The sequence below is a fragment of the Deinococcus sp. QL22 genome, from assembly GCF_023370075.1.
GTDB lineage: Bacteria > Deinococcota > Deinococci > Deinococcales > Deinococcaceae > Deinococcus.
Genome location: NZ_CP097149.1, coordinates 2,816,598 through 2,872,549, shown reverse-complemented (window position 1 = coordinate 2,872,549; position 55,952 = coordinate 2,816,598). Strand labels below are relative to the sequence as shown.

54 protein-coding genes (1 of these 54 only partly in view) are annotated in these 55,952 nt (G+C 61.9%); 27 read left to right on the top strand and 27 right to left on the bottom strand.

The genetic code is table 11. The features are described 5' to 3' along the window. The 4 genes from M1R55_RS14300 to M1R55_RS14285 form a co-directional block, all read left to right on the top strand. Positions 1-449 carry the 3' portion of a prohibitin family protein gene (locus M1R55_RS14300; protein WP_249392402.1) on the top strand. Its footprint begins 547 nt before the window's first position, so 449 of the gene's 996 nt are visible here — the last part of the coding sequence; the start codon falls outside the window, past its left edge; it ends in the stop codon at positions 447-449. 32 nt (positions 450-481) lie between these two features. Further along, entirely contained in the window at positions 482-1,078 is a 597-nt protein-coding gene (locus M1R55_RS14295) for a hypothetical protein (RefSeq protein ID WP_249392401.1), read from the top strand. Between the two features lie 452 nt (positions 1,079-1,530). Further along, complete coding sequence (locus tag M1R55_RS14290; protein WP_249392400.1) at positions 1,531-2,418, top strand: NAD(P)-dependent oxidoreductase; 888 nt, start codon at positions 1,531-1,533, stop codon at positions 2,416-2,418. After that, on the top strand, positions 2,418-3,296 hold the full coding sequence (locus M1R55_RS14285) for a DegV family protein (RefSeq protein ID WP_249392399.1): 879 nt from the start codon (positions 2,418-2,420) through the stop codon (positions 3,294-3,296). Before M1R55_RS14290 ends, M1R55_RS14285 begins: the two co-directional genes overlap by 1 nt. 45 nt (positions 3,297-3,341) lie before the next feature. Here the strand turns inward: M1R55_RS14285 and M1R55_RS14280 are convergent, their stop codons facing one another. Next, positions 3,342-4,232, bottom strand: a complete 891-nt coding sequence (locus M1R55_RS14280; protein WP_249392398.1) for a GNAT family N-acetyltransferase — start codon at positions 4,230-4,232, stop codon at positions 3,342-3,344. Continuing rightward, positions 4,229-5,707, bottom strand: a complete 1,479-nt coding sequence (locus M1R55_RS14275) for a glycoside hydrolase family 3 protein (RefSeq protein WP_371827115.1) — start codon at positions 5,705-5,707, stop codon at positions 4,229-4,231. The genes M1R55_RS14280 and M1R55_RS14275 overlap by 4 nt, the downstream gene beginning before the upstream one ends. Positions 5,708-5,920: 213 nt before the next feature. Here M1R55_RS14275 and M1R55_RS14270 point away from each other — a divergent pair, with 213 nt between their 5' ends. The 5 genes from M1R55_RS14270 to argC all read left to right on the top strand — a co-directional run bounded on the left by M1R55_RS14270 (position 5,921) and on the right by argC (position 12,112). After that, positions 5,921-6,631, top strand: a complete 711-nt coding sequence (locus M1R55_RS14270) for an N-acetylmannosamine-6-phosphate 2-epimerase (RefSeq protein WP_249392397.1) — start codon at positions 5,921-5,923, stop codon at positions 6,629-6,631. Between the two features lie 123 nt (positions 6,632-6,754). Then, on the top strand, positions 6,755-7,996 hold the full coding sequence (locus M1R55_RS14265) for a sugar ABC transporter substrate-binding protein (protein WP_249392396.1): 1,242 nt from the start codon (positions 6,755-6,757) through the stop codon (positions 7,994-7,996). A gap of 131 nt (positions 7,997-8,127) precedes the next feature. Further along, entirely contained in the window at positions 8,128-10,158 is a 2,031-nt protein-coding gene (locus M1R55_RS14260; RefSeq protein ID WP_249392395.1) for a glycoside hydrolase family 20 zincin-like fold domain-containing protein, read from the top strand. A gap of 2 nt (positions 10,159-10,160) precedes the next feature. Beyond that, positions 10,161-10,982 carry an NUDIX hydrolase gene (locus tag M1R55_RS14255; RefSeq protein ID WP_249392394.1) on the top strand — a complete coding sequence of 274 codons (822 nt, stop codon included), beginning with the start codon at positions 10,161-10,163 and terminating at the stop codon, positions 10,980-10,982. Between the two features lie 68 nt (positions 10,983-11,050). Further along, positions 11,051-12,112, top strand: coding sequence for an N-acetyl-gamma-glutamyl-phosphate reductase (gene argC / locus M1R55_RS14250; protein ID WP_249392393.1), 1,062 nt, complete (start codon positions 11,051-11,053; stop codon positions 12,110-12,112). Positions 12,113-12,151: 39 nt separating this feature from the next. Here argC and M1R55_RS14245 read toward each other — a convergent pair whose 3' ends face one another. Next, positions 12,152-12,625, bottom strand: a complete 474-nt coding sequence (locus tag M1R55_RS14245; RefSeq protein ID WP_249392392.1) for a response regulator — start codon at positions 12,623-12,625, stop codon at positions 12,152-12,154. Between the two features lie 195 nt (positions 12,626-12,820). Between M1R55_RS14245 and M1R55_RS14240 the strand changes: the two genes are divergently transcribed. From M1R55_RS14240 to M1R55_RS14215, 6 genes are all read left to right on the top strand, one after another. After that, entirely contained in the window at positions 12,821-13,267 is a 447-nt protein-coding gene (locus M1R55_RS14240; protein ID WP_249392391.1) for a damage-inducible protein DinB, read from the top strand. An 8-nt stretch (positions 13,268-13,275) separates the two neighbouring features. Continuing rightward, a complete protein-coding gene (locus M1R55_RS14235) occupies positions 13,276-13,836 on the top strand; it encodes a DUF84 family protein (protein WP_249392390.1) in 561 nt (186 codons plus the stop codon). 8 nt (positions 13,837-13,844) lie between these two features. Continuing rightward, positions 13,845-14,171, top strand: coding sequence for a GNAT family N-acetyltransferase (locus M1R55_RS14230; RefSeq protein WP_249392389.1), 327 nt, complete (start codon positions 13,845-13,847; stop codon positions 14,169-14,171). Positions 14,172-14,269: 98 nt separating this feature from the next. Then, entirely contained in the window at positions 14,270-14,578 is a 309-nt protein-coding gene (locus M1R55_RS14225; protein WP_249392388.1) for a DUF1294 domain-containing protein, read from the top strand. A gap of 20 nt (positions 14,579-14,598) precedes the next feature. After that, positions 14,599-15,402, top strand: a complete 804-nt coding sequence (locus tag M1R55_RS14220) for a [LysW]-aminoadipate kinase (protein WP_249392387.1) — start codon at positions 14,599-14,601, stop codon at positions 15,400-15,402. 173 nt (positions 15,403-15,575) lie between these two features. Further along, a complete protein-coding gene (locus tag M1R55_RS14215; protein ID WP_249392386.1) occupies positions 15,576-15,884 on the top strand; it encodes a hypothetical protein in 309 nt (102 codons plus the stop codon). A 44-nt stretch (positions 15,885-15,928) separates the two neighbouring features. Here M1R55_RS14215 and M1R55_RS14210 read toward each other — a convergent pair whose 3' ends face one another. Then, on the bottom strand, positions 15,929-17,206 hold the full coding sequence (locus tag M1R55_RS14210) for a S1C family serine protease (protein ID WP_249392385.1): 1,278 nt from the start codon (positions 17,204-17,206) through the stop codon (positions 15,929-15,931). Between the two features lie 236 nt (positions 17,207-17,442). Here M1R55_RS14210 and M1R55_RS14205 point away from each other — a divergent pair, with 236 nt between their 5' ends. The 3 genes from M1R55_RS14205 to M1R55_RS14195 all read left to right on the top strand — a co-directional run bounded on the left by M1R55_RS14205 (position 17,443) and on the right by M1R55_RS14195 (position 21,489). Further along, positions 17,443-19,035, top strand: a complete 1,593-nt coding sequence (locus M1R55_RS14205; protein ID WP_249392384.1) for an ABC transporter substrate-binding protein — start codon at positions 17,443-17,445, stop codon at positions 19,033-19,035. A 383-nt stretch (positions 19,036-19,418) separates the two neighbouring features. After that, positions 19,419-20,447, top strand: coding sequence for an ABC transporter permease (locus tag M1R55_RS14200; protein WP_249392383.1), 1,029 nt, complete (start codon positions 19,419-19,421; stop codon positions 20,445-20,447). A gap of 37 nt (positions 20,448-20,484) precedes the next feature. Continuing rightward, positions 20,485-21,489, top strand: coding sequence for an ABC transporter permease (locus M1R55_RS14195; RefSeq protein ID WP_249392382.1), 1,005 nt, complete (start codon positions 20,485-20,487; stop codon positions 21,487-21,489). Positions 21,490-21,586: 97 nt separating this feature from the next. Here M1R55_RS14195 and M1R55_RS14190 read toward each other — a convergent pair whose 3' ends face one another. Continuing rightward, a complete protein-coding gene (locus M1R55_RS14190) occupies positions 21,587-23,692 on the bottom strand; it encodes a 3-hydroxyacyl-CoA dehydrogenase NAD-binding domain-containing protein (RefSeq protein ID WP_249392381.1) in 2,106 nt (701 codons plus the stop codon). A 149-nt stretch (positions 23,693-23,841) separates the two neighbouring features. Between M1R55_RS14190 and M1R55_RS14185 the strand changes: the two genes are divergently transcribed. Continuing rightward, positions 23,842-24,873: an NADPH:quinone oxidoreductase family protein gene (locus M1R55_RS14185; protein WP_249392380.1), complete on the top strand. Its 1,032-nt coding sequence runs from the start codon at positions 23,842-23,844 to the stop codon at positions 24,871-24,873. 99 nt (positions 24,874-24,972) lie between these two features. Here the strand turns inward: M1R55_RS14185 and M1R55_RS14180 are convergent, their stop codons facing one another. Further along, entirely contained in the window at positions 24,973-25,413 is a 441-nt protein-coding gene (locus M1R55_RS14180) for a hypothetical protein (RefSeq protein ID WP_249392379.1), read from the bottom strand. A 73-nt stretch (positions 25,414-25,486) separates the two neighbouring features. After that, a complete protein-coding gene (locus tag M1R55_RS14175; RefSeq protein ID WP_249392378.1) occupies positions 25,487-26,551 on the bottom strand; it encodes a peptidoglycan bridge formation glycyltransferase FemA/FemB family protein in 1,065 nt (354 codons plus the stop codon). Positions 26,552-26,628: 77 nt separating this feature from the next. Between M1R55_RS14175 and M1R55_RS14170 the strand changes: the two genes are divergently transcribed. Continuing rightward, the gene (locus M1R55_RS14170; RefSeq protein ID WP_249392377.1) at positions 26,629-27,756 is read left to right on the top strand and encodes a peptidylprolyl isomerase; all 1,128 of its coding nucleotides are present in this window, start codon (positions 26,629-26,631) and stop codon (positions 27,754-27,756) included. Between the two features lie 166 nt (positions 27,757-27,922). On the opposite strand, the gene M1R55_RS14165 is transcribed toward M1R55_RS14170, so the two are convergent. After that, positions 27,923-28,297 (bottom strand): hypothetical protein, encoded by a 375-nt coding sequence (locus M1R55_RS14165; RefSeq protein WP_249392376.1) that lies wholly within the window; start codon positions 28,295-28,297, stop codon positions 27,923-27,925. A gap of 124 nt (positions 28,298-28,421) precedes the next feature. On the opposite strand from M1R55_RS14165, the gene M1R55_RS14160 reads away from it, so the two are divergent. Further along, positions 28,422-29,225 carry an intradiol ring-cleavage dioxygenase gene (locus M1R55_RS14160; protein ID WP_249392375.1) on the top strand — a complete coding sequence of 268 codons (804 nt, stop codon included), beginning with the start codon at positions 28,422-28,424 and terminating at the stop codon, positions 29,223-29,225. A gap of 34 nt (positions 29,226-29,259) precedes the next feature. On the opposite strand, the gene M1R55_RS14155 is transcribed toward M1R55_RS14160, so the two are convergent. Both M1R55_RS14155 and M1R55_RS14150 read right to left on the bottom strand, forming a co-directional pair. Next, positions 29,260-29,586: an HNH endonuclease gene (locus M1R55_RS14155; protein WP_249392374.1), complete on the bottom strand. Its 327-nt coding sequence runs from the start codon at positions 29,584-29,586 to the stop codon at positions 29,260-29,262. Positions 29,587-29,617: 31 nt separating this feature from the next. Continuing rightward, entirely contained in the window at positions 29,618-30,457 is an 840-nt protein-coding gene (locus tag M1R55_RS14150; RefSeq protein ID WP_249392373.1) for a hypothetical protein, read from the bottom strand. Between the two features lie 198 nt (positions 30,458-30,655). On the opposite strand from M1R55_RS14150, the gene M1R55_RS14145 reads away from it, so the two are divergent. Beyond that, the gene (locus M1R55_RS14145; protein ID WP_249392372.1) at positions 30,656-31,504 is read left to right on the top strand and encodes a hypothetical protein; all 849 of its coding nucleotides are present in this window, start codon (positions 30,656-30,658) and stop codon (positions 31,502-31,504) included. Between the two features lie 592 nt (positions 31,505-32,096). Here M1R55_RS14145 and M1R55_RS14140 read toward each other — a convergent pair. From M1R55_RS14140 to M1R55_RS14125, 4 genes are all read right to left on the bottom strand, one after another. Beyond that, positions 32,097-33,569 (bottom strand): diguanylate cyclase, encoded by a 1,473-nt coding sequence (locus M1R55_RS14140; protein WP_249392371.1) that lies wholly within the window; start codon positions 33,567-33,569, stop codon positions 32,097-32,099. A gap of 112 nt (positions 33,570-33,681) precedes the next feature. Beyond that, positions 33,682-34,602, bottom strand: a complete 921-nt coding sequence (locus tag M1R55_RS14135; protein WP_249392370.1) for a histone deacetylase — start codon at positions 34,600-34,602, stop codon at positions 33,682-33,684. Positions 34,603-35,014: 412 nt separating this feature from the next. Beyond that, positions 35,015-35,191, bottom strand: coding sequence for a hypothetical protein (locus tag M1R55_RS14130; RefSeq protein WP_249392369.1), 177 nt, complete (start codon positions 35,189-35,191; stop codon positions 35,015-35,017). Beyond that, entirely contained in the window at positions 35,192-36,004 is an 813-nt protein-coding gene (locus M1R55_RS14125) for an inositol monophosphatase family protein (protein ID WP_249392368.1), read from the bottom strand. A gap of 32 nt (positions 36,005-36,036) precedes the next feature. On the opposite strand from M1R55_RS14125, the gene M1R55_RS14120 reads away from it, so the two are divergent. Next, positions 36,037-36,669: a hypothetical protein gene (locus tag M1R55_RS14120; protein WP_249392367.1), complete on the top strand. Its 633-nt coding sequence runs from the start codon at positions 36,037-36,039 to the stop codon at positions 36,667-36,669. A 98-nt stretch (positions 36,670-36,767) separates the two neighbouring features. Here the strand turns inward: M1R55_RS14120 and M1R55_RS14115 are convergent, their stop codons facing one another. Together M1R55_RS14115 and M1R55_RS14110 are read right to left on the bottom strand one after the other, a co-directional pair. After that, on the bottom strand, positions 36,768-37,259 hold the full coding sequence (locus M1R55_RS14115) for a CAP domain-containing protein (protein ID WP_249392366.1): 492 nt from the start codon (positions 37,257-37,259) through the stop codon (positions 36,768-36,770). Between the two features lie 119 nt (positions 37,260-37,378). Continuing rightward, the gene (locus tag M1R55_RS14110; protein ID WP_249392365.1) at positions 37,379-39,445 is read right to left on the bottom strand and encodes a M3 family metallopeptidase; all 2,067 of its coding nucleotides are present in this window, start codon (positions 39,443-39,445) and stop codon (positions 37,379-37,381) included. Between the two features lie 95 nt (positions 39,446-39,540). On the opposite strand from M1R55_RS14110, the gene M1R55_RS14105 reads away from it, so the two are divergent. Beyond that, a complete protein-coding gene (locus tag M1R55_RS14105; protein WP_249392364.1) occupies positions 39,541-40,494 on the top strand; it encodes an N-acetyltransferase in 954 nt (317 codons plus the stop codon). Positions 40,495-40,619: 125 nt separating this feature from the next. Here the strand turns inward: M1R55_RS14105 and queA are convergent, their stop codons facing one another. After that, complete coding sequence (queA, locus tag M1R55_RS14100) at positions 40,620-41,702, bottom strand: tRNA preQ1(34) S-adenosylmethionine ribosyltransferase-isomerase QueA (RefSeq protein WP_249392363.1); 1,083 nt, start codon at positions 41,700-41,702, stop codon at positions 40,620-40,622. 15 nt (positions 41,703-41,717) lie between these two features. Next, entirely contained in the window at positions 41,718-42,281 is a 564-nt protein-coding gene (locus tag M1R55_RS14095; protein ID WP_249392362.1) for an NYN domain-containing protein, read from the bottom strand. Positions 42,282-42,566: 285 nt separating this feature from the next. On the opposite strand from M1R55_RS14095, the gene M1R55_RS14090 reads away from it, so the two are divergent. Both M1R55_RS14090 and M1R55_RS14085 read left to right on the top strand, forming a co-directional pair. Further along, positions 42,567-43,892, top strand: a complete 1,326-nt coding sequence (locus M1R55_RS14090; RefSeq protein WP_249392361.1) for an aminopeptidase — start codon at positions 42,567-42,569, stop codon at positions 43,890-43,892. A gap of 81 nt (positions 43,893-43,973) precedes the next feature. Further along, positions 43,974-44,600 (top strand): MarR family winged helix-turn-helix transcriptional regulator, encoded by a 627-nt coding sequence (locus M1R55_RS14085; protein WP_249392360.1) that lies wholly within the window; start codon positions 43,974-43,976, stop codon positions 44,598-44,600. Positions 44,601-44,829: 229 nt separating this feature from the next. Here M1R55_RS14085 and M1R55_RS14080 read toward each other — a convergent pair whose 3' ends face one another. Further along, positions 44,830-45,375, bottom strand: a complete 546-nt coding sequence (locus M1R55_RS14080) for a DoxX family protein (RefSeq protein WP_249392359.1) — start codon at positions 45,373-45,375, stop codon at positions 44,830-44,832. Positions 45,376-45,582: 207 nt separating this feature from the next. On the opposite strand from M1R55_RS14080, the gene M1R55_RS14075 reads away from it, so the two are divergent. After that, on the top strand, positions 45,583-47,256 hold the full coding sequence (locus M1R55_RS14075; RefSeq protein WP_249392358.1) for a VOC family protein: 1,674 nt from the start codon (positions 45,583-45,585) through the stop codon (positions 47,254-47,256). Positions 47,257-47,272: 16 nt separating this feature from the next. Here M1R55_RS14075 and M1R55_RS14070 read toward each other — a convergent pair whose 3' ends face one another. From M1R55_RS14070 to M1R55_RS14035, 8 genes are all read right to left on the bottom strand, one after another. Continuing rightward, positions 47,273-47,974, bottom strand: coding sequence for a DUF2259 domain-containing protein (locus tag M1R55_RS14070; RefSeq protein ID WP_249392357.1), 702 nt, complete (start codon positions 47,972-47,974; stop codon positions 47,273-47,275). A gap of 235 nt (positions 47,975-48,209) precedes the next feature. Continuing rightward, on the bottom strand, positions 48,210-48,719 hold the full coding sequence (locus tag M1R55_RS14065; protein ID WP_249392356.1) for a hypothetical protein: 510 nt from the start codon (positions 48,717-48,719) through the stop codon (positions 48,210-48,212). An 85-nt stretch (positions 48,720-48,804) separates the two neighbouring features. After that, entirely contained in the window at positions 48,805-49,704 is a 900-nt protein-coding gene (locus M1R55_RS14060) for an MJ1477/TM1410 family putative glycoside hydrolase (RefSeq protein ID WP_249392355.1), read from the bottom strand. Next, positions 49,701-50,390 carry an endo alpha-1,4 polygalactosaminidase gene (locus M1R55_RS14055; protein ID WP_249392354.1) on the bottom strand — a complete coding sequence of 230 codons (690 nt, stop codon included), beginning with the start codon at positions 50,388-50,390 and terminating at the stop codon, positions 49,701-49,703. Before M1R55_RS14055 ends, M1R55_RS14060 begins: the two co-directional genes overlap by 4 nt. A gap of 56 nt (positions 50,391-50,446) precedes the next feature. Then, a complete protein-coding gene (locus M1R55_RS14050; protein ID WP_249392353.1) occupies positions 50,447-52,498 on the bottom strand; it encodes a GDP-mannose 4,6-dehydratase in 2,052 nt (683 codons plus the stop codon). Beyond that, entirely contained in the window at positions 52,495-54,198 is a 1,704-nt protein-coding gene (locus tag M1R55_RS14045; RefSeq protein WP_249392352.1) for a hypothetical protein, read from the bottom strand. Before M1R55_RS14045 ends, M1R55_RS14050 begins: the two co-directional genes overlap by 4 nt. A 25-nt stretch (positions 54,199-54,223) precedes the next feature. After that, positions 54,224-54,682 carry a glycosyltransferase gene (locus M1R55_RS14040; RefSeq protein WP_249394224.1) on the bottom strand — a complete coding sequence of 153 codons (459 nt, stop codon included), beginning with the start codon at positions 54,680-54,682 and terminating at the stop codon, positions 54,224-54,226. Beyond that, positions 54,588-55,640 (bottom strand): DUF3492 domain-containing protein, encoded by a 1,053-nt coding sequence (locus M1R55_RS14035; protein WP_249392351.1) that lies wholly within the window; start codon positions 55,638-55,640, stop codon positions 54,588-54,590. The genes M1R55_RS14040 and M1R55_RS14035 overlap by 95 nt, the downstream gene beginning before the upstream one ends. Between the last annotated feature and the right edge of the window lie 312 nt (positions 55,641-55,952).

The window sequence follows — 55,952 nt, the reverse complement described above, 5'->3', positions numbered from 1 at the left end:
ACATCATCAGTACGCAGCGGCAACAGGTCGAAGGCCGGATTACCGACGCCCTGCGCGAGGTGTTTACGAACAACAACCTGCTGCTCGACGCCGTGCTGCTGCGGGAACTCCGAATTCCCGACAGCATTGCCAAAGCCATCGAGTTAAAGCAGGCCGCCGAACAGCAGGTAGCGGTAGAGCGAAATAAGTTGCAACAGGCGGAAATCAGCGCCCAACGTGCGGTGGTGGAAGCCGAAGGCGCGGCCAAGTCTGCCATTGCCAAAGCACGCGGCGACGCCGAGGCCCTGACGCTGCGGGGGCGTGCCCTGCGTGAAAATCCGCTGCTGATTCAGCTCACAGTGGCCGAAAAACTGTCGCCGGGTATTCAGACCGTGATGTTGCCCGCCGACGGCAACTTTTTGCTGGACATGAAGAGTTTGCAGACGGCGGCGAAGACCACCAAACCATGAGCGGCCAAACGCCAAACAGTTAGGATGACACCATGATTGCCGTACTGATTCTGATGGTTATTTTTGGCGGCATTGCCCTGATCAAGTATGTGGAGAGCAGCAACCAGGCGCGGCAGCGGGCGTGGCAACTGGAGGACGCGGCGGCCAAAGCGGGTGGAGCGTTGCCAGCCGCCGCCGCTAAAGCTCTGGCCGCGTTGCCTGCCCCACAACACGCCGCCCCGGTCCCATCACCCGACGCCCCCGAAACGCTGACGCTGCGCCTGCCCGCCGAGGCCAGAGCGCGGGCCTGGGCGCTGCTTTCTACGGTGGCCGACGCCCAGAAAGGCACTGAAAATGCCGATACACGCACGGCCTATCTGCTGCGTCAAACGCGGGAATCGTATTTGCCCGACACCTTGCGGGCCTACCTCGATTTAACAGACGGAGCGCGGCGGGCGCTGGAAGCTCAGGGCCAATCGCCAGAAACACTGCTGACCGAGCAAATTGCGCTGATGGAAGACGGCGTGCAGGAAGCCCTGCGCCACGACCACGCGGCGGCAGACCGCTTGCTGACGCAGGGACGGTTCCTGCGTGAACGCTTTGGCACGGCGGAGGGCGGCTTGAGCTTGGGCAAAGTGCGAGACCTTTGAGATTGCTGGGGCGGGGTCTGAGGGTCGAGGGTCTGAAATTCTAAAAAGGTCAACGGCTTTGGCTGGCGCTCATTCCCCCTTACTCGTTGCAGTTCAGCGACTCCACCGCCCCAGCACCTTAGACCCTCGACCTCTCGGCCCGTCCCCGCAGCAACCTCAACTCTAAAGATTGTACCCGGTTCAGAAGGGCAGGCCAGAGGCGAGAGAGCCGCTAGCCTGCCCTTATCTATGAAACAAAATTGCGGTGAGTCGAAGACGAACCTGACTGGCACAGCTGCGCAGCAGAGCGGAGCGAATGGCAAACAGTACGGGAGGAGTGGCCTGCTCATGCGGGCAAGCCCCATACGGGTGCTGTTCTGCCCAAGACAGCGAGTCCGTTCACGAAGAAGGCTGGCGGCGTTTGCTGAACATCCGATGGGGTTGCGGATGTTCGGGAATCAGAGCAAGTCCGTATGACCCTCACGACTGCATTCCTGGGCCTCGGCGCGATGGGCACGCCGATGGCCGCTCACCTGACGTGGCACGCACAGGCCACAGGCGGACGCTCGTTGGTGTGGAACCGCACGGCGGCGCGGGCCGAGGCGCACGCCCAAGCCTACGGCAGCGAACTTGCCACACCCGACATGCTGGCCGAAGCCGACGTGCTGTTTTCCTGCCTGCCCACCAGTGCCGACCTCGATGAAGTGCTGGCCGCCCTGCCCACCCTGAAACGCGGCGCGGTGTGGGTGGACTGCACCAGCGGACACCCGGACGCGGCCCCCCGTCAGGCGGCGGCATTGGCGGGGCGCGGCGTGGCTTTCCTAGATGCTCCGGTCAGTGGCGGTACGGGCGGCGCAGAGTCGGGCCAACTGACGGTGATGGTGGGCGGCGCGGAAGCTGATCTGGAACGGGTGCGGCCCCTGCTGGACACCTTGGCGGGGCGGGTGATGCGGGTGGGCGATACGGGCGCGGGCTTCGCAGTGAAGGCCATCAACAATGCGCTGCTGGCCGTGACGCTGTGGGCCACCGGGGAAGGGTTGGCCGTGCTGGGGCGCAGCGGCGTCAATCTGGGCGCGGCGCTGGAGGTCATCAATGCCAGCAGTGGGCGCAGCAATGCCAGCCAGAACCTGATTCCGGCGCGGGTGTTGACACGGGAATTTCCGGCCACGTTTGGGTTAGGACTCTTGGCCAAAGACGCAGGCATCGCGCTGGATATGGTGAACAGCACGCACAGCAGCGCCCCCATGCTGGCACAGACGGCGGCCCTGATGCGGGCAGCGGCCAACTTAATCGGCGGCGATGTGGATCACACGGCGGCCCTTCGACTTATAGAGCAGATGAATAAGGTGGTGATCGAATAATGACCGGCCAAGTACAAGTGAAGCAGGCACAATTTGCAGTCGTGACCGATGGTGGGCTGGACGCCTACGTAGAACTGAAGAACAGCGTGCCAATCGCACCATTTAGCGTGAATTTCGGCAGCGTCAGTAGGCGCACGCACGAAATAAGCCGGGAAGCCCTGCTCCGAGAGTTGGCGACCAACCCGGAACATCCGACCAGCAGCCAGCCCACACCGCAGGATTGGGCCGACGCTTACCGGACGGCAGGCACGCCAGAAGTGTTGGCCGTGACCATCAGCGCAGGCCTCAGCGGCAGCCGGAATGCGGCGGAGCAGGCCACGCAAGTCACCGACGGCGTGAAGGTCACGCTGCACGATTCGCGCACGCTCAGCGCGGCACAGGCCTTTCAGGTACATGCTGCCGTGACCGCTGCCGAACGCGGCGAGAGCATGAGCACCGCGCTGGAATGGATGAAAGCCGTAGAACAGGAAACCGAACTGTACTTCACGATCGAGACTTTGGAATACCTGCGGCGCGGCGGGCGAATCGGGCGCGTGCAGGCCACGTTGGGCGGGCTGCTGAACCTGAAGCCAGTCATTACGGTGGACAAGGCCAGCGGCACGTATACCAACCTGGCCCGCGTGCGCTCTTACCGCTCGGCCATAGAAGCGATTGCCACGCAAATTACGGCGCGGTACGGCGAGGGAACGCCCCTGCGTTTGGGCCTGCTGTACGGCAGCGAAAAGGCCGACGCCGACGCCTTGTTGAAGGCAGTTCAGGCCCGGCATCCGGTGGTGTGGTCGGGCGTGGCAGGTGTGAATCCGGTGCTGAACATTCATACCGGGCCCAGGACGGTAGGCATCGCAGCAGCCCCCGGCGCGTGGCCTTGGGAGCGATAAAATCTATTCTCAGACCCTTAGACGCGTTCCCAACGCCCCCAACTCTCAGCCCCGCATGTGGAAATACCGCACGAATTCCCTGAATCCCAGCTTTTCATAGAAGGGAGCCACGCCTGTCCAGTCTATCGCCATGGCCTGTGCGCCCCGAGTCTGAAGGTGGGTCATGGCGGCCACCATCAGGGCGCTTCCTACGCCGCCGCCGCGCAATTCTGGGTCTATCCCGATGGGGCCGAGGCCGCCCACCAGCTCGGTCACTCCCACAGCGCGGCGCAGGGCATCCGGGAAGAAGAAGGACGGCAGGACGGCGGGGTCGGTTTCCAAACCAGTCAGCGCAAACCCGGCCACCTGTGCGCCTTTCATCAAAACGAGGACTTGCGAGGGGTCGTGGGCGGCAACGGCTCCGGCATCATGTGTCCAGCGGGGGCCAAAGACTGACTCGGTAAAGGCCAGCAGCGTGGGCAAAATGCCCTGTTCGGCGGTGGTGGTCAGGCGCATTCCGGCGGGAATCACGGTGCTCGGCAGGCTGGGCCGCAAGTCACAGGCCATATCGACACTCTCGCGGCCAGTCAGGGTAAAGCCGAGAGCCTCAAAAAAGGGAACGCTTGGGGCCGTGGGGCCGGGCAGAAAGTGGCCGCGTTCCTCGCCCAGTGCCAGCACGACAGGGCCGAGGTGTTCGCGGGCTTCCTGCATCAGCGAGCGCCCCAGCCCTTGCCGCCTGAACTCCGGACGAACCAGCAAGAGGCGAATATGCGCGTGAACGTAGGCTTCGGGCGGGCGCAGGGCCAGGGCGGCCAGCAAGGTTCCGTCTGGGTCGCGGCGGTGCAGCAAGTGGGCCGGGTCGCCGAGTCGGTCGGCAAAGCCGCGTGGATGGGGCACGAGTTCGGGCCAGGCGGCGGCCCAGAGCGCGTGCAGTTCGGCGGCGGTCGGTGGAGTCATTTCGGCGCCCCGGCAAAGGGCAAGTGTCCGGTGAGGGAACGCTGGCCGCCCAACCAGCCCAGCAACGCGGTGCGGGCTTCGGGCCGAAATCCAAACGCCACCACCGCCGGAGAATTCACGTCCAGCACGGCATAGGGATTGTACAGAGCCAAATGCAAATCGGGCTCTACGCCCAGCAACGCGGGTTGGCGGTGGCGGGTGGTGGTGGCGAGAATCACGGGCAGGCCAAGGGCGCGAATGGCCGCCCAGTCCAGTTCTTCGGGTGCGTCGTAGGCATGGAGTTGCACTGAATACACCGTGCCCAGTTCACGGGCGAGGGTGCTGGCATCTACGCTGGCTTCGCTGACGTTTTCGCGCACGACACGGCGTTGGGCCACCAGCAGCACGCGGGAGCCGGGGAGAGGTGCAACCGGTGTTTGGTAGGCACTCAGGCCACGCGCCCAGGCTTCGGCAAACAGGGGTGCGTCGGCGACGGGGTCAAAATCAGTGGGTGCGGATGGATAGGCGGCGGCGAGCGCTTGCAGGCGGCGCAGGCTGGCATCCAGTTCGGTGGGATTCAGGGTGGGCAAGGCGGCTTGCATGGCGTTCAGGGTGGCTTCCTGGGCTTCGCGGCGGCCAAGGGCCATGACCAGATCGGCTCCGGCCCGCAGCGCCAGCACCGCCGCTTCTCCGCGTCCGTAGTGAGAATCAATGGCCTGCATTCCCATACTATCTGTCAGAGTTATTCCATCGTAACCCCATTCAGCGCGGAGGAGATCGGTGAGGATCGAGCGCGACAGGGTGGCAGGATGAACAGCGTCAAGGGCGTCGTAGACGATGTGAGCGGTCATGACGGCAGGCGTCACGGGCAACAGGTCGCGGAAGGGCGCAAATTCGGTGGCGTCCAGTTCGGCGCGGCTTTTGGAGACGCGGGGGAGGGCCTTATGGCTGTCCAGATGCGTGTCGCCGTGACCCGGAAAGTGCTTGACGCAGGCGGCCACTCCCCCGGAGGCATGTCCGACCAACGCTGCCCGCCCATGACGGGTCACCAGTGCGGCGTCTGCGCCGTAGGCACGCTCGCCAATCACCGGATTGGCGGGGTTCACGTTTACGTCCAGCACGGGCGCAAAGTTCCAGTTGATGCCCACTGAACGCAGTTGGCGGGCCAACGCCGCGTTCACGTCTTCGGTGAGGGCCGGATCGCCCGCTGCGCCCAAACCCATGGCCGAGGGTGCGAACGGCCAAAAGGTGGGCCGCAAAATCGCGCCGCCTTCATGGTCCAGGGCAATCAGGGCGTCCTCGCCCAGCACGCCGCGCAGGTCGGTACACAGGCGCAGCAGTTGCTCCGGCGACTCTATGTTTTTGCCGAACAAGCACACGCTCTGGACGCCGTGCCGGGTCAGGTGGGCGGTGGTGTCTGCGTCTAGAACGGGGCCGGGGATGTCTACCATCGCCAATGCGCCGTGCAGCGGGCGGGATTTGGATTGTGTGGTCACGGGACGTAGCCTAATACGGATTGCCCCGCCATGCCGCGCAGTTTGGGCTATGGGGCAGGTCTAAGGGTCGAGGGTCTAAGGAAGGGCAAGGGCAAAGACTTGAACATTAGAGTTGAAATCTGCTCAGACCCTTAGACCCTCGACTCTTGGACGCCCTTTTCCTCGACGTCCCACAATCCACCCAGCTTCCGCCGATGCTCTAGCCTGCGGGCCATGACCGAACATGCACCCCATTCTCCGCTGCCCGCCGCCCTGACACGCCTGCACGGGCAACTGGTGGTCAGCGTGCAGGCCGACGACGGCAGTCCACTTAGAGAAGTGGTGCATATCGTGGCGCTGAGCCGGGCAGCGTTATTGGGTGGGGCGGCAGGGTTGCGTCTGCGTTCGGCAGAAGACATCCGGGCAGTGCGGGCCATTACGGGCGTTCCGATTGTCGGGCTAACCAAACAGACGCACCCCGGAACCGGTGTGTATATCACCGCAACGCCGCAGGAAGTGCAGGAGGTAGCCACCGCCGGGGCAGACATCGTGGCCTTCGACGGAACCGATTTGCCGCGCCCTTACAGCGTGGCGGAGTTGGCAGCGGCAGCACACGCGGCAGGCGCTCTGGCGATGGCCGACATCAGCACCTTGGACGAAGCGCGGGCGGCATATGCGGCGGGGGCCGACATCGTGGGCACCACCATGAGCGGCTATACGCCCCACAGCCCGCAGCAGACCGGGCCAGATTTTGCGTTGATGGAGGGGTTGGCGGCAGCGGGCCTCCCCTTTATCGCTGAGGGGCGCATCAATTCGCCGGAGTTGGCGACGCTCGCCTTTCAGACTGGGGCATTGTGCGTGGTGGTGGGCAGCGCGATTACCCGCCCCGACCATGTGACACGCTGGTTTGTGGGGGCCTTGCGCGGAGGCACACCGGACGCATGAGAGCCGGACGCCCATTTCTCAGGTTGCCGTTAGGTTCACACGCTACTCTGAGCGCAATCTCAACATGACCTCAAGGCCAGCCCTCCAAGACCTGTGGGCGTGCCGATCTCAAGGAGTTTTACTATGACCTCAACGTACAAAAAAGCACTGCTGACCGCCGCTCTCATCGCCGCCTCTAGCGCAGGTGCCCAAAAAACCCAACTGGAATTTTGGACGATCAGCCTCGCGCCGCTGTTCAACGACGAAATGAACCGCCTGGTGGCCCAGTTTGAGAAGGAAAACCCCACCGTAGACCTGAAATGGGTGGACGTGCCCAGCAATGCCATCGAGCAAAAGCTGCTGGCTGCCGTGGCTTCGGGCCGCCCGCCTGCCGCCGTGAACCTGAGCAGTGATATGGCTGTAAAACTGGTGCAGCAAGGTGCACTGGAAGCCATGACGCTCACCGACGCACAGAAAAAGAGCTACTTCCCCAGCCCGCTCAGCACCTTTACATTTGAGGGCAAAAACATAGGCGTGCCGTGGTACTGGGCACCCAAAGTCGTGGCCTATAACACCGATATCTTCCGCAAGGCAGGCCTAGACCCAGCCAATCCGCCCCGCACCATTCAAACGCTGATTGCCGCCGCCAAGCAGATTAAAGACAAGACGGGCATGTACGGCTTCATGCCCAACATCAACAACATCAATATGCTGTTCATGTTTCAGGAAGCGGGCCTGCCCATCTTTGACAAGAGCGGAGGCAAGGCTGTGTTCAACAGCCCGGAGCATGTAAAGTTGCTGCAAACCTATGTTGATTTGTACAAAGGTGGCTACATTCCAGAAGACACCATGCGCCGGGGCTTCGTGGCTGCCACTGAACTCTATTCCAGCGGAAAACTGGCGATGTTAATTACGGGGCCACAGTTTATCCTGCGGGTAGAGAACGACAACAAGGCCATCTACAACCTGACCAAAGTTGCGCCCTATCCCATCAATATTGCCGGAAATGTCATTCATACGCCTCTGATGGGCTTTACCCTACCCAAAGGCGTGAAGGACAAAGCGCTCGCGCAAAAGCTGGCACTGTTTCTGACCAACGATGTAAACCAGTTGCAGTTTAGCAAGGTGACGAAAACCACCTTCCCCAGCACCGTGAAGGCCAGCACCGACAAATTCTTTAAACAGGGCGGCACAAATGCCATTGATCAGGGCAAATTGATCAGTAGCACCGAGTTGAAGAAGGCCAAAGATTTGACGTTGGTGTACCCGGATGCCAGCAAACTGAACAAGGTGTTTAAGGACAATGTGGAAGCAGCTATGGCCGGTCAGAAGAGTGCAAAACAGGCGCTCGATGACATTGTAAAGGCGTGGAACGCGAGCCTATAAGGATATGAAGCAGGTGGCAGGGTCGTCTTGATGGCGGCCCTGTTGTCCTGTAGCAACGCCAAGCAGGGCCACTGCGCAGAGCCGCCAAAGGCATCGGATTCAGGTCAGACAACTAGATAAAGGTGATTGAAATGCAACTCCACAACACACTGCTGGGCACAGTCCTGCTGCTCACCGGAGCCGCCCAAGCCGCCCCACTCCAACTCTCCCCCATTCCCGATGCCCGCGCCCTTGCACCGCTGGGAACGCTGGTGCCTGCGCCCAAGCAGGCCAGTTTTTCGGCGGGAATACTGCCGTTGACAGGCTTGGGCGTGCTCGTGGTAGGCACAGCACCCGAACTGGGCTGGGCCATGCGCGACTTGCGGGCCGAGTGGAAAACGCGGCTGGGCGCGGAACTGCCGGATGCAGGCAAGGTGATGGTGACCGTAGGAACGGTGGCCGATGCGGGTCTCGCCGCCAAAGTGAAGGCCGCCGGACTGACGGCAACGGGCGCGGAAGGCTACGCGCTGTGGGTGGAAGTGGGCGGCGCTTATGTGGTCGGTGCAGACGCACGCGGGGCGTACCTGGGGGCGCAAACGCTGAGACAACTGCTGACGCCGGGTGGCCTCAAGTTCGCCCGCATCAGCGATGCACCCGCCCTGTCTCAGCGCGTAGCCATGATCTATCTGGATCAGTACAGCGCGGCTGTCAACGACAAACTGATTCCTATGTTGGCCGCACTGAAATACAACCGCGTGTTGGTCATGAGCAATTACGTGCAGTGGGACACGGCCAAAGCGGGCGGCTTTTCTCATCCCGGCGGAGCGAGTAAGGCGGAAGCGGCGCGGGTGGCGGCGTTGGCCCGCAGTTACGGCCTGGAACCCATTCCGCTGATAGAAACGCTGGGGCACGTGGGCTGGATGTTTCACGGCGGCCAGAACATGGATCTCCGCCAGGACACCGAAAGCCAGAATCCGTGGGCCTACGACACCCTGAACCCGGCCACCTACACGCGGGTCATCCTGCCGATCTTGAAGGAAGCGGTGGACGTGTTCAAGCCCAAAGTCATTCATATTGGGCACGACGAGGTCAGGAACCGTGACCGCTTTCCGGCCCGCGAAAACGGCAAGGCGCTGGGCTTCGAGAAGCTGTTTGTAGACGACGTGCTCAAGCTGCACGGCTTTTTGAGGGAACGGGGTGTAGGCACGATGATCTGGCACGACACCGCGTTCGCCGATTCTGTGATTGGCACGCTGCCCGCCAAATTGCCCAAAGATCTGCAAGTTGCGTACTGGAATTACGCCCCCGGCAACAGCTTTGGCCTCCTGGGGCGCATCAAGGCGCTGGGATTTCCGGTACTGGGTGCGTCGTGGGCCGAGGTGGGCAACGCGGAAGGGTTTGCCAAATCCGCCGCGCAGGTGGGTGCATCGGGCATGATCCAGACGCGCTGGACGGGCTATTTTGGCAACCCCAGCATCTGGGACGGGGCGGCAGAACAGGGCGTGGCGTTTGTGCGGGCGGCCAATTCCTTCTGGAATCCGGCGGCGGGCAGCGTGCCCAATGCGGAGGGCGTTTACCGCGCCAGCTACGGGCCGGAAGCGTACCGTGCCACGCCGGGAATGGTGGTCAATCTGGCCCCGCTGGTCACGCGCTCGCTGACCGACAACGATGAAAAAGGCTGGATTTTGAAGGGTGCAGACATTGACCTGCGGAATCTGAAGACGGGGGTCAACCGCTTCGGCGCGTACAAATTCAATGTGAGCGGCGCGGTCATGCTGAAGGGTTCGCGGCCCGCTGCCAAAGACCTGCCCGAACGGGTGACCGTGGAACTGGGGCGCAAGGCCGACTCCATCGCCTTTCTGCACACCACAGGTTGGCCCGCCGCCACCGCCCGCGAGGTGATCGGGCGCTACGAGGTGCGCTACGCCGATGGCAGCCTGATCAATCAACCGCTGGAATACGGGCGGCACATCCGGGCCTGGACAGACACGCTGACCACCTCCATGATTCCGGCCCCGGCCTGGGCAGGTAAGACCAAAGACGGTCTGGACGTAGCCGTGCCCGTGCTCGATTGGGTCAACCCCAAACCTGACAAGGTGATTTCATCGGTGACGCTGATCAGCGAAGGCAAGAACGCCAACCTGACCTTGATCGGGCTGACGCTGATCGGAGAGGGCAAGTAAAGTTGACGCTCAAGCTGATGGCCGACTACCACTGTTTTCCGCTGTGGAAACCGGACGGAGATAACCTTGACCCGGCCACGCTGGGGGTACCAACTGCGCTGGCAGCGAGGCTGGAAGCTTGGGCCGATACCTTCGATTCCACGCTCAATAGGGCCGATCCCATGTCGCCCTTACCAATGCGGGCCACCTTTTTGGGAGCAGGCGAGAACGAAGACGCCGCTTTCGAGCGCGAAGGCCATGCGCTGTGGTGGGCGTTGCGGGCAGCATTGCCGGGGCAACAAGTGGGCTATTTCAGTACGCTGCTGGGGCGAGTGATAGAGGCTGGCGACGACGAATTGCTGGACAGGTTAGACGATGCCGGAGAGGTCACGGGCGTGCTGTGGCGTTCTGTATCGGACGGCGTGAAAGGCGTGCGGGGCGTCAACGCCTTCTTCCGAAATAGTGCGGGCCAACTGCTGCTTCCGCGCCGTGCGGCACACAAACCGCGCTGGCCGGGGGCGCTGGATTTCAGCGTGGGCGGCTACACGCTGGCGGGCGAATCGTTGGACGAATCCTTTGTCCGTGAAGCCCGCGAGGAACTGAATGTGAATGTGGCCGCCCTGGGATGGCACGTGCTGGGTGATCTCTCGCCGTTTGATACAGGTGTGAGCTGCTTTATGCGGATTTACGAGGTGGATATGAACGACTTGCCCCACCAGAATCCCGACGACTTTAACGGGGCTGACTGGCTGACGCCGGAGCAACTGCTGGAGCGGGCTGCGAAAGGCGAAATGCTGAAGCCCGACCTTCTGAAGGTCATTGACCTTGTGTATGCCAAGCAGTAACACGCTTTAGCTATACGTTTGTAAATATACGGAACATTCGGCGCGGGGTTTTGTGCTGAACTGGCAGCATGGCTTCATCTGATCTGGGCAACAAGGCAATGAGCGTGGCAATTGTGGGCGGCAGCGGGTACGCGGGCGGGGAATTTTTGCGACTGGCGCTGGGGCATCCTCATCTGAACGTGACACAGGTGACGAGCGAGCGCAGTGCGGGGCAGCCGGTGGCGCTGGTGCATCCCAATTTGCGCGGGCGCACCAATCTCAAGTTCCGAAAGGCCGCCGAGCTGGAGGAAGCCGACATTATTGTGCTGGCCCTCCCACACGGCAGCGCAGCGGGCCGCATCGCCGAATTTGAGGGCAAGGGCCGCGTGATCGTAGACCTCAGCGCCGACTTCCGGCTCAAAGACCCCGAAGTGTTCCGGCAAGCCTACGGGGAAGCGCACCCGGCCCCCGACGCCCTGAGCAACTGGGTGTACGGAAATCCTGAACTGCACCGCGAGGAACTCCGCACGGCCACCCGGATCGCCTGCGCGGGTTGCTTCGCCACCTCCGTGATTCTGGCGCTGTACCCGCTGCTGAAGTTGGGCGTGCTGCTTCCCAGAGACATCATTGCCACCGGGCTGGTGGGCAGCAGCGCGGCGGGGGCCAGCAGTTCAGACGCCTCGCACCACCCGGAGCGGGCCGGAAGCCTGCGTGTGTACAAGCCCGTCGGCCACCGCCATACCGCCGAGGTGCAGCAGGAACTCCCCGGCCATTTTCCCATTCACCTGACCGCCATCAGCACGCCCCGTGTGCGCGGCATTCTGTCCACCATTCAGGCGTGGATTCCCGACGGCTACAGCGACCGTGACGTCTGGAGCGCCTACCGCGAGGTGTACGCCGCCGAACCATTTATCCGGATCGTGAAGGTGGCACGCGGCATTCACCGCTACCCCGACCCGATGTTGCTGAACGGCACCAATTACTGCGATCTGGGGTTCGAGATGGATATGGATTCGGGCCGCGTGGTGCTGATGAGTGCCATAGACAATCTGGTGAAGGGCACCGCGGGCCACGCCATCCAGTGCCTCAACATCGCGCATGGGTGGGAAGAAACGACGGGGTTGGAGTTCACGGGATTGCACCCCGCCTAGGCTCCAATCAGTTTGGTTCTGGCTCTGTTTAGTTCTGGCTCAGTCTGGCCCCGGCGCACGCACGATGCTCAGCATGTAACGGCCCAGTGCGTGAATGGCGGCGTAAAACGTATCGAACTCAATCGGTTTGACCACATAACTGGCCGCGTGCGCCTGATAAGACCGCAAAATGTCCTCATCGGCGGCGCTGGTGGTCAGCATGATGGTGGGTATAGTCATCAGATTCGGGTCGCGCTTGATGGCCGACAGTACTTCTAGACCGTTCATACGCGGCATATTGATATCCAGTAAAATCACGTCTGGGCGCGGCACAAGGCGGTATGGCCCTTCTCGGCGCAAGAATTCGAGGGCTTCTACGCCGTCACGGGTAACGTGCAAGTTGTTGGTGACACCAGCTTCGGCAAAGGCTTCCTGGGTCAGGATGATATCGGGTTCGCTGTCCTCGACCAACAGGATTTCGATGGGTGTGCTGGACGTCGGTACTGAAAGTCTGAGGTCGGGCTGAGGGGTCATTTGGGCGTCTCCTGCTTCTAGTCGGGCCAGAGATTCTGACCGTGCCGTCTACTTCTGACCTACAGTGTGCCTGCTGAGTCTGGGTGCAGCATGACGCGGGCTTTATAGTCCAGAAAGCTGGCCTTGACGGACTCTTATAGCCGTGCTTGGGTGATGTTTATGTGTCGCAGCGATCTTAAACGCTAGCCTGAGCGCATGAACCTGTTGCAAGCCTCTTTGGGAGGCAGCGCCGCCTTCCGGGAGCCGGACTACATCCTGGAGAATCTGACCTTTGAGGTTGCGGCGAAGCGTGTGCCGGGGCTGCCCTACACCATCGCAGACGTGCTTCATCACCTCAGCGCCACCATGCGGGCCAGCCTCGATCTGGCGTCGGGACGGGCGGCGGCCTGGCCGGAAGGGTTGGAGGTGTGGCCGAGTACGCCGCCTACCGCCGGACAACTGGCGCACCTGCGGCTAGAAGTTGCCTTGGCGCTGGCCGAAGCCGTGATGTTGGCCGAAGACCCGTCCGAGCGGGCACGCGATATGTTGACCGATCTGGCCGTTCACAATGCCTACCACTGGGGGCAAGTGGCCCTGATGCGGCGCTTGCACGGTGACTGGAGCGGCGAAGACCCGGAGATCGGTGGGGGAATCGGCGGATGAGGTGGGTGGTGGTGGGCAGCCAAAATCCGGCCAAAGTGCGGCCCGTGCAGGAAGTGTTTGGGCAACTGCAACCGCCCGCTGTGGTTATGGGCCAGAACGTGCCTAGCGGCGTGCCCGACCAACCTTTGGGCGAGGAAGAAACGCGGCGGGGAGCAGTGAACCGGGCGTGGGCGGCGGTGAAATTGGCCGAGGCCGAGCAGAGCGCCGACGCCTGGGGCGTGGGCCTGGAAGGCGGAGTGCGGATAGACGCTGACGGCAATGGCTGGCTGTTTGGCATGGTGGCTGTGGCCCACACAGGCAGGCTAGAAACCGTCCGAACGGCAGAAATGCGCCTGCCGCCCCCGGTGCTCGCCCGCGTGCAAGGGGGGGAGGAACTTGGCAGCGTCATGGACGCCCTGCTGGGAACAGTGGACGTAAAGCGCGGCGTGGGCAGCGTGGGCGTGCTGACGGCTGGGCTGACTGACCGGGCCGACGTATGGCGACTGGGCTTGGCGCTGGCGCTGGCATCATTCCTCACTGCAGAGTTGTACGGTTTTGATCAACAGATTCGAGTACCTTCTATGCTTTAGGCTCTGGCATGACCGCCAACGACGCTGCACAACCCACCGAAGTCCACAACAACGAGGCCGAGCGGCGCTATGAACTGAAGCTGGCTGGCCGCGTGGTGGGCGTGGCCGAATACCGCCCCGCCGGGCCGTCTATCATGTTGACGCACACCGAAATTGAGGAAGGACACGAAGGCCAAGGCCTGGGCAAAATTCTGGTTCAGGCCGCACTGGACGATGCACGGGCGCGTCAGGTGGATGTAGTGCCCATGTGCCCGTTCGTGGCCGCATTTATCCGCGAGCATTCTGAATATCTGGACTTGGTGCAGCCACAGCAGCGGGGAATGTTTGGATTATAAATCTTGGTGTGCAGGCAGCTTAAGTCGGCTTAACTGACTGTAGAGCAAGGATTTAGGCTGACCTTTCGCAAATACGACTGGAGCAAAATAAGGGTGTGATGAACACCTTTGACCTTGCCATGAGTGTATTTGTCGGCTGGCAGTTGGTGTGGAGCCTGGTCGCTTTCTTGGCCGTATGGCACGATAAAAGTCTGGCTACTGCCCACCGCTGGCGCATCTCGGAAGATCGCCTGCACAGGTACGAATTTTGGGGCGGGTGGCTGGGATCGGGGCTGGCGCAGCAGCTCTGGCGGCACAAAACTTCTAAAGAATCCTACCAGCGGGTCTACAAACGCACAGCGCTGGTGTGGCTGATTACTTCCGTTGTTATACTTGGCATATGGATGGTAGCTCGACTGAATGCTTAACATGTGATAGGTTTGCACACATGATTGTTGTGAAGGTCGGCGGAAGTGCCGGAATAGATTACGACGCCGTCTGTGCAGACCTGGCCGCCCGTTGGAAAACCGGAGAGCGGCTGATTTTGGTGCACGGCGGCAGTGGCGAAACCAACCGCGTGGCCGAAGCCTTGGGCCACCCACCCAAATTTGTGACCAGTCCCAGCGGCTACACTTCGCGCTTTACAGACCGCCAAACGCTCGAAATTTTCGAGATGGTGTACTGCGGCAAGATCAACAAGGGCATCGTGGAGCGGCTGCAACGCCTCGGTGTGAATGCGGTGGGCCTGAGCGGGCTGGATGGCCGGATTTTTGAGGGACGGCACAAAGACAGCGTGCGGGCTGTAGAAAACGGCAAGGTGAAGGTGCTGCGCGGCGACCACACTGGAACTGTGGAGCGCGTGAACACTGGCCTGATTGATCTGCTGCTGAACGCGGGCTACCTGCCTGTGCTGACGCCGCCCGCTGCCAGTTATGAGGGCGTGGCGATCAATGTGGACGGAGACCGCGCCGCCGCTGCCCTCGCCGTGGCCCTGAAGGCCGACGCGCTGCTGCTGCTCAGCAATGTTCCGGGCCTGCTGCGCCATTATCCCGACGAAGCCAGCCTGATCCGGGCCATCCCCGCCGCCGACGTGGAAAGCTACCTGGAGTTCGCCCAAGACCGCATGAAAAAGAAGGTGCTGGGAGCTGCCGAGGCCGTACAGGGCGGTGTGAAGCGGGTCATTTTTGGCGATGCACGCGCCGGACTGCCGATCACGGCGGCGCTGGACGGGGCAGGAACAGTGGTGAGCTAAGGGCGTCCAAAGGTCGAGTGCCTAGGGGTCTGAGAAAAGATCGCAAGTGAACTGTATGCGGTTGCCCTCGCCCTTGCGGGACTCGCAGAGTTACGGAGCAGAGGGGGTAATTCAGCGGCGTCCCGCCCTACCTTTCCACCCAACCCACCCCAACCTGCTATCTTTCCTGCTCCATGTCGGCTCCCGCTCCAGCTTCCGCACCCATCGCTGCTTCTGCCCTGCTGGACTTCTTGGCGGTGCGTGGTGGGCGGGAATTCCGGGTGGCTGCCTGCGTCCTGCATGGCCGGGGCCGCCGTCAAGAGGTGCGCGAAGTGGGCGAATACCGCTTTACGGTGCGCGGCGACGCAGTGCAGGCCACCGGGCCAAGTGGACAAACCCGCCAACTTTCGCGGGCGGGGTATCTGGACATTTTCGGTAGTTACACCTTCAGGGGCGCGGAGGCGACGGGACAGATGACCGATCTGGGGCCACTGTTCGGCTAGTTTTTCTGTTCGGGTGAGTTTATTGGTCGGCTGAAGCGGAGTGCTTACTCGGTGGTAGGCAACGTGAAAACCTGCAAGTTCACTGTTACGTCCCGCTTCTTACCATCACGCTGAACCGTCAGTTTGATGCTGTCTCCGATGCTTTTGCCCAGCACCAGGCGGCGCAGATCTTCGCCTTCAGTGATGGCCTGGCCGTCGATGGCAGTAATGATATCGCCGTCTGTGGCTACGGATTCGTCGGCCTGACCGGGCGTGTTCAGGCTCACGTTGTTGCCCGTTGCGGCAGTCAGACCAGCAGCGGCGGCAGGGCTATTCGGGTACACCCGCTGAAGGAGTGCGCCAGCGGCGGGCAAATTGGCCTGCTGGCGGTCTTCGTCACTGAGCAGACTGAGGTCAGTGAACTGAATCCCCAGCGTGGGCGTTTGCACCACTTTGCCGCCTGCCGCCTGAAGCTGCGGCAACAGTTTGGCAACAGTGTTGACTGGAATGGCAAAGCCGACCCCCGCGCTCTGGCCGATGCCGCCGGTCAGGATCTGGGTATTTACGCCGATCAGGTCGCCCGCGCTGTTCAGGAGAGGCCCGCCGCTGTTGCCGGGATTGATGGCCGCGTCCGTCTGAATAACCTGCTGATAGACCTCTCTGGTGCCCACCGGAGCCGTGCGCTCAAGGCTGCTGATAATGCCCTCCGACACGCTGAAATCCAGCCCGAAAGGTGCGCCCATCGCAATGGCTTTCAGGCCCACGTCGAGCTTGGTACTGTCGCCCAGCGGAATCGGTTGGATGGCTCCGGCGGGCAATCCCTCGGCACGGATCAGGGCCAGATCGAAGTCGGGGGCGCGGCCCACCACTTTGGCCTTATAGGTCTTTTTGGAACCGTGCAGCCGAATGGTAATTTCGCTGGCTCCCTCGACCACATGGTTGTTGGTAATGATGTCGCCCGCCGCGTTGACGAAAAAGCCGCTGCCTGTGCCTGTACGAGCTTCGCCACCTTCCGGGGTGGGAAAGCCAAATTGATCCTGAAGGCGCTGGCGCATCTGGGCTTCGGCACTGTCGTCGGCCCCTTCTGTCACGCCGATGTACACCAGCCCATTTTGGCGCTGCTTCACGACCTGCACGGTGTTGGCTTCAGCCTCGGTGCGGGCGCGGCCATTGTCGTAGGTGCCAGTGTCATCTGTTCCAGTGCTGGACTGCACACTCGTGGTGATGGGCGCAGGAGTGGTGGGGGTCACCTGCGCGTTACTGCGTTCATTCAGGCCGTAGCCGACCAACCCCCCCAACGCAAGGGTTCCGGTCACAGCCAAGAGGGAAAGGTTTCTATTCATGGGCAAAGCATGGCGTAGAGCGGTTATATGACGGTTAAAAAGAACTGGCCGCGCCTTTACGTCTGTCGCGGCCCAACCTCTGACAGGCGGTCAATTGTCAACCGGAATCTTTTGGCTTGACACCCTCTGTCTGCACCCCTACCCTAAGCGCACGCTTGACACTTTTTATCCGCCATTCATGATTGGACGCCCTCATCAGGGGGCGGCGAACGTGTGGCGGAATGTTTGGAGGTTCCATGAAGAAAGTACTCTTTAAGAACGTGCTTCTGACCGCAGCTTTGGCCACCCTTTCTTCCGCCTCAGCCGCCACCCTGGTCTTCGGGGCCAACGGCGATCCCGTGTCGCTGGAAAGCGCCAACATCACCGACGGCATCAGCATTCTGGTGCAGCGTCAGATTTACGACACCCTCGTCGACTTCAAGAACGGCACCACCGACCCCATTCCCGGCCTCGCCACGTCCTGGAAGAGCAACGCCAACGCGACCCAGTGGACGTTTAACCTGCGCCGCAACGTGCGTTTCCATGACGGCACCCCTATGAACGCCGACGCCGTGATCTTCAACCTCAGCCGCTGGTGGGACAAGGCGCACCCCTTCGGCTTCCGCGATCAGGGCCGCACCTTCGAAATCGTGGGCGAGTTGCTGGGCGGCTACAAAGGCGACGCCACCGCCGTCATCAAGAACATCGTGAAAGTTGACGCCTACACCGTGCGCGTGGATCTGAACAAGTCCAGCAGCGTGTTCCCCAACGTGATCGGCAGCGGGTACTTCGGCATCGCCAGCCCCACCGCCATTCGCAAAGACGGCGCGAAGTACGGCACGCCCGCCAGCAAAGCAGTCGGCACAGGCCCCTTCATCTTCCAAAGCTGGCGCACGGGTGACCGCGTGGTCTTGCTGCCCAACAAGCTCTACTGGGGCCAAAAAGCCAAAGTGGATCAACTCGTCATCCGTTCCATCAAAGACGCTTCTCAGCGCCTGAACGAGTTGAAGGCCGGAACCATCGACTTTACCAACGACCTGACGCCCGACGCCCTGCGCAGCGTGCAGAACGACAAGAACCTGGTGGCCGTCAAGCGCCCCAGCTTCAACGTCGGCTTTGTCAGCATGAACAACCGCAACCAGTACCTCAAGGTCGCCAAAGTGCGTGAAGCCCTCAGCATGGCGATCAACAAGAAAGAAATTGCGGAAGCTTTCTGGAACGGCCTCGGCGTCAGCAACGCCAGCTTTGTGCCGCCCGTGTTGGCTTGGGCCAACAGCAGCAAAGTGCCCGCCGACTACAAATTCGACCCTGCCGCCGCCAAGAAGATGCTGGCCGACGCGGGCTTCCCCAACGGGTTCTCCATCGACCTGTGGTACATGCCCGTCAGCCGTCCTTACTTCCCCACGCCCAAGCCGATTGCCGAAGCTATCGCCGCCGACCTGAGTGCCATCGGCGTAAAAGTGAACCTGAAGACCGAAGACTGGGCCAAGTACCTTGAAGACCGCAACAAGGAACCCGGCTTCGATATGTACATGATCGGCTGGACGGGCGACTACGGCGACCCCGACAACTTCTACAGCGCGTACTACGGCCCCAACGCCTCCGACGACATCAACTGGAATCCACCCGAGCTTCAGAAGTTGCTGGAGCAGGGCCGCGCCGCCACCACGCAGGCTGAAAAAGCCAAGGCCTACGCCCAGATCCACGAGATCACCTACAACGCCAACTACCGCATTCCGATGGTTCACAGCAACCCGCTGTCGGCCGCCCGCACCTACCTGAAAGGCTGGATTCCTAGCCCGCTGGGCAGCGAAGCCTACAACACGATTTCGCTGGTGGGCAAGAAATAAGTTCTTTCCGGAAGTGCAGAACAGCACTGCACTTCCGGAGCGGACTTGCAAAGCTGCGCAGCAGAGCGAGTAGGAACAAGGCGGATTCCGCTATTCCGTCTGCCCCCAGAAGAACGCCGGGAGCCGACTGCATTCTGGAATCCGCTTGGTACGGCACAGCAAACGTTCAATACTAAGTCGATGGGGGTGGGGCTGGCCTGTACTGGCCGACCTTGCCCCCTTTGCTGTAACTGACCGCTTCTGGCCGAATGATCCGAGTTCAGTGCAGGGCAGTTAAACTGGCCCTAGCCCCAATCTGGCAACCTCATCACCTGTCTTCCGCTTCCGATTTTTTGCCGTTTCCAGAGTTCAAGAATTTCTACTTTCAGAAGGGGGGCTTTTCCTTGGGCAGTTATCTGATTCGCCGTATTGCAAGGACACTGCTGGTCATGCTGGGCATCAGTCTGCTGGTGTTCGTGTTCGTGCGCTCTATTCCGGGCGACCCTGCGACCGCCATGCTGGGCGAACGGGCCACGCCGCAATCGGTGGCCGCACTCCGTACCCAACTGGGCCTCGACAAACCGTGGTTTTTCAACCCGTCCAATCCGCTGGACGCGCAGTATCCGAAATATGTGGCGGCGCTGGCAAAGGGCGACCTCGGCAGCGGCATCAAGAGCAATATCCCGGTGCGCGACGAACTCGGCTCGCGCTTTCCGGCCACCGCCGAACTGAGTCTGGCTGCCTTGTTTTTTGCCCTGATCATTGGCCTGCCCGCTGGTATTCTGGCGGCCCTGCGCCGCAACAGCATCTGGGACAACCTCGCCACCACCATCAGTCTGGTGGGCGTCAGTATGCCTGTGTTCTGGCTGGGGCTGCTGCTGTCCTACTTTTTTGCAGTGAAACTGGGCTGGCTGCCGCCCAGTGCGCGGCTGGGCAATGAATCCACGTTGGAACCAATAACAGGATTCTATGTGTTGGACGGCATCTTGCGTGGCAGCCCTGCCGATGCGTGGGACGCTCTGCGCCACCTGATCTTGCCCGCCATTGCACTGGGCAGCATTCCGCTGGCGATTATTGCCCGCATTACGCGCAGCAGCCTGCTGGATGTCCTGGGCCAGGACTACGTGCGAACAGCCCGCGCCAAAGGGTTGTCTCAGCGCACGATTACGCTGAAGCACGCGCTGAGGAATGCGCTGCTGCCAGTTGTCACGGTCATCGGCCTGCAAGCCGGAGCCTTGCTGGGCGGCGCAGTGCTCACCGAAACCATCTTCTCGTGGCCCGGCATCGGCTCGTGGGTCTATGAGGCCATCAGCCAGCGCGACTACCCGATTATTCAGGGCGGCGTGATTTTTGCGGCGCTGGTGGTCAGCATCACCAACCTGCTGGTCGACCTCAGTTACGCCACTCTCGATCCCCGGATTCAGTACCGATGAGACCCGTCAAGCCCTTTCCAATCACAGGGGGAACCCCATGACCACCGCTTCCCCCACCGCCGCCCCCAAAGCCAAGCGCCAGCCCAGCATCTTTTCGCGGCGGTTTCGGCGCAGCACGCCCGGCAAAGTCGGCGCGGCAATCGTGGCCCTGTTTGTGTTGCTGGCGGTTCTGGCCCCGATTCTCAAGCCTTACGACGCTTCCAGTGACCGCAACTACCGCCTGAACCTGAAGCCGCCGAGTGTGGCCGCGCTATGGAACAAAGAGGTGGCTGAGGAGTACCGCGATCCGGTGACGGGTCAGGTCAATGCTTGGTCGCACCCGTTTGGAACAGACAATTTGGGCCGCGACGTGCTGACCCGCGTCTGGCACGGCACGGCCATCAGCCTGAAGGTAGGCGTGGTCAGTACCGTGCTGGCCCTCGTCATCGGCACATTGGTCGGCGTGCTGGCCGGATACTTTGGCGGCTGGTTCGATTCCATCACCGGCTACCTGTCGGACGTGATGCTGGCCTTTCCCAGCATTCTGCTCGCCATCGGCTTTGCCAGCATCTTTAGTGCCGACAATCCGCCGCTGCTGGTCAGTGGCATCAACAGTCTGTTTGTGCTCAACAGTCCGCAGCTTGTGACGGCCATGCTTGCGGTGTCGCTGGTGCAGATCCCGGTGTACATGCGCCTCTCCCGCGCGGTGGTGCTGGGCCTCCGCGAGCGCGAATTTGTGCAGGCTTCGGGCGCACTGGGGGCCACCCAGATTCGCACCGTGTTCAAGCATGTGCTGCCCAACAGCCTCTCGCCGCTGATCGTGCAGGGCGCACTGAGTATTGCCACCGCCACCATCGAGGTCGCCGCGCTGGGCTTCCTCGGGATCGGCGCTCAGCCCCCGCTGCCAGAATGGGGCACCATGATCAGCGACTCCCGCCAATATTACGTGGACTCGCCGTGGACGATGATCTTCCCCGGCCTCGCCATTTTCCTGACGGTACTAGGCTTCAACCTGCTGGGAGACGGCCTACGCGATGTGCTTGACCCGCGCAGTACGCAGTAGAGCCAGAAACTCTGAAAGACAAATAGAAGGGACGCAGACCAGTTTCAGTCTGCGTCCCTTCTATTTGGGGTCTTGGTTATCCAAAACTCAGAGCGCCTTAACCCCGGCCTTTCTCCTTGTCCCATGCCCCAAAGGTCTTGCCCTCATCGGCCAATTGCTTCAGCAAAGGCGCGGGCGTTTGGCCGTATTTTTCCAGTGCGGCAGCGACGTTGCTCAGGCCCATTTCATCGGCGTACTGCATGGGGCCGCCCCGGTAGGCGGGAAATCCATAGCCGTAAATGTAGATCACGTCAATGTCTCCGGCACGCTGGGCAATGCCTTCTTCCAGAATTTTCGCGCCCTCATTGACCAGACTGTAGGCCAGCCGCTCGGTGATTTCCTGCGGGCTGAGTTCGCGGGTCTGAAGGCCTTTTTCACTGCGGTAAGTGGCGATCAGGTCTGACGTTTCGGTGCTGGGCACAGGCTTTCTGCCGTCGGGGTAGTCGTAGATTCCAGCCTGCGTTTTCTGACCCTTACGGCCCTGCGCCACAATCCGGTCTAGCCAGCCGTCGGGTTGCGGTTCGCCGCGCACCTTCGCCTGATGCTGCCGGATGGAATAGCCGATATCCAGCCCTGCCATATCTGACATTTCGAACGGCCCCATCGCCAGCCCCAGCGCGTGCATGGCGGCGTCCACGTCCTGCGGGTTCGCACCTTCTTCCACCAACTTGCGGGCCTCATCGCCGTAGCGGTGCACCATGCGGTTGCCCACGAAGCCGTCACAGACGCCCACCACCACGCCCACTTTCCTGATTTTGCGGGCAAGGGCCATGCTGGTCGCCAATACCGACGCACTGGTTTTCTCAGCCCGAACGATTTCCAGCAACTTCATCACGTTGGCGGGGCTGAAAAAGTGCAGACCGATCACACTTTCGGGACGTGATGTGACGCTGGCAATTTCGTTTACGTCGAGGGTGCTGGTATTGCTCGCCAGAATCGCGCCGGGCTTAGCAATTCCGTCCAGGCGCGTGAAAATGTCCTTCTTCACGTCCATGTTTTCAAACACGGCTTCGATGATGATGTCGGCTTGCGCGAGGTCACCCATGTTCAGCGTGGGCGTCAGCAGGGCCATTCTTGCCTCCACGTCATCCATGCTCAGGCGGCCTTTTTTGGCGGTGTTCTCGTAGTTGCGGCGAATCGTAGCCACGCCCCGGTCTAACGCGTCCTGCGCGGTTTCCACGATGGTCACGGGAATGCCCACATTCAGGAAATTCATGGCGATGCCGCCGCCCATCGTGCCCGCGCCGATCACGCCAACGGAGCGAATGTCGGTCATGGGGGTGTCTTTGCCAATGCCGGGCACACGGGCGCTTTCGCGTTCGGCAAAAAAGATATGGCGCAGGCCGCGCGATTGCGGTGAATCTTTGGCCTGCAAAAACAGCCCGGCCTCCGCGTTCCAGCCTTCCTCAAAGGGGCGGGTGGCGGCGATTTCGGTCAGGTCTACGATCATGCCCGGCGACAACTGGCCCCGATAGGTTTTGCCCAGGCCTGCGCGGGCAGCGGCGAACAGTTCGGGGTTGGCACCGTCTACGCCGCGCTCAGAGACACGGGGCAACGGGCGGGCGTCGGTGTGGGCACGGGCAAAAGCAACGGCAGCGGCACGCAAGTCAACTTCGGTTTTGCCTTCTGCCAGTTGGTCTATCAGGCCCATCTGTGCGCCTTCAGCGGCCCCGATGGGATTGCCGGACAGCATCATTTCCAGGGCTTTTTGTGCGCCCACCACGCGGGGAAGGCGCTGGGTGCCGCCCGCACCGGGGAAAATGCCCAACTTGACTTCGGGCAGCCCCAACTGAGCGCCCGCCAATGCTACGCGGTAGGTGCAGGCCAGCGCCACTTCCAGACCGCCGCCCAACGCCGTGCCGTGAATGGCGGCGACGGTGGGCTTGGAAAAGGCATCCAGCCGCGTGATGAAGCCGCGCAAGTCGGGAGCCTGCTCGCGGGGCAGGTCGAAGGTTTTGATGTCGGCCCCGGCAATAAAGGTGCGCCCGCCGCCGATGATGACCACCGCCTTGATGCTCTGATCCTGTTCGGCCACGTCCAGACCCGCGTGCAGGCCTTCGGGCACTCCAGGCGAAAAAGCATTGACGGGCGGATTGTTGATCGTCAGCACCAGCACGTCGCCTTCGCGAGATTGATCAACCATGGAAGTTGGGGCAGTGGTCATAGGTGGAGCCTCCTAGGGAAAGAAGTCGGGGCAGAACTAAGGGTTGGTGCGTCATGCTGTCACGGCTTACGCCCTCCGGTCAAATACGTTGACGTTCAGAGTGTCCGTGCACGTTCACTTTCAGGATTCAGTCAGGTATGCTTCGGCCTATGAGCGATATGACTTCCGGTGAGGCAGCACAGACGATGAGAGCCATTGTGGTAGAGACACTGGGTGCGCCCAACGTGATGCAGGTGCGCGAGGGCGTGCCCGTGCCGCAGCCGGGGCCGGGGCAAGTGCGCCTGAAGGTAGAAGCGGTGGGCATCAACTTTGCGGATGTGCTGAGCGTGGCGGGCGAATACCTGACGCGAACCCGCGTGCCCTACACCCCCGGCATGGAATTCGCCGGAACCGTGGACGCGCTGGGCGAGGGCGTGACGGGCGTGAAAGTGGGGCAACTGGTGGCCTGCCTGGGCGGCAGCGGCAGCCTTGCCACCTACGCCGTAGCCAACGCGGCGGCCCTGATTCCCGTGCCTGCCAGCCTCACGGCGGCTCAGGCGGCGGCGTTTCCGGTATCGTATTTCACGGCGTATCACGGCCTGAAGACGCTGGGATACGGCCAGCCGGGGCAGTGGGTGTGGGTGCAGGCCGCAGCGGGCGCACTGGGCACGGCCAGCATTCAGCTTGCCAAGGCAATGGGCATGAATGTGGTCGCCACCGCCAGTACCGAGGAAAAACTGGAACTGGCCCGCAAATTGGGCGCAGACGTGACGCTGCTGCAAGACGACCCAGACCGCGTGCAGAAAATCCGTGCCGCCGCTGCCAACGACTCTAACCCCAAAGGTGGCGTAGACCTCGTGCTGGAAGTGGTGGGCGGGCCAAGATTCCAGGAGAGTCTGGACGTGGTGATGAACCGGGGCCGCGTGATCGTGATTGGCAACGCCAGCCGCGAGCAGGCCAACCTGCGCCCGGTAGAACTGATGAAGCGCAACGTGACCGTCACGGGCCTGTGGCTGACCAGCCTGATGGGCGACGCCGAAGCCACCCGCGAAGCTGCGATGGCCCTGACGCCCCTCATTGCCAGTGGGCAAGTCACCCCGCAAGTCGGGCCAACCTACGCGCTAGACGAGAGCGTGCGGGCGTTTCAGGACATTCTGGATAGGAAGACGACGGGGAAAGTGGTGATCGAACCGCAGAGGTAAATTTGTTTAGAGCAGCCACAGGCCGCCTTCGCTTTTGCTGGGGCGGCCTGTGGCTGCACGGAGAGTGGTGGGCAAAGATTGATTTGCAAAGTGAACTTCTTAGAGATTGAACAGGCGCAGAACAGGCCGCCACCACGGAATAGACACCAACAAGATCAGCAGCGTTACCGCTGTCCAGAGGGCTGCCACGCGGAATTTGGCCCGGTCAGTAGCGGCGCGTTTGCTGAGGGCACTGGCGAGGGTAGCGGTCACGGCGGCGATGAGGCTGAGGCCCACATGCTGCCACTGATAGCTGGAGCTTCTATCGGCAAAGGCTCCGGCTCCCTGAGATCCCAGTAGACCGAACAGCAACAATCCCAAGACCACTTGCAGATGCACGCTGCCTGCAAAGAGCACCACTGGGCGGCGGTCTGCGGCAGTAAAGGACTTACTACCACTCAGGGCCGGAACAGTGCGGATCAGCGTCCACACGCCCGCGATCACCACCAGCCAGCGCGTGATGTTGTGGAAGGTCAGCAAAATCAGATAGAGGGTCGCCATATCTGCCAGCGTAAGGGATCAAGGGGCAGCAGTTGGCCCGCAGGAGAGGGAGTCGAAGCTCCATGCACCAGCCTTACAACACGTCCTCTTTGCTGCCACGTTTCTTCAAATTGTTCTGCGTTTTGCGCCAGCGCAGGGCCTTCACGATGGCGGGCGCGGCGGCGTTCAGGTTCAGGTCGTAGGCGGGATACCAGACGCGCTGCTCGCTGAATTTCAGTTTCATCTTGAAGACGCCGAACGAGTGTTTTTCTTCGTCCAGTTGGCGGGGAATGCCCCAGAAGTCGAACAGTTCGTAGCCGCGCTGTTTGGCGTCCAGCATAGCGTTCCAGTAAAAGGCGTCGGGGGCTTTGGCATCCTTGCGGGGTTCGCCGTTTTCGCCAACGCGGTCATCGCGCACGCTGCCGCCGAACAGGTAATACGCGCCCTTGCCCATGCCCAAGAAGAAGCCGCCCGCCAGCGCCTTGCCCTCATGCCGCGACAACACAATGTAGGCCTCGCCGCCGTAAGCATTACCTTCGCGCAACATGGCTTCGTAGTAGGCTCGGGGAAATGCGCCCAACTTGGCCCGCTCGTTGGTGGCCGTAAAAATCTCCCAGAAGGCCTCGAAGTCGTCGTCCCGGCCCGCCACCACGCCCAACTTGTGGGCGGCACGCACGTTGCGGCGGGCCATGCTGTGCAGGTCGGCAAACATCTGTTCTTCAGTCCGGGTCAGGTCGGCAATGATGGTGTGTTCGGGCTGCTCGGTTTCGGCGCGGCGAAAGGGGCCATACGCTTCCGGCACGCTTACGCTGTCGTCGGCAGGAATGGGCAGGGGCGGCTCTATTTTCAGTAGGGCGTCAGTGGGCTTGGCGACTTTTCGCAGGGCTTCGGCCACAGCGGGCAGCAAGTCCAGCGACTCCAGGGCGGGGCCACGCGGCGCGTACAGCGTAGAAAACCCCGGCACGAGGCGCTTGCGGAGCAGTTGCACCGCGCCCACCGTGCGGCCCTCAGCCTTGATCAGGTAGCGCACAGGCGTTTGCCCCAGCACGCGCCGCGCCTCGCCGTAGCCCCAGCCTTGCAGGGCGCTGGTGATCGGCAAGCTACTTACGGCGTCGTCATAGACGCGGGCATCGGTGGTTTCTTCCAGAGTCAGGCGCACGGGGGGGATTGTACGACAGCCCCAGGGTTCATGTGGCTCACAGCGTGCCCGCCCACCGGAACGCTAAAGTGGTGGGCATGAAATTTGCTGGATACACTGCGGCCCGCCTGACGACCACATTGCTCACAGGCACGCTGCTGCTGGGCGCTGCTCTGGCCCAAACCACCCCCGCACCTACGCCCACTCCAGCACCCGTGACCCCCGTGCAAACTCCGGCACCGACTCCAGTACCAGCACCGACTCCAGCACCCACCGCGCCCGCAACGGCTCCCGCTGCTGCACCTGCCGCTGCTCCGGCAGCAACACCTGCGGCCACACCCGCTGCCGATCCATCCACGTTGGTCGCCACCATCGGCACCGAAAAAGTAACGCTAGGCGAATTCAATCAGGCGTTCCGGGTGGCTGTGGCCCGGTTGGTCAATTCTCAGGGCGTGCCTTTTGAAGAGTCCTACCTGACCGAATTTGCCGACGCCCGCCGCGACTTTCTGACCCAGTACGTGCGTGACCGCGCGGTATACCAGATTGCCCGCGTTGCCAACAAGCCCGATGCAGCCGCCATTGACGCGCAGTTTGCCAAGGCCCGTGAAAACTTTGCCACCGACGCCGAGTTTAGCGAGGGCCTGGCGCAAACAGGCTTCAGCACACCCGCCGAATTGCGGGCCGAGTTAGAGCGGCAAGCGGTGGTGGACGCCTACCTGAACGGCGTGAAAAAGCGCCTGACTTTCGGCAGCGCCGTCGTTCAGGGCTTTTACAACCTCAACAAAGCCTCATTTACCCGCGAAGCCGAGGCCTGCGCCAAGCACATTCTGGTCAAGACCCAGCCCGAAGCCCAGCAGATTCAGAAGGATTTGGTGGCAGGCGGAGACTTTGCGGCCATTGCCAAAGCCAAGAGCCAGGATCCCGGCAGCGCCCAAAGCGGCGGCGATCTGGGCTGCTTTGCACCGGGCGCAATGGTGGCTGCCTTCGATACGGCCAGCTTCAAGGGGCCACTGAACACGCCTCAGTTGGTACAGACCGAGTTCGGGTATCACGTGCTGACCGTCACCGGGCGTACCGATGCAGGTCTCGCGCCGCTGACCGTGGCCGAGCCGCTGATCCGCGAGCAACTGGCCCGCGACGCCTCGCAGAAATACGTGAATTCGCAGGTGGCTCGCCTGAAGGTCGAGAGCTTTGCCGACGTGGTGGGCGCGGCAGCAGCCAAATAAAAGGCAAGTAGATTTAGAGGGCGGGGGCTGCGGCTTCCGCCTTCTTTGTGTTGTGCTGGATTGCTGGGGCAGGGTCTGAGGGTCTAATTTGAGGACAAGGGTGAAGGCTTAGGCCGTTCTTAAACCCTTCGACCCTAGACCCTTAGACGCTTTTAAGTGACGCCCACTACGGCGCCCCCTGCACTCGCCGCCCAACTGCGCCCATCAGATCATCCAGCGTACCTAAGGAGCGCATTTCGGCGGCAGACAGCCACTCTTGCAGCGTGCCGTCCGGCTGTACTTCAAACGCAGCGGGCAGCGGCACTCCGTTCAGCCCATACTCGGCGCGGAGTTCGTCGCGGTGCAGGAAACGGACGTTTGGCCCCAGCCCACGCACAAAGTCGCGCCACTCGCGCTTCATTCCCAGTGGGCCATATGTGACGGCACACAGTTGGCATTCGTAGTCTTGCGGGCGCACCGTTTTGAGCCACAGATCTTTAAGGCCGTTCAGCACGCCACCATCGGCGTTGTAGACGAAAATGAGGGGGGCGGGCCGGGTCACTCCACCAGCGTAGAGCGGCCAGTGTGAACAGACTGCACATGAGGATCAGCTTCACGCCAACCCTGCTTTAACACACGCTGGATAAGCTGGGTTCAGAAGACAGATCGACCCCCAAGGAGCCAACATGAACCAGCACCCGAACGTGAACCCAGCACCCGACGAAGACAACGACGACGAGATGGTCGGAACCCTGCTGAGCCGCAGGCGAGCGCTGAGACTGCTGGGATTGGGCGGCGGCGCGGCGGCCTTGGCAGCAGGCAGCGTGCTGGCCCAACGAAATCCGCCCCCCGGTGGGCAAGGTATGGGCGCTAGCGGCACCAGCGGCGCAACCAGCCTACCCGGATGCGTGGTGCGGCCCGCCCAGACCGAAGGCCCATATTTTATTGACGAGAAACTGAACCGCAGCGATATTCGCAAAGATTCGAAGACGGGCAAGGCCAGTGCAGGCATTCCGCTGACGCTGGATTTCGTGGTGTCGAAGGTGACGGTAGGCAGTTGCACGCCGCGTGGCCGCGTGCTGATAGATGTGTGGCAGTGCGACGCACTGGGCGTGTATTCGGATGTGTCGGGCAACACCGACGACTTCCTGCGCGGCTCGCAGGTCACCAACGCGCAGGGCAAGGCCAGCTTTACCACCGTGTATCCCGGCTGGTATCCGGGCCGCGCCGTACATATTCACTTCAAGCTGCGCCCACTGGACGCCAGCGGCAAACCCACCGGAGAATTCACGTCGCAGTTGTTTTTCCCTGAAGCCGTGACCGACGCGGCCCACGCCGCCGCGCCCTATAACCGCAAAGGCAAACGCAACACGCTGAACAGCACCGACGGCATCTACCGCAATGGGGGCAGCCAACTGCTGCTGAACCTGACCGGCAATCCACAAAAGGGCTACCGGGCGACGTTTGATGTGGGGCTGAATATCGGCTGAGGCTACCGACTGAGGCTGGGGCCAAATCACACTCTCAGCGCACCCGCACCCCTTTCGTTGGCGGCTGCCTGCTGATCCATGCCACAAACCGCCGCACGTCCTCATGGGCCAGTAGCGCGTCTACAGAAGAATATTCCCCGGCCAGTTCAGCATTGGAAAAGGTGCGGTGCAGGAATTTATGGCAGGGCGGGCACAACAACACTGTCGGCAGAGCGTGGATTTTCACGCCCTGCCGACGCCCCTGTGATTTGGGGATCAGGTGATGCTCGGTCAGATGCGGCACGGCGCGGTCACACAAGCCGCAGCGGTCAGGTTCGCGGGACGGGGGCGGCCAATCGGAGGCAGGCAGGCGGCGGGCCATCAGGCGCTCAGGCTAGGGCAGGCGGCAGGAGTCAGAGTGAGCGGTGCATTGCAGTTTCATTGGCTCTCAGCTCGGCTTGCAGGGCGTCCAGTACATCAGCACGCGGGTTGAGTCGCAGGCGGGCAGCGAAGGCGCGGGCCAACGCCGAAGCAGCCCAGCAAGCCTGGAGCGCCGTTCCACGGCTGGTCTCATTCAGATCGGCCAACTCCTGAGGCGGTAAATCGCGTTCGGCATTCCGCGCCGGAGCTTGCGGCTGAGGCGCACCGTGCAGCGTCCGGGCCAGACGCAACAGGCCGCCGCGCACCCAGTTCAGCAAGTCCCACGCCCGTAGGCTCTCGCCGCGCAGAGCAACCGCAGAAGCGAACACCAGCCAATTCAACATGGCGTCAAACTCCCTCTGGGAACTGGGCAGAATGGACGCAAACGGCGGCCCGGACGCCCAATCACCCAAAATATTCGCCAGCGTGCCGTCCTGATCCTTGATCAACATTCGGGCCGGATCACCGCCACCGTTAGGCCAGCCTTGCACCTGCTCTAACGTCGATTCCGCCTCCACATGCAGTTCTACACGCAACAAATTGGGCGTGACGATGTTGGGCGTGCCAAATGGATTAACCCCTTCCAGCGCAACAGGAGTCAGCGCCCGCAGAAAAGCAAACACATTTACAGTCTGTCCAGCACGCACAAAAGCGTAATATTCAAGGTCACTCCACTCATCGGCGGCGGGCGAACCATCCGGACGAGGTTGGGTGCGGCTGCCATAAGCGAGGGCGTACACCACGCGGTCATCGGCCAAGAGGGCGGCACGGATGGATGTATCCAGAGCATCGAGGGCGCTGAGTCGGGCGGCGGGGTTCACGGGGGCAAGCATAGTATGTTCATCTTCATACAGGTATTGTCTCAGCCGGGCCGACCAGGCATTTCTAGGCATAATTCTCCCTTCCAGACAGCCAAAACCCAATACCATTCCTGGCAACTGCTCTCCAGCCCACCAACAATCTGCCCGTCAGATGAAGGCCCGTCAGACAATCAAAGTCGCCACTCATGCACGGCGGGTAGCATAGGCATCATGCGTTTAGCTTCCCTCTCCGCCCGCGCTCCGGGCCTGTTGCTGTTGCCTGCTTTGCTGCTGTCTACAATCGGTGCTGCACAAACTGCTCCCGCACAGCCCGCTACGCCCGCGCCTGCTGCGGCTCCTGCCGCTCCTGCCCGCGCTCCCCTGCCCGGCGCAGCTTCGGCAGCCACCGGCCGCGCCGCCAGCGCCATCGCGGTAGAGGTGGGCGGCGTCATCAAGGGCCAGATCGTCAGTTGCCCCGCCGCCCTGAAACTAAGCGTGCAGGCCGTGTGCCTGTATTCCAAGAACCCTCCTGCCAGCCTGCGTCCCCTGATTCGCGGCAAGCTGGCAGGCCGGGCGCTGGGCGACTGGAAGACCACCGGCACCAGCAGCACGTTGTTGGCATCGGAAAGGGTGAATGGACCTGTGGGCGCGTTCGTGTTGCTGCGTGGGCTATCGGCCACCGAATCGCTTGTGGCTATTGACGCCGTGACCGCTACTGCTGCTAGCGCAGCAGCCCGCCCCGCTACCCCCGCCGGAGTGGTCAAGGGTCAGCCATATGTGCTGGGCCGCGACCTGATCGGCGTGGTCAACGTGACGGCACTGGGCGGCAACCGTTACCGCCTGAACGCAGGCGATACGGCGTTGACCGTGACGGTAGGAGCCAAAGCAGCTCAATTGAGCGGCGGCCAGACCACAGCGGGCAATGTAGAACTTCCGTTTGCACCCGCTACTGACGGCAAGAACCTGATTTTCCCCCTGCTGGGCCTGCGTTCGTTGGGCTGCACGGTCACGCCTGCCGGAGCAACGGTCACGGTGGCCTGCGGCCAGAGCAGCATCGGCCTGCGCCCCATCGTGTTCTAAGGTCAAGCTGTAACCTTTTACAGCAGTTCCCCCACAACGAAACGCCCGTGTAAGCCATTGATGCAACTGAGCTCAACGGCTTACATGGGCGAATTGGTTGTGGTCAAGCAACATGGGTGGTCAGGCAACATGGGTCAGGTCGTACCTCAGAGAAGAGCGCCGCGAACGCCGATCTATTACCAAAGTGCGGATAGTGGTGAGTATCCGCCGGGTAGAGCGACTAGCAACACTAACGGGAGAAGTGGTGATGAATAGGCATCCGGTGGCTTCGTGAGTAGTTGGACATTAGCGCAAGCCTTTTGACATGCCTCATATGTGGAACAGTGGAGACGGAACGCAAACTGGGGAACGCGGCATGGGGCGGTTCCTGTAGCGGACAACGGTGTGGACAGGTCACAAATCCTTCCCAGAGTCGCCCGGGGGCAAGGTATGTTCGTTCCTCACCCCTGATTGGAACAACTAGGAGGCAAGAGGAGAATGAAGCTCGTGGAACCGCGTCCTAGACGACGTTTTTCTTCCGGCTATGTTCGTGAGGTCAACACTGCCCGAACCCTTGATCAGAGCCGAGTGAAGTTGATCTGGGTCGCCAACTTCAGCAGACGGAGTCGCGTTCAGGGTCGTAGATCAGGTTGATTTGCGGCGTACCACGGTCACTGTCGCGGGGCAAGTCATGGCGGAGCCTGTTGCCCCCAGCACGTTTGGCGGCGTACATCAATTGGTCGGCCCGGTCTAGGGCGGCGTCCAACGTGTCGCCGGGAACCAGTGTCATACCGATGCTGACGGTCACGGGGCGGGTCGTCCACACGTGGTTTTGCACGGCCACTCGGAAAGCCTCCAGGGTAGGCACCATGCTCGGCTGACCCGCACAGCGCACCAGCACAAATTCTTCGCCTCCGTAGCGGGCGACCAGATCACCCGGCAGGGCGTGAGTCCTGAGGAGACCAGCAATCTCGCGCAGCACGGTATCTCCGGTGGCGTGGCCGTGTGTATCGTTCACGCGCTTGAAGCGGTCTACGTCGATCATAGCTACCTGAACAGGAGCCTGAGCCGTGCCATTCGCCAAGCGCCGCGCCCCTTCGGTGATCAGGTATTGGCGGTTGTGCAGGCCGGTCAGGAGGTCGGTGACGCTGCGGCGTTCAGCGTCGGCGTGCTGGGCTTCAGCCTGCGCTAAAGAGGCTTCGAGTTCGGCCAAACGTTGGGCCTGCCGGGCGTTGGCCTGCCCGATCATGGCGAGGGCCAGCGTTGCTGGGTCAAGAGCCTGAGGCCCACCGAGCTGCTCCTGTCCAGCTTCGTCCCAATCGCCCTGATCCTGCACCCAGCGCACCCGGCTCAGTTCTTGGGTCAGCAGCACACTGGCGCGGGCACGCTCGACTTCAGCCTCTATATCCTGAGACTGAGGAAGCTGATCGAGTTCACTAAAGTGCGTCTGTGCCGCTCCAATTTGGCCCTGCTGAACCTTAAGTACCACCAATTGCGCCAGGGCCAGAATATGCAGCACCGCGTACCCATCTTGGCCGCGCTGCACGGCATGGGCGTACTGCTGCTCCGCCCCTCCAAAGTCGCCGCGCCGCTGGTGCACCATGCCCAGATTCAGGTAGGCTACGCCAGCCTGCTCAGACTCGCCGCATTGCTCGAACAAGTCCAGCGCCTCTTGCAACAAGGGCAAGGCTTTTGCAACATTGAAATCCAGCAAAGCGAGGGCCAGATCGTGCTTGGCATGGGCCAATTCCACCTGATTACCGCAGCGCTCCGCCACCGCCAATTGCTCGTGGTACAGGGTGTGGGCCCCGCTGAAATCCAGACGCGCCATCATCAGGCCTGCCCGGATATTCAGGGCACGCGAACGCCACACGTCGGTCACGGTCAACCCTGACAGCGCGGCGTCTACGTGCGTAAATGCGGAAGTGTAGGATCCAGTGCGCCAATCAAGGTAGGCCAGCACCACATCGCGCACAGGTGAGGGCGGCTCGGCCTGCGCCCATCGCCTCGCACCACTGGGATTCAGCTCGCGATCAGCCCACGCCCGCTCGGAGGCGGTGAGTGCGGTAGGCGGAACGTGCAGCATCCCAATAGCATAGGCAACTTCCAAGCTCTACGATGCGATCTTTTCAGCATCTTAAGATACCTAACGGGGGATAAAGAGAGACAAAAGGGCGCTGACGACAAAGAAAATCGTTTCAGTGGGCAAACACGTCTAGACCAGCAACAACCACGCTACTGTGGGCCTCTACCGTCAGGTTGTGGTCACGGTTGTAGCCCCCCGCCATCAGGGTCACGACGGGAATCCCCGCCACACGCGCCCAAGTCAGCACCGTGTGGTTGCGCTCGTACACCCCGTCCAGCGTAAGGGCGAAGCGCCCGAATCTGTCTCCGGCCAGCACGTCTGCTCCGGCCAGGTACAGCAACAAGTCGGGCCGGAAGGCTTGCAGGGCAGGCAGCGCCGATTCCCGCAACACCGCCAGGTATTCGGTGTCTGTGACGCCATCGGGCAGGCCCAGATCGAGGCTACTGCGTTCCTTGCGAAAGGGGTAATTGCGCTCGCCGTGAATGCTGAGGGTAAAGGCCCGCGCCTCGGCCCCCAACAGCGCCGCCGTGCCGTTGCCCTGATGCACGTCCAGATCAAGGATCGCCACGCGCCGTGCCAGCCCTTCATCCAGCGCGATCCTTGTCAGAATGGCCGCGTCGTTGACCAGACAAAAGCCCTCGGCACTGGCCTCAAACGCATGATGCGTGCCGCCCGCAAGGTTCGCGCCCCAGCCCACCGCCAATGCGTCGTGCAGCGCCGCCAAAGACCCGCCCGCTGCCCGCCGCGCCCGCTCCACCACGCCCAAACTCCACGGCAACCCGAAAGCGCGTTCTTCGGCAGGCGTGACCTCGCCGCGCCGCCACCGCCTCAGCCAGATGGGGTCGTGCACGCGGGCCGCGTCGGCCCAGCGCAGGTTGGGAGTGTCCAGCACGGGCAGGAGGCCAGACAAACGGTCACGGACTCCGGCGTACTTGTAGGCGGGAAAGCGGTGGCCTTCGGGCAGGGGGAAGGTGTAGGCAGCGGGCGTATAGGCGCGGAAAGGGTGGGCGAATGAAGGCGGCGGGGCGGTCACGGGGTCAGTGTGGCGCGGCGGGGGGAGGGAAGCGGGATGCAATGGCACGATTGGCGGGTTTTGCTGAGCAGGTGACTGAATTTCCGCCACGTTTTCCCCCACCCCCAGCCCCCGCCCTCAAAGGATGCAGGAGAGGTTGTCGCTCTGCTTCGCAGCTCTACGAGTCCGCAGAGGAGGATTGATCTTGTCGCATCCAGACTCGGCTGAATCGTTCATCTAAAGCGGAATTGTCAGTCGTCTTAGCGCTGGAATTGGCCCGTCCGCTTATGCACACGACGGCCTCACACGGAGAAGAGCGGGAACGGTATGGAGTGGCGGTGTCGCGGTGTTTGCTTCCTTTGTATGGGGAAAGCTTGGGTTAGCAAAGAGGGTGAGTGAGCTGTAGGGACTGCCCTCCCCGTCTATCCAGCCCCTACCCGTTCTCTCTGAGTTCCCGCAATATCCAAAAGCCCAGGGCATTCAGCGCCAACACGAAGGCCAGCGATCCCAATGCCGCCCAGATTTCGCCGCGCCCGAATTGCATAATGATACTGAACAGGCCGCCCAGATTCAGGCTGATGAGGAGGACGAGCAGCAGACCGGGCAACACCTAACGTTCACCTTCTTGCACCAGTTCAAGCAATTCGGCGTGCAGCAGGCGGTTGGTTGCCACGATCATCTCTCCGTGCGGCGTGGGCGTTCCGCCAGCGTCGGAGACTTGGCCGCCCGCTTCCTGCAAGATCAGGCTTCCGGCGGCCACATCCCAGCGTTTTACACCGATTTCCCAGTAAGCGTCCATGCGCCCGCAGGCCACGTTGCACAGGTCTAGGGCCGCCGCTCCGGGCCGACGCACCGGAATGCCCAAGCGCAGCAGGCGGGCCACCAGTGCCAGATTGCGTTCGCCGCTGTTGTCGTAGGGGAATCCGGTGGCGACCAGTGCGGGCGTGGTCAGCGTGGGCGTGGCACTCACGGCGACTGCTTGGCCGTTCAGAAATGCGCCGCCGCCCAGTGTGGCCGTGAACAGTTCATCGCGGGTGGGGTCGTACACCGCTCCCGCGATGGCCTCACCCCGGTATTCCAGCGCCACCGACGCACAAAACACCGGGTAGCCGTGCGCGTAGTTCACCGTGCCGTCCAGTGGGTCTACCACCCAGCGAAAATCTGATTCAGCCGCAACATCACCCAATCCTTCTTCCTCGCCCAACACGGCGTGTCCTGGGTAAGTCTCGGCTATAACGGCGCGGATGACCCGTTCGGCTTCTCCGTCTACTTCCGTGACCAGATCGGCGTAGGTGGTTTTGGTGTGCACGATGCGGGCTGTACCCAGATGCGCCAGATGCACGGCCCCCGCTGCCCGCGCCGCCGCCACAGCAACAGCCAAGAAGGGGGCAAGGTCGGTGGGAATGGAACCAAATGCAGTCACGCCCTGAGTGTAGTGGCTCAGAATGGATGGGAATGAAATCTTCCCGAATCTTGCTCCTCTCTGTGGCTGCTGGAGCCCTGACTGGCTGTACCCCCGTGCAGAATGTAACGACTTTGCAGTTCCGGGCAGGCGCGGCAGGCGGTCAGATAGTTTCCGCCACGTTGCTCCCCACGCAACTCGTTCCAGCAGACCGGCTGCTGAGCGTGAGTGAGGCCGTAGAACGTGCCCCAGACGGCAGCGTGATCGTGGCCTGTCAGTCGGGGCCGCGTGGGGCGTTGTCGTGGGGGCTGTGCAGCCATATCACGCGCAAGCTGTCGGCAGGCCTGCTGACCGAATCGCCCAACCTGTTTGCAGGCGGCGTGCAGACTGTGCCCACCTCTACGCTGAATCGCCGTGCCGTGGTCATCGTGCTGGACGCAGGCGTAACCCCAGAGAAGCTGCCCGCGCTGAGGGCCGAAGCACAACGCCTGAACCGTGCGCCCTACGGCGTGGGCGGGCTGGGGCCGGAGTACGATTGCTCGACTTATCAAAATGCCCTGCAACGCGCCGCCGGGCTGCCGGATGTGGTGCCCCGCAATGCATGGGGCATCTATCTGCCGCAGGACGCGGTGGCGGGAGGGCGGGTGCTGTGGGTGGGGATTCAGGAAGTGGAGAGTGGATCGTAGAACGTGGCAAGGGCGCAGGTGGGCATGAGCGTCAGGATTCTTGGCCCCGAACTTTGGCAGAACACCTCGAGATCAGCTTCATACCTCTACCCTTCACCTCAACGCGGCTGACTGCTCAGCACCACCACATACGACGTTCCGCGGGATCCCTGCACGATGCTGGCTCCGGCGTGGGTATAGCGGGCCTCGTTCATCCAGAAGCAGTGCACGGCAGAATTGAGCCACCACCGAATGGCCGCTTCCGGGTTGAGGCCCGTGCCCATAAAGATGATTTCGGTGACGCTGACGGCATTCACACCGCTGCTGGCTGCGCGGATTTGGGGCGTGCTTCCGCCTGCGCCCGTATGGCTGACGCGCCCGCTGGAGGTCATGTAGTTGGCCTGGAGACGGGCGGCATGCGCGTGCGCGTTGCTAAAGGCCAAGGCTCCGGCGGCGGGGCGGCGGCCACTGCCGGGACAGGTCACGCCCTGTGCCCGCGCCGCGTTCAGGCGGGCCAGCAACTGCGACTCTGCGGAGGTCTGGGCAACAGCGCTGGCAGAAGCGACCAACGCAAGAAGACCCAGAATGTGCCGAAAGGGAACCTTAAGCATGTGAAGGGATTCTAAACGCTGAGGCTGTGTGTGAGCTGTGAGGAGTTGGGCAGGGGAAATGAGAAAAGGCGACGCTGCACGGAGCAACGCCGTCCTCTCATCCAAATGAGACGCTGAGCTTAGGCCTTGAGTAATCCACTGCGGCGCAGCAGGGCGTCGGGATCTGGGCCACGACCCATGAACTCCTGGTACAGTTGCGCGGCTTCGGCGCTGTTGCCCCGGCTCAGAACGGCGTCCACGAAGGCGCGGCCCGTTTCGCGGTTGAAGATACCCTCGGCGGCAAAGCGCGAGAAGGCGTCGGCGTCCAGCACTTCGGCCCACTTGTAGGAGTAGTAGCCAGCGCCGTAGCCCACCGGACTGCTGAACAGGTGCCCAAATTGCGCGGCGCGGGCGTAGTCTTCGGCCAGCGGGTAGGGGTAAAAGCGGGCCATCACGTCGCGGGCCACCGCAATCGGGTCTTCGTCACCTTCCGGGTCAAATTCCACGTGCAGCGTGAGATCCATCAGGCCAAACGAGTACTGGCGCATAGACGTATTGGCGGCGCGGAAATTGCGGGCACGGGTCATGCGGTCAAACAGGTCGGCGGGCAGGGGTTCTCCAGTCTGCCAGTGGGCGGCGATCAAGTCCAGCGCATCGCGTTCGGCCACCCAGTTTTCCATGATCTGGCTGGGCAACTCTACAAAATCCCAGGCCACACGCGTTCCGCTGAGGCTGCGTACTGGCACACGCGAGAGGGCGTGGTGCAGCAGGTGGCCGAATTCGTGGAACACGGTTTCCACCTCGCGGATAGACAGCAGCGCGGGCGTGTCGCCGCTGGGGGGGGTCATGTTGCCGCACATCAGGCCCAGGTGGGGTTCTACACCCTGCTCCCCTTTAACACTGGCACGGGGGCCACCCGTCATCAGGCCGTTCATCCACGCGCCGCTGCGTTTGGTGTCGCGGGGGAACCAGTCGGTATAAAAGCTGGCGATGTGCGTGCCAGATTCGTCCTGAATGTCATAGAACCGAACCTCGGGATGCCAGACGGGGGCGCTCGATTCCTTCACGGTCACGCCGAAAATCCGGGTCACGATGTCGAACATGCCGTTCATCACGCGGTCAAGCGGGAAGTAGGGACGCAGGGCCTCCTCGTCGAAGTCGTATTCGGCCTGGCGCTGCTTCTCGGCCCAGTAGCCGATATCCCAGCCCGTCAGTGCGGGGGCGTAGGCTCCGGCGTGCTGGCGATAAAAAGCGTCCAGATCTGCATTTTCCTGCTCGTAGGCGGGGCGGGTGCGGATTTCCAGGTCGCGCAGGAACTTCAGGGGAACGTCTCCCCCACCCGTCATGCGGTCTTCCAGCACATAGTCGGCAAAGTCGCGGAAGCCCAGCAAGCGGGCCTGCTCGCGGCGCAGCTTCAGGATGTCGCGTACCAGTGGGCGGTTGTCGCGGCCTTCCTGCACGCCCGTACTCTGCGACGCCTCCCACAACTCGCGGCGCAGCTCGCGGTCATCGGCATAGGTCAGGATGGGTTCCACGACCGGCATATGCAGCGTCAGGCGGTGGCCCTCTTTCCCGTGAGTCTCTGCATCGGCGCGGGTGGCGTCCAGTACACGTTGCGGCACGCCCGCCAAGCGTTCAGTAGACACGTACAGTTCAAAGGCGGCGGTGGAATCCAGCACATTCTTGGAAAACTCGTTGGTGATCTGGGCCAACTGGGTATTCAGGGCCATCAGGCGGTCTTTTTGCTGGGCGGGCAGGTCGGCCCCTTCGCGGCGGAATTCGTCGATGGTCAGTTTCAGGTGACGCGCCCGCACCGGGTCGAGGGCGCGGCCCGCATCAGTGTCGGCAAACGCTTTGACGGCGGCCCACAACCCGGGGTGCAGGCTGAGTTGCGTGTAGAACTCGCTGACCTTGGGAATGATGGCTTTTTTGGCCGCCTGCCACGACTCGTCGCTGATCACGCTGTCGAGGTGGTACACGATGGTACTGACAGTTTGCAGTTGGGCCGTAAGGCCGTCCAGATCGGCCATGAAGCCCTCGAAGCCGCGCTCGCCCGCCGCCGCCAGATGATCCAGGCGGGTCTGCGTGGCGGCAATCAGCGTGTCGATGGCTTCTTCGGCGTGTTCGGCACGAATCTGGTCGAAGGGAATGCGGAAGCCGACGTTCAGCAGCGGGTTGCTGCTCTCCACAGGTGTTGGATTGCTCATAGACTGAGTATAGACAGCCGGAATGGCGCCGGGACGAAGATTGCGACAAGCCGAATGGCGGATGTGCGGAGGGCGGGGCCGTGCTGTGCTGGTGCATGGTTGACCTGCCGCCCGAACTGACCTGGAAGACTCCGACTGACCTGAACCGCCTGGCTGAATTGTTGAGCGCCGCGCACCCCGACGCGCCCACCACTGCCGCCGAACTGGAGCGGCTGGAGCGTGGATACCTGCCCGCAGAGGTACACAGGCGCGGAGTAATAGAAGAAAACGGTGTCTGGGGCGGGATGTATGAAGTGGACACGCCCCGCAGCGACTCACACGAGGGCTGGCTGAGTATTTCAGTATGCACCCTGCTCAGCCACACCACGTTAGGAAAAGTGCTGCTGGCACGGGCTGAAGCGGTGGCTGCCGAATACGGCGCACACACCCTGCTGAGCCGTGTACGGGAGGACTGGTGGGAGTTGCCGCTGCTGCAATCGCACGGCTACCGCGAGCATGACCGGATGTGGAGCAGCACGCTTGACCTGACCGGGTTGGACTTTGTCGCCTTTGCCGCGCAGGAGCACAAAGCTCAGGCTGCCGGAATCCAGATTCGGCCACTGAGTGAACTGGGGGCGTTTGACGAACCGCAGCAATTCCGATTGTATACCCTGATCACCACCCTCCTGCGCGATGTGCCCAGCACTTCTCCGGTCAAGGTGTGGCCCTTTGAAACGTGGCAGTTGCGGATCGTGGATGCAATCGACCCGGTGGGCTTATTTATGGCTATTGCCCCGGATGGAGAGTGGGTGGGAGTGAATGAACTGTATGCCGTGAGCAACGCTGCGCCTCACACGCTCCGCAATGGGCTGACGGGCGTGCTGGCCGACTGGCGCGGCAACAGTATCGCTTACGCCCTCAAGCTGGCGTCGGCCCGCGCTGCGCTGGCACGCGGTTTTACCCATGTTCGCACGGGGAATCACAGCAGCAACGCGCCTATGCTCGGAATCAATGAGCGGCTAGGGTTTGTGCGGGAAGCGGCGTGGATGATGCTGAAGAAGGGAGTGTAGAAGTTGTGGTAGGTGGATCATGGAACGTAGGAATAACTTTGGTGGGCAGAACGATCAGAGTTGTCGGCTTTGAATTTGGCAACAGCACTAGAGCTCATGTGTACGTTTCCACTACCATTGATCACTTACAGCCCCATCCGCTCCAGAATCATCGCATCGCCTAGCGAATAGAACCGGTATTCCCCGTCCAGCGCGGCGGCATACGCGGCCTGGATACGGTCTACACCCGCGAAGGCCGCCACCAACAGCAGCAAGGTGCTTCCGGGTAAGTGCAGATTGGTAATCAGCAGATCGGGCACGCGCACAGGCGTTCCAGGGGTGATGAAAATCTGGGTGTCGCCCACGCCCGGTTGTACCAGCCCAGCCGTATCCACCGCACTTTCCAGCGCCCGCACAGTCGTTGTGCCCACAGCCACGATGCGTCGGCCCTCTGCCCTAGCCGTGTTGATGGCCTTGGCGGTGGCCGCGCTGATGGAATAGCGTTCGGCGTGCATCACGTGGTCGGCCACACTGCCGGAAATCGGGCGGAAGGTTCCTGCGCCCACGTGCAGGGTGATGGCGGTGCGCCCCACGCCCATGCTGTCCAACTCGGCCAGCAGTTCGGGCGTGAAATGCAGACCCGCCGTGGGAGCCGCCACGCTGCCGGGTTCACGGGCGTACACCGTCTGATAGCGTTCGCGCCAGCGTTCGTCGTTGTCGCCCGCGTCGATGTAGGGCGGCAGCGGCAAGCGCCCGATGGTGTCCAGGTGCGGCTTGATGTCGTGGTCGAAGCGCAGCAGGCGTGCGCCGTCATCCAATTGGCCCATGATTTCGGCGCGGTGGGGAGCGTCGGACGGGCCGAGGAGAAGTTCGGGGCCAGCGCGGCGGGCGGGTTTCAGGTAAGCCGACCAGATGTGCGCCCCCAGGTCTGTCCCGTATTCCTCGCGGAGCAGCATCACTTCGACTTGCCCACCGCCGAAGCCGTTCTGCATGGGTTTGCGGGCCATTACACGGGCCGGAATGACCCGGCTTTCGTTGAAAACCAGCAGATCGCCGGGTTGCAACAGCCCCGGCAAGTCGCGGAAAAGCAGATGCTCTATTTCCCCGTTCACCCTCATCAGGCGGGAGGAGTCGCGGGGTTCTGCACCCGATTGGGCGATGCGCTCCGGCGGCAGGGTAAAGGCCAGTTGCGCCAGCACCGCGTCCGGGTCAAGGTGAGGATCAGGCATGTTGGGGAACGGCTATCAAGGCTCCAGCGCGGGCGCTTCTTCGGCGCGGGCAGGCTTCTGGCGGGCAGGCATCAGGCCGCCCTCTATATCGGGCAGGTGCATAAAGCGGTCTGCGGCGTCGATCAGCTTCTGGGCCGTATGCTCGCGGAAGGAGATCACTTCTACACGCTTGCCGCGCTCCTGAAGCACTTCCACGATGTCGGTGAAGTCGCCGTCGCCGCTGCCCAACACGATGACGTCGAGGTGATCACACAGGCGCACCATATCGGCCACGATGCCCATATCCCAGTTGCCCTCATAAATGGCCTTGCCGCCCTCGGTGACGTGGTGCAGGGTCAGGTTCATGCGGCGCACCTTGAAGCCCAACGTGGACAGTTTGTAGATGAAGGGCCGGGCAGTGGCCTCGTTTTCGCGCTCGACGGTGTAGGCGATGGCATGGACGAGTTCACGGTTGTCGGTACTCACGCGCATCAGCGTTTCGAAGTTGACAGTGCGCTCCAGCAGATCGCGGGCAGAGTGATACAGATTCTGGGTATCGATGAACACACCGACTCTGGGACGGGAAACGACGTATTGCATTGGGAATTCTCCTGTTTGGGGGCCACACGGCGCATTTGGCTTGGAGCACTTGGCGCGGGGCGGCAGAAAGAAAGGCGCTGGAAAATGAATGGACAGAAACGAAAATGAACAAACGGAATGTAAATGCCCTTGGGTGAACGCGGCAAGAAGCATAAGCCTGCCGCCCATGAGGGGATGTAAGAATATTAACAAAAATCAGGTTGGGAAGGCCAGGAGGGGTTCAGCTCTTCTGGCCGCCCTACATAACTCGCTGCACTCGGCCTTTCAGACCGTTACCCTACTGGTATGACAACGGACGCGACCACTCCAGCGCAATCTGACTTAACACAGTCTGGCTCGGCGCAGTCGGGCTTGGCGCACGCACAGGCGGCCTATGCAGAATTGCAGGGGCAAGGGCTGAAGCTGAATATGCAGCGCGGGCAACCCTCAGACGCCGATTTTGACCTGTCAAACGGCCTTCTGACCGCGCTGGGCGAAACCGATACGCACCAGGACGGCCTTGACCTCCGCAATTATCCGGGCGGCGTCCACGGTCTGCCCAGTGCGCGGGCGCTGTTTGCCGCCTACCTGGACCTGAAGGCCGAGAACATGCTGGTCTGGAACAATTCCAGCCTGGAGTTGCAGGGCCTGCTGCTGAGTTTTGCCCTGCTGCACGGCGTCAGGGGCAGCACCGGCGGCTGGGTCAAGCTGCTGGACAGCCAGAAACCCAAAATGATCGTGACCCTGCCCGGCTATGACCGTCACTTTTTGCTGCTGGAAACGCTGGGCTTCGAACTCCTGACCGTGCCTATGCAGCCCGATGGCCCCGACGTAGACGCCATTGCCCGGATTGCGGGCCGCGACGCTTCGGTCAAGGGTGTGCTGTTCGTGCCCACCTATTCCAATCCAGGCGGCGAAAGCATCAGCGCAGCAAAAGCGGCAAAACTGGCCGGAATCAAGGCGGCGGCGGCAGATTTCACCATCTTTGCCGATGATGCCTACCGGGTGCATCACCTGTCGGACACCGACCAGGACGCGCCAGTCAACTTTGTGACGCTGTGCCGCGACGCCGGATTCCCTGACCGCGCTTTCGTGTTTGCCAGCACCAGCAAGGTCACGTTTGCCAGCGGCGGCCTGGGCTTCGTGGGTAGCAGCGAAGACAATATCGCCTGGGCCACCAAGTACCTGAATGCCCAGAGCATCGGGCCGAACAAGCTGGAGCAGGCCCGCCACGTGCGCTTTTTGGCCCAGTACGAGGGCGGGTTAGAAGGTTTGATGCGTGACCACGCCCGCCTGATCGCGCCCAAGTTTCAGGCCGTGTATACCACTCTGGCGCAGGAGTTGGGCGAATCGGGCGAGTACGCCACGTGGACAACCCCCAAGGGCGGCTACTTTGTTAGCCTCGATACCACCGAACCTGTGGCGGCGCGGGTGGTGCAGCTTGCAGACATGGCCGGAGTAAGCCTGACCCCCGCCGGGGCCACCTATCCGGGCGGCAAAGACCCCACCGGGCGCAATATCCGCCTGGCTCCCACACGCCCACCCGAAGCCGAGGTGCTGACCGCCATGAAAGCAGTCGCCACCTGCATTCGGCTGGCGACAGAGGAGTACCGGGCGGGCAAGACCGCCTAAACACGGCCTGAGCAGGCGAGTTTGTATCCGGCACAAAAAGAGGCTGGCCCCGCTGAGTTTTGGCGTTGCCAGCCTGCCTTTTTGGCCCTGATCCCGGACTGCGCCGCCCGGTGCCAACTGTACCGCTGGACATTCCGGCTTGATTTTCTGGCCGCTGACCCTGAGGATAACGCCTATATGCCCACCCGTTACTCTGGAACGCCCGAGGAGCGCCGGGCGCTGGAGGCGTACATCAAGCTCTGGCGTGCCGCACACGCCGTAGAAGTGGCTGCCAACCGTCATCTGGCCGCCTATGACCTCACCATCAGCCAATTTGGAGTCATTGAGGCCCTGTATCACCTTGGCCCCCTGAGTCAGCGCCAACTGGCCGACAAAATCCTGCGCTCCAGCGGCAACCTGACGATGGTCATAGACAATCTGGAGCGTGATCATTTGGTGCGCCGTGAACGTGACCCGGTAGACCGCCGCGTGGTGAACGTGTCGCTGACCACGCAGGGTGAAGCCTTGATAGAAAGCGTGCTGCCCCAGCATGTGCGCGGCATTCACGACCTGTTTACCATCCTGACGCCCGAAGAGCTGATTCAGTTGGCGGCCCTGACGCGCAAATTGGGCTTGGGATTGGCCGCTAAGGAAAACGAAGCACAGCAAAAAAGTCGGAAACGGCGTGCGGGAACAGCAGAGCAGATCAGAGCCAAGGCAGAGGACTAGGGCAGTGGTCAACAATGTTGATGTTGACCGAACGGAGTGAGTAAATCTCATGGAACAGTGGAGGGAAGCGTCATACCAACGCCTTCTGAAGCTTCCCTTCGGACAACTGCTGTAGGGCAGTGCGAACGACGAGATTGTTGGCGTGCCTGACCCAGAATTTCTCTGATCAGCACGCCTTCTTCAGTTCCTACACGGCACTTCCCGGATTCCCTCTTCGCCAGAACCCACTTTATGGCCGGTGCGCCTGAATCTCCTCGGCCACCCGCGCCGCCTTTCGGTCTGTAATCAGGCGTCCGCCGCGTGCCGTCGACCCCACCACCAGCGCCGCCGAAATAATGACGAAGTTTTTGATGATGTACTGACCCTCCAGAGTGGGGACGAAGGGAAAGATTTTAAAGGTCTCGCCCGGGAAAAACAGCAGCGGCAGAAAGGTTCCGGCCATCTGCGCGAACAGCAGAAATAAGGTGGCCCGCAGGAAGCGCCCTGACAGCAGCCCCAACCCAATCAGGCATTCCCACGCGGCCAGCACGGGCAAACTGACATTGGCGGGCACAAGACCAAAGGTCAGCACCGAAATAGTGCGGTTGGCCAAGCCTTCGGCGGTGCTGACGCCGGGGAAGAATTTCAGGGCGCCGAACCAGAAGAAAATCAGGCCGATGGAGAGGCGCAGCAGCGTGATGCCGTGCCGTCCGAACCAGCCGACCACAGCCGAATCCAGCCGGTTGAAACGTGCCGCGAACGAAAGTGGGGTACGGCTGTGATGATTGTCGGTCATACAGAATTCCTCCCAGCCCCCGTACACGAATTTCTACGCTGGCTTGGGCTGCCACCTCATTCTGAGGACTGAAAGCCAGACATCTGCCCTCTCTGACCCATTGTTTTCGCTCATAGCCTGAACCCATTCTTCAGGGTTCGTTGAGGGCGCGAGGCTGAAACTTCGGGCTGACTTTAAAATCGTTCAATGTTAAGCTACTCTAGTGATATGACCTTCTCTCCTGCTTCCTCCGCGCCGGGAACTTCGCCTGTGCAGGGCCTTCACCACGTCACCGTGATGGCACAAGATCCGCAGCGCAACATCGATTTTTATTCCCAGACGCTGGGGCAACGGCTGGTCAAAGTGACGGTAAACTTTGACGATCCCGGCACCTACCACCTGTACTACGGCGACCTGACGGGGCAGCCCGGCACGATCATGACGCACTTTCCGTGGCCTGCTGCCAAAAAGGGCGTGCGGGGCAACGGCGAAGTGGTGGCAACGGCTTACAGCGCCCCGCGTGCCTCCGAGGGCTACTGGCGCGAGCGGCTGAGCGCCCACGGTTTTGCCCTGAAAGAAGACTTGCGGTTTGGCGAGCGCGTGCTGACGCTGGAAGACCCGGACGGAACCTGGGTGGAATTGGTCTTCGACGACGGCCAGGAAGTAGAGCCCTGGCCCGCCTCGCCCGTGCCCGCCGAACACGAACTGCGCGGCTTCCATTCGGTCACGGCCTGGGTAGGCGACACCCAGCCCGTGCGGGACTTGTTGGTGGGGCAACTCGGGTTTATAGAAGTCGGCACCGACGAGGCCAGCGCAGGCCAGCGCACCCGCTTCCGGGGCAGTGGCAGCGGCGTGGGCCTGTTTGTAGACGTGGTGGCACGGCCCAGCCAGCCACGCGGCACCTTCGGGGCAGGCAGCGTGCATCACGTGGCCCTGCGTACCCGGAGCGACGCCGAGCAGCTGGCCTACCTACAATCGCTGACGGCGGCAGGCTTCCGGCCCACACCCGTGCAAGACCGCCAGTATTTTCATTCCATCTACTTCCGGGAACCGAACGGTGTGCTGTTTGAAATTGCCACCGACGCCCCCGGTTTCCCTGACGACGAACCCGTAGAGGAACTGGGCAAGCACCTGAAATTGCCCGCGTGGTACGAGGCCCAGCGCCCTGCCATAGAAGCCAACGCGCCCAGAATCGTGAGTCGGGAATATGGTGTGACCATCGGCAACCGTGACCTGAGTGCAGCGCAGGATGCCGCGCCAGAAGATATCGAGGAAGCGGGCGGCGTACAGGTGTATGCGGGGGGCCGCCCCTTGGCCGAGGCGCGGGTGGCGATGGTGCTGCTGCACGGGCGCGGCGGCACGGCAGCCGACATTCTGAGCCTGTCTGACGATCTGAGCCTCAGCGCCTTTGCCTACCTTGCCCCGCAAGCCGAGGGGAACACGTGGTATCCACAGTCGTTTCTGGCTCCGGTGGCGCAGAACCAGCCCCACTTAGACCGGGCCTTGGGCGCGGTGGGCGCGGTGATAGACGCACTGGGAGAACAGGGAATCAAGCCGGAAAACGTGGTGCTGGGCGGCTTTTCTCAGGGCGCGTGCCTGGCGCTGGAATATGCCAGCCGTGCCGCCGCGCAGGGCCAACGCTTGGGCGGCGTGGTGGCCCTCAGCGGCGGCCTGATTACGCTGGATCAGGGCGGCGATTTAGGCGGCACACCCGTGTTTATGGGCGTCGCGCCCGATGATGCCCATATTCCGCTCAGCCGCTTTCAGGCCAGCGCCGATCACCTCAAATCGCGCGGGGCCGCAGTAGACGCCCGCGTGTATCCGGGGCTGGGACATTCCATCAACAAGGACGAACTGGACGCCGTGCGCCGCGTGATGCAGGGCGTAGCTGGGCTGGTCTAGCCCTACTGCTCTGGCCTTACTTCAGCGTGACGGCCACGAATACGGGATCGGCGTCCGGGCCTTCAAAGCCGATCCCGTAGGCCCGCAAGGTGAACAGGGCGCGGTTTCCCCGCACGTCCACCCGCTCCAGGCTGTAGCGGGCGGCGCAGGAGCGAGCAGCGGGCAAAGTCTTGTCTTGATATACCACACGCCCCCGCACACTCAGGCGAAAGCCGGACGCGACATCGCCGGGGTTGAAGTAATCCTGCGGGCACTTGGACGGCAGGCGAAACACATCAAGTTTGATGGGCGCGACAATGCCCGCCGTCCACAATGAAACCGACGTGGTGCGACTCTGCCCCGCCCCGATGCCGTCCGACCACGACGCATAGGCTGTGGGATACACCCGGCGGTAACGCGGCACCGACGTAACGCCCGGATTCAGACCGGATTGGGCAAAAATATTGACCACAGGCGCAGAGGTCAGGAGTTGGGCCAACACAGCTGGGGCCGCCGCTTCATCCACATCTTTTTGAGCGGTGTAAACGGTGGCTCCGGTAGAGGTATTCAGCACATCTACCTGCGCCGCGCCGAATCCGCTGCCGTCGAGTTCGCCGGACGTGATCGCTGCTACCCGGTGACTGGACGGCGAAAACGCCACTCGAACGATGTCCAGGCGGTTGCCTGCCCACGCTGTTGAGGCCAACAAGATCAGTGCCGGGAAAAAAAGTCGCCGCATGGCTTACCGTACACCGGTTTGGGGAAAGCACAGGCTTTAGGCGGGGTTTGAACCTCTCCTTAGACCAAGTTGAAATAGCTCGCGCGAATCCTTCGAATAGCAAAGCTGCGCAGCGGAGCGAACAGCAAAAAACATGAGCTAGCGGCGATGGACGAACATCCGTAAAAACACTGGATGTCCGGAAATCACAGCAAGTACGCGTTTGGCCCTCAGACCCTTAGACACCCTTCCCCACTCAGAACCGCACGCTGTTCAGAATCTTGCTGAACGTTGCGCTGGCCGCCGCATACCGCGCAGGCGTATCGGTGAGTTGAAAGGAGTAGATATTTTTGGCCCCGTTGCCGTACCACACGCGCAGGCGCAGCTGGCCTTCCTTGATGGTCAGGGCGTATTCGCGTTCCTGCCCACTGACGCCGCCGTAACTCGCGGCTTTGCTGCTGAGCAATTTAAGGGTCGCTCCAGTGGTCTTCACGCCCGACTCGAAGTTCTGATATTCGGTGACAAGATTCACGGCCCGTCCAGCCTTGCTGGCAAACAGCAGACGCACCAGCGATGCGGGTTTGGTCTTGCCCGACAGCAGACTCACCCCGTTGGTATCATCTTTAAAGTCGATGCCCACCCAGCCCTGCGGATAGCTGAACGAAAACGGCAATTTGGGATCGCTGAACTTGATCAGGGTTTGCGCACCAGCCAGCGGAAGAAGCGAAACGAGGGCCGAAGCCAGGAGTACACGGGAAACCTTCATGGGCTGCACCGTAGCAACCGAATGTGAGTGCAGCGGGTGAATTGGGTGGGTGCGGGGCCAGAGTGAGGAAATTCACCAGTCAGATTCAGCGGGAGGGCGGCAGCGTATTGAGCGCCACAGTCGTCACATACGGTACCAAACCTGCCTGCCGCGCCTTGGTGTAAATACTGGAAATCAGCGCAGGCTTGTTGGCGTAATCCAGCGTCAGTACCGGTTTTCCAGCCTTCTTCCACCGCCGGAAATCGGCCAGTTGCGTCCGCTCGCGTTGTGGTTCGGTGGGACGGTCGGTGGCGTAGACGAAGGTTTCTTCCTGCCCGGTGGCGTCCACGCAGGCGGCGTAGCGCGGATCGGTCAGCAGGTCGGCGGCATTCTGGGGAATGATCAGAAATTCGGGATCGCGGGCGCGGGCATGGGCGGCGATGCGGCACACCCAGGCCACCATGTCGGCACGGGCACTCGCACGCCCCGGATTGCGCTGGTAGGCATCGATCAAGTCCATGTAAGTGCCGTGAAATCCGGCGTCTATGGCCCGGTCAAGCTGTGCGAGGGCCGTGCGTTGCCAGTCGGTATTCCAGTAAGCCACATCATAGTTGCCGGGCCAATTGGGATCTTCGGAGAGCAGCCACGCCGGGTTGCCCACCCGCCAGCCGGGTTTCCAATACGGACGGTAACTTTCGGCGGCTCCCATACTCAGGTAAGCGATCAGCAATTTTCCCTGCGCAGCCCGTGAAATTTCGGCTTTCGTCCACAGCAAGGCGTTATCGTCGGTCGCGTCCACGACGACCAGATCGAATTGACTGCCGGCCACAGCATCGAGGCGCTTAGTCCCATAGCCGGTGAGTTGGATACCCCAAGTTTTGACAGCAAGGAGTTGCTGGTGGCGGGTTGGTGGCACAGCAGCCGCCGCTTGACTCGGCCCCGAATAGGAACCCAACAGCAAAGGCCACAGCAACACGGGCCAGAGGGCCGGTGCAAAGGGAATCATAAACCTCCGGGAAGGGTCAGGGCACGGTTGGTGACGAAGGTAGGCACAGCGTAGTGTGCGGCGCGGGCGCGGGCCAGGGCGATCAGCTTGGGCTTGGCGGCGTAGTCCAGAGCAACAACGGGTAGGCCGGCAGCTTTAACGACGCCGAGCCAGTGCGCCGTATACGCCAGCCCTTGCTTGTTATGGGCGGCAAGCCGGGGCGAGTGCGTGGTAGAAAAGGCCTCGAACAGCACGGACTGAACAAGTGGAACCAGCCCCGGCAACAGGCCAAAGCCCCGGTTTGCCATCAGCATGGCACCGGGAGCCGCAGCACGCAGCACCCCCACCAAGTCCAGCGTTGCGGCGGGGTCGGCGCTGTCCAGCGTGTCTAGCAACAGGCCGTCGGTGTGTTCAAGCACCTGTTCGGCCCGCGCCAGCAACACTGCACGCCAACCAGGATGGGCCGCGTCGACCACCACACTTCCCCACTCTGCATTCACGGCGCAGTGATACGGGGCGCTGCCGGTTACACATTCTAAGTCACCAAACGTGTGGTCTTCCCCCACGCTCAGGTAGGCCAGCACGCGGGTTCCCCCTTCCCGCAACGCCTGCAGGTCGGCAGCGGCGTACAGCGTGGGATGCAGTACCACCACGTCAAAGCCCCCCAATGTACTCACGGCCTGCGGAGAGGCAGGGCCGTAATACACGCTCAGGGGGCGGTGGTGGTCAGAGGAAGTCAGAGCTTCAGCTTAACTGGTACGGCTCAGCGGGTTCTGACGATAACGTCAACTGCGGAGTAGATGGTCAGAGGGTAAGCCTCATACGCGCCGTAGACTTTGCCGCCCCACAGGCCAGTCAGGGTAAATGGAACTGACGCGCCGACAGGAGTAATCCTCACGGTGCTGAAGGTACGGTTCCAGATGGCGGTGTAAGCGTTGGCTGCCAAGGCTTTCTGTTCGCGGGTGTTGCGCTCCACAAAGGCGCCCAGGGCATCCCACCGCAGAGTGTTCAGGGGAAGCGTGGAATAGCGGGCGTATTTTTCTACAACAGCTTTCACCCAATCGGTTGCCAAACTCTTGCCGGGGGCATACTCCCGCAGGTTGGTCTGATGCATGTAGGTGGGCCAGGCCGTCCCATCAAATACATGACCCACGCCCCGGGTGCTGTCTACTTCCAGCAGTTCGGCGTAGTCTAGGGCGTGATCCCAGTACGCTGCTGCGCCGCCCGGTGCATACAGGCTGTTATAGGAGGCCGTGGCTTCTTCTGGAGTGGTGACATGGTAGGCGAGGCTGTTGGGGTAGCGCGGAACCAGCAGCAGGCTAGGGTTCATCGGGTGAGGGACGCCGCAACTGGGGCACCTCGCGTCCCACTGGCTGGCAATGCTGTGGTTAGAGGCCAGATAACGCACGCCACTGTTGACCGCCGCCGTGATCAAATTCGGATTGCTGCGCCCAAGTCCTAAATCCTGCTTCGGCTGCAAGAATCCGGCGGTGTTGTTGGTGCCATCATCGGTAGGATCCATATAGCCCAAACCGCTATGCTCGCCGGTCACGAGGCTCTTGCGGCTCATCTGCAGGCCCAACTGGGTACCGATGGCGAAATTGTCGACGATGGCAGTGGTGGCGGTGGGCAAATCCATCACGTCCATTCGCAGGTGATCGCGGGTATGGTTTACCCAATCAAAGTCGGAGGCCATACAGCGCGACACACTGGTCAGGCCATCCTTAATCTGATCGCCGTACAGTTCGGGGCTACAGGTCGTCGGGCTGGAGGGAACTGCGCCCCGCCCATTGAACATCATCGCGTACTTGAAGTTGCTGACCACGTTGTAGGCGCTGTCTATCGCACGCTGCTGATCTCTGACGCTCAGGGCGTCGCTGGCCGAGAGCCGGAAGATTTCAGAACGCAGGCCACCCGTAGCGGGGTCGAAAACGCTGCCGTTCAGGAACCAGTCGTCGATATCGACCTGCAGGAAGCGGCGGTGCTCGCCCAGATGCACGCCCTTCGTGAGCCACTGCACTAGGCCGTAGCTCAGAATTTGGGTATGCAGTAGGTACGGGCTTTGGGCACTGGTCAGGATCAGGCGCTCGCGGCCATTAAAGGTGCTGGTGGCCGCTACGATTCGGCCTGCGTCATCCGTCAATAGGGGTTGAGTGACCACGCCGGTTACAGCTTCCAGTTGGGCGGTGTAGGTATAGGCGTTACGCAGAGGAAGAGAATTTCCGGTCAGGTCTTTGAAGGCGTTCTTCCCCGCCGCAGTCACATTCAGGTTTCCGGTGGCAAACTCGGTGCCGGACACTACGCGCAGGCCGTAATCCTCGGGCACGGTGGTCGGCGCGCCGTAAAGGGCGAGTTGCCGCACCCGGTAGGCCTTTTCGTACTCGAACAACGTAGCCCATTCGCTGGTATCCAGCGCACTGGAGTAAAATCCGGGGCTGCTCTGAAAGGTCAGCGCAGAGTCCGTCAGGATGACGCCCTGATACTTACCCACGCCGTCGCTGGCGATCAGGGCCGCGAGGTGGTACACGATCTGGGCCCCCTGCATCAGCGCCCGCACACTGCCGGAATCGCGCACGTCTCCGAGCTGTACTTCGACGTGCTGCATGGTTTCGGGGCCGACAGTATCGAGCCAGCCATACGACCCCTGAGAGTTGTAAATAGCCATAGCCTTGACGTGGTAGCCCGCCTGCACCAACTGTTCGGTGAGGTGAGAGCCGATAAAGCCGTCTGCGCCGGTGACGGCGACCACGGGGCGAGAAGAGGCAGAGTGGGAAGACGTGGGGGCGGACAGGTTGGGCATCATGGGGGTAGTCATCGGTAACTCCGGGGATCGTTGAGGGCGCTGAGCAGCAAAATGAGGACGAGCGAGATCGAAAGAAGCGGGAGAGGGATCAAGGCACTAAAAGTCAGCATTGCGGCCACGCTCCACAATCCGAGCAGGGCGGCCACTTGCCGCTGATTGGCAAGCCACGCACTGAGTAAAAAGGCGGCTCCCAACAACGCCACCGCCACCTGCACACCGGGCGGAATACCGCTGAACTGGGGCAACACCCCCGTAACCCTGATGAGCAACACGGCGAGTGCCAACACAGCGCTGTACAAGACGGCCACCACAGGCACGGTGACGCGGCCACGCCAACGCAGGTCGGCTAGGTCGCGCAGACTGCGGGCGGCGTGCTGCAGGCGCTCCTGGGCGTGCCACACGCCTGCCTCTAACAGTCCGGCACTGACGATGATGGGCAGCAGCGGCCACGCGCCAATGCGCGAACTAAAGGCCACGAAGGTGAGGGCCATGGCCCAGCCGTAGGCCGCCAGACGCAAATGCGGTTTGAACACGGCCCACGTGGTGCGCAATTCGCCGGGGGCACGGGTAGCACTGAGGACGGCCAGCACCGGAAGAACGGCCAGTAGCGCCAGCGCAACCAGGGGCAACACGAGCGAGGGAGACGTCGCCGCTGCCCCGACCACCGATCTCGCCACATCCGAACTGGCTATATCTGAACTGGCCATATTGAAACTGGCCACCGAACTGGCAACTTCGGAACCAGAGATGATGATCGACTCCACCACTGGCAGTAAACTGGCCTGCACCACGGTCGCGGCCAGCAGCGGCACAGCAAATGCCCCCGCAGACAACGTGATCCGGCCCAGGGCCAACAAAATACCCGCCGACGCCGTTGCCAGCGCCACCACGCCGCCGCTGAGGACACCCAGGACAACTTGATCTGGCCCAGCCATCAAGAAGGCGGTAACGGCTCCGCCCAGCGTGCCCATCAGGCCGGCAAGCCACAGCGCCGCACGCATGGCACGGCCCGGCACGGCAAACGGTTCGCTGTAGCGCAGACCAGCAATGGTCATAGACCAGCCCCAGCCAAACGCCGCAGCAAAGGTAAATGCGGCTGATGCACCCTGCCCCAGCGGGCCTGTGATCATCAGACCGGCCAAGCCCGGCAGCAAGTACAGCGGCCCACGCAGCAGCATGTGCCAGGGAAAGGCAGGAATCGGAGCGTTGGGCAACCGGTTCAGGGCGCGGCCCGACCCCCGCTGAGCAAACAGCAGTTCGGCGGCCTGAAACAATCCCCCCGCGTTGTAACGTCCACGCAACGATTCGTCGCTCAGGCCATCAGCCTCCAGGTAGGAGGCGATTTCCAGAGCATCGACGGCCAACTCCCGTTCTGGGGCCAGCTTCAAATCCACCTCGCGCAGGCGGTCAGGGAGTGCCCCCGGCGCAGGCATAGGGCCGACTTCTGAAGTGATCGATTCGGGCGGAGCAGCAGGCTGAGGAAAGGACGGGGCCTGCAACGTCGCGTTGTGCGAGGGCGCATCGTAGAGCGGGGACAACATCTGCTGTGACCAGCCGTGCAGGGTGGTGCGCCCACTGAGGATTTCGAACCCGGTGAGAGGACGCGCACCCGTTTGATTGATATTGGATTGGTCAGTGCCGGTATGGTCAGTCGTGGCCTGCGCTATCTCTGGCACCGGATCGGGGAAAATGGTGCGAAGGGACTGACTCATGTCCGCCCACACTGTGCGTGCAGCCTCATAGGAGGTTGCTCCCAGAGTTCGCGAGTGCCACCGGGTAGGCGCGGCGATAAGCGTCTAGGCAGCCGTCGAGCGTAAACAGCTGCATCACGCGCTCGCGGGCGGCACGGCCCAAGCGGGCACGCAACGGCTGGTCTTCGAGCAAGCGCCCCAATGCACTCGCCACACCCACCGCGTCACGGGGGCGCACGATCAGGCCGGCGTCGCCTACCGCTTCGGGCACGCCGCCCACACGGGTGGCCACAGGTGGGCGGCCCATAGCCATTCCTTCTATGACCTTATAGGGAAAGCCTTCGCTGACGCTGGTCAGGGCCACGACCTGTCCGGCCCGGTAAGCGTCGGTAATATCGGCCACCCGGCCCTCAAAGGTCACGTTGCCGTCGAGATGCAGCCCTGTGGCTACGCTGCGGCAATGGCGTTCGTAATCCTCGTTTCCAGCGGGCGTGCCCCCGAACAGGCGCAGTTGGGCGTGCGGAGCGCCCGACCCAACTGACCACCGATCCTTCAGGTTTCGACTCGGCTTCAGGAAACACGCTGGGGTCGATGCCGTTGTAGATGCACTGAATCTTCTCGGATTCGGCTCCCAGTTCCTCTTCCCAGCGGCGGTTGTAATGCGAACCGGGCAAGACCAACGCTGCTTCCCGGTAGGCGAGGCTGCACAGCAGGCGGTAAAAGCGCAGCAGCATCGCCTTAAAGCCAGAGGTATAGGAGGTATGCCGGAATTCGAGGTAGCGCTCACGCAAATAGATCCCGTGTTCGGTGAGCAAAAAGGGTGTGCCGTGCGTCCAGAGGCCGTTGAGGGCCAGCAGCGCGGCAAATCCGTTGCTGACCGCGTGCCCGACCTCGGCTTCGGGGGGCCGGGCGGCCAGCGGGCGAAGGGCATGTTCCAGCCACATCTGTACGTCTAGCGCGTCCGAAACTGTGGGGCGCGGCAGGCGGGGACGGCCCGGCAGGCGGTCTTCATCTTGGGCGCGGGCCTGCGCCGTCCAGATATCCAGCGTGAGGCGGGCGGCGCGGCCACCTTCCAGCACGCCCGTGAGTGGGCCTTTCGCGCCTTGTTCAGACAGTGCGCGGAGGGCCACGCCAAAGCCATTGACATCCAGCGTGCACAGAGACTCTAGGAAGTCGCTGTACGCAGATAAAATGGCCCCTTCGCGCTGCCGATCTGTCCGGATGACGGAGGGCGGCCCCCACAGCGGAACCTGCGTAAAGTTGACATTGCTGGGCATTTCTAATGCCGGACGTACAAATGGAACACCGCTGATGGCCTGTACCGAGAACGTGTGTTCGGTCAGACCACGCACCAATTGATCGACCCACACGCTGACGCCGCCGTGCGCCTGAGGATAGGTAGCTTCGGTGTACAGCGCGACGGTCAGCGGCTGATGCGAATTGTGAGATGAAATGAGGGTCATGGAGGCTCTTTGGATAAACGATTTGACGAGGTGAACAGTCAAAGGGGAAGGAGAAAATGGAGTCTTTTGATCGACACAGCCACAGGCACTGCCGCCCTAAAGGAGTGGCATTGAGAGAAAGTATAGATTTTTTGACCATAATGTTAAAAACTCGGCTATTTTCATCAAATGACCACCCGTTGGGTGTAGTCGAGACTTGAGTGAAAATAACCGAACAGACGTGTAGCACAGTGTTGGATGGCCATACCACCTGAATGGGGGTCTAGTCCTTAGATAGCCCAAAAAAAGACGGCCTATGCTGGCCGTCCATAT

What these genes read in the sequence shown, in the direction of transcription:
- M1R55_RS14295 (WP_249392401.1), top strand. Translation starts at nt 482, where the DNA reads ATGATTGCCGTACTGATTCTGATGGTTATTTTTGGCGGCATTGCCCTG.
- M1R55_RS14290 (WP_249392400.1), top strand. Translation starts at nt 1,531, where the DNA reads ATGACCCTCACGACTGCATTCCTGGGCCTCGGCGCGATGGGCACGCCG.
- M1R55_RS14285 (WP_249392399.1), top strand. Translation starts at nt 2,418, where the DNA reads ATGACCGGCCAAGTACAAGTGAAGCAGGCACAATTTGCAGTCGTGACC.
- M1R55_RS14280 (WP_249392398.1), bottom strand. Translation starts at nt 4,232, where the DNA reads ATGACTCCACCGACCGCCGCCGAACTGCACGCGCTCTGGGCCGCCGCC.
- M1R55_RS14270 (WP_249392397.1), top strand. Translation starts at nt 5,921, where the DNA reads ATGACCGAACATGCACCCCATTCTCCGCTGCCCGCCGCCCTGACACGC.
- M1R55_RS14265 (WP_249392396.1), top strand. Translation starts at nt 6,755, where the DNA reads ATGACCTCAACGTACAAAAAAGCACTGCTGACCGCCGCTCTCATCGCC.
- M1R55_RS14260 (WP_249392395.1), top strand. Translation starts at nt 8,128, where the DNA reads ATGCAACTCCACAACACACTGCTGGGCACAGTCCTGCTGCTCACCGGA.
- argC (WP_249392393.1), top strand. Translation starts at nt 11,051, where the DNA reads ATGGCTTCATCTGATCTGGGCAACAAGGCAATGAGCGTGGCAATTGTG.
- M1R55_RS14245 (WP_249392392.1), bottom strand. Translation starts at nt 12,625, where the DNA reads ATGACCCCTCAGCCCGACCTCAGACTTTCAGTACCGACGTCCAGCACA.
- M1R55_RS14240 (WP_249392391.1), top strand. Translation starts at nt 12,821, where the DNA reads ATGAACCTGTTGCAAGCCTCTTTGGGAGGCAGCGCCGCCTTCCGGGAG.
- M1R55_RS14230 (WP_249392389.1), top strand. Translation starts at nt 13,845, where the DNA reads ATGACCGCCAACGACGCTGCACAACCCACCGAAGTCCACAACAACGAG.
- M1R55_RS14225 (WP_249392388.1), top strand. Translation starts at nt 14,270, where the DNA reads ATGAACACCTTTGACCTTGCCATGAGTGTATTTGTCGGCTGGCAGTTG.
- M1R55_RS14220 (WP_249392387.1), top strand. Translation starts at nt 14,599, where the DNA reads ATGATTGTTGTGAAGGTCGGCGGAAGTGCCGGAATAGATTACGACGCC.
- M1R55_RS14215 (WP_249392386.1), top strand. Translation starts at nt 15,576, where the DNA reads ATGTCGGCTCCCGCTCCAGCTTCCGCACCCATCGCTGCTTCTGCCCTG.
- M1R55_RS14210 (WP_249392385.1), bottom strand. Translation starts at nt 17,206, where the DNA reads ATGAATAGAAACCTTTCCCTCTTGGCTGTGACCGGAACCCTTGCGTTG.
- M1R55_RS14205 (WP_249392384.1), top strand. Translation starts at nt 17,443, where the DNA reads ATGAAGAAAGTACTCTTTAAGAACGTGCTTCTGACCGCAGCTTTGGCC.
- M1R55_RS14195 (WP_249392382.1), top strand. Translation starts at nt 20,485, where the DNA reads ATGACCACCGCTTCCCCCACCGCCGCCCCCAAAGCCAAGCGCCAGCCC.
- M1R55_RS14190 (WP_249392381.1), bottom strand. Translation starts at nt 23,692, where the DNA reads ATGACCACTGCCCCAACTTCCATGGTTGATCAATCTCGCGAAGGCGAC.
- M1R55_RS14185 (WP_249392380.1), top strand. Translation starts at nt 23,842, where the DNA reads ATGAGCGATATGACTTCCGGTGAGGCAGCACAGACGATGAGAGCCATT.
- M1R55_RS14180 (WP_249392379.1), bottom strand. Translation starts at nt 25,413, where the DNA reads ATGGCGACCCTCTATCTGATTTTGCTGACCTTCCACAACATCACGCGC.
- M1R55_RS14170 (WP_249392377.1), top strand. Translation starts at nt 26,629, where the DNA reads ATGAAATTTGCTGGATACACTGCGGCCCGCCTGACGACCACATTGCTC.
- M1R55_RS14160 (WP_249392375.1), top strand. Translation starts at nt 28,422, where the DNA reads ATGAACCAGCACCCGAACGTGAACCCAGCACCCGACGAAGACAACGAC.
- M1R55_RS14155 (WP_249392374.1), bottom strand. Translation starts at nt 29,586, where the DNA reads ATGGCCCGCCGCCTGCCTGCCTCCGATTGGCCGCCCCCGTCCCGCGAA.
- M1R55_RS14150 (WP_249392373.1), bottom strand. Translation starts at nt 30,457, where the DNA reads ATGCTTGCCCCCGTGAACCCCGCCGCCCGACTCAGCGCCCTCGATGCT.
- M1R55_RS14145 (WP_249392372.1), top strand. Translation starts at nt 30,656, where the DNA reads ATGCGTTTAGCTTCCCTCTCCGCCCGCGCTCCGGGCCTGTTGCTGTTG.
- M1R55_RS14140 (WP_249392371.1), bottom strand. Translation starts at nt 33,569, where the DNA reads ATGCTGCACGTTCCGCCTACCGCACTCACCGCCTCCGAGCGGGCGTGG.
- M1R55_RS14120 (WP_249392367.1), top strand. Translation starts at nt 36,037, where the DNA reads ATGAAATCTTCCCGAATCTTGCTCCTCTCTGTGGCTGCTGGAGCCCTG.
- M1R55_RS14115 (WP_249392366.1), bottom strand. Translation starts at nt 37,259, where the DNA reads ATGCTTAAGGTTCCCTTTCGGCACATTCTGGGTCTTCTTGCGTTGGTC.
- M1R55_RS14110 (WP_249392365.1), bottom strand. Translation starts at nt 39,445, where the DNA reads ATGAGCAATCCAACACCTGTGGAGAGCAGCAACCCGCTGCTGAACGTC.
- M1R55_RS14105 (WP_249392364.1), top strand. Translation starts at nt 39,541, where the DNA reads ATGGTTGACCTGCCGCCCGAACTGACCTGGAAGACTCCGACTGACCTG.
- queA (WP_249392363.1), bottom strand. Translation starts at nt 41,702, where the DNA reads ATGCCTGATCCTCACCTTGACCCGGACGCGGTGCTGGCGCAACTGGCC.
- M1R55_RS14095 (WP_249392362.1), bottom strand. Translation starts at nt 42,281, where the DNA reads ATGCAATACGTCGTTTCCCGTCCCAGAGTCGGTGTGTTCATCGATACC.
- M1R55_RS14090 (WP_249392361.1), top strand. Translation starts at nt 42,567, where the DNA reads ATGACAACGGACGCGACCACTCCAGCGCAATCTGACTTAACACAGTCT.
- M1R55_RS14080 (WP_249392359.1), bottom strand. Translation starts at nt 45,375, where the DNA reads ATGACCGACAATCATCACAGCCGTACCCCACTTTCGTTCGCGGCACGT.
- M1R55_RS14075 (WP_249392358.1), top strand. Translation starts at nt 45,583, where the DNA reads ATGACCTTCTCTCCTGCTTCCTCCGCGCCGGGAACTTCGCCTGTGCAG.
- M1R55_RS14070 (WP_249392357.1), bottom strand. Translation starts at nt 47,974, where the DNA reads ATGCGGCGACTTTTTTTCCCGGCACTGATCTTGTTGGCCTCAACAGCG.
- M1R55_RS14065 (WP_249392356.1), bottom strand. Translation starts at nt 48,719, where the DNA reads ATGAAGGTTTCCCGTGTACTCCTGGCTTCGGCCCTCGTTTCGCTTCTT.
- M1R55_RS14060 (WP_249392355.1), bottom strand. Translation starts at nt 49,704, where the DNA reads ATGATTCCCTTTGCACCGGCCCTCTGGCCCGTGTTGCTGTGGCCTTTG.
- M1R55_RS14050 (WP_249392353.1), bottom strand. Translation starts at nt 52,498, where the DNA reads ATGACTACCCCCATGATGCCCAACCTGTCCGCCCCCACGTCTTCCCAC.
- M1R55_RS14045 (WP_249392352.1), bottom strand. Translation starts at nt 54,198, where the DNA reads ATGAGTCAGTCCCTTCGCACCATTTTCCCCGATCCGGTGCCAGAGATA.
- M1R55_RS14035 (WP_249392351.1), bottom strand. Translation starts at nt 55,640, where the DNA reads ATGACCCTCATTTCATCTCACAATTCGCATCAGCCGCTGACCGTCGCG.